Annotated in this window: 53 protein-coding genes and 1 tRNA gene (1 of these 54 running past the window's edge); 29 read left to right on the plus strand and 25 right to left on the minus strand. The window is 47.5% G+C overall.

Annotation, left to right across the window (positions count from 1 at the left end; genetic code table 11):
- Positions 1-301: 301 nt before the first annotated feature.
- Together QUA56_RS13380 and QUA56_RS13385 are read left to right on the plus strand one after the other, a co-directional pair.
- Positions 302-910 carry a Uma2 family endonuclease gene (locus QUA56_RS13380; RefSeq protein WP_333358267.1) on the plus strand — a complete coding sequence of 203 codons (609 nt, stop codon included), beginning with the start codon at positions 302-304 and terminating at the stop codon, positions 908-910.
- 18 nt (positions 911-928) lie between these two features.
- Entirely contained in the window at positions 929-1,537 is a 609-nt protein-coding gene (locus QUA56_RS13385) for a Uma2 family endonuclease (protein WP_333358270.1), read from the plus strand.
- Positions 1,538-1,578: 41 nt separating this feature from the next.
- Here QUA56_RS13385 and QUA56_RS13390 read toward each other — a convergent pair whose 3' ends face one another.
- The 11 genes from QUA56_RS13390 to QUA56_RS13440 form a co-directional block, all read right to left on the minus strand.
- Positions 1,579-2,166, minus strand: a complete 588-nt coding sequence (locus QUA56_RS13390; RefSeq protein ID WP_333358273.1) for a Uma2 family endonuclease — start codon at positions 2,164-2,166, stop codon at positions 1,579-1,581.
- Between the two features lie 199 nt (positions 2,167-2,365).
- Positions 2,366-3,562: an LPS export ABC transporter periplasmic protein LptC gene (gene lptC, locus QUA56_RS13395; RefSeq protein WP_333358276.1), complete on the minus strand. Its 1,197-nt coding sequence runs from the start codon at positions 3,560-3,562 to the stop codon at positions 2,366-2,368.
- 183 nt (positions 3,563-3,745) lie between these two features.
- On the minus strand, positions 3,746-4,351 hold the full coding sequence (locus QUA56_RS13400; protein ID WP_006631885.1) for a LabA-like NYN domain-containing protein: 606 nt from the start codon (positions 4,349-4,351) through the stop codon (positions 3,746-3,748).
- A 90-nt stretch (positions 4,352-4,441) separates the two neighbouring features.
- Positions 4,442-6,049: a methionine--tRNA ligase gene (metG, locus tag QUA56_RS13405; protein WP_333358279.1), complete on the minus strand. Its 1,608-nt coding sequence runs from the start codon at positions 6,047-6,049 to the stop codon at positions 4,442-4,444.
- A gap of 645 nt (positions 6,050-6,694) precedes the next feature.
- Complete coding sequence (gene hrcA / locus QUA56_RS13410; RefSeq protein ID WP_445242906.1) at positions 6,695-7,837, minus strand: heat-inducible transcriptional repressor HrcA; 1,143 nt, start codon at positions 7,835-7,837, stop codon at positions 6,695-6,697.
- 303 nt (positions 7,838-8,140) lie between these two features.
- Positions 8,141-9,010 carry an alpha/beta hydrolase gene (locus QUA56_RS13415; RefSeq protein ID WP_333358284.1) on the minus strand — a complete coding sequence of 290 codons (870 nt, stop codon included), beginning with the start codon at positions 9,008-9,010 and terminating at the stop codon, positions 8,141-8,143.
- Between the two features lie 125 nt (positions 9,011-9,135).
- The gene (locus QUA56_RS13420; protein WP_333358287.1) at positions 9,136-9,861 is read right to left on the minus strand and encodes a hypothetical protein; all 726 of its coding nucleotides are present in this window, start codon (positions 9,859-9,861) and stop codon (positions 9,136-9,138) included.
- Between the two features lie 139 nt (positions 9,862-10,000).
- Positions 10,001-10,168, minus strand: a complete 168-nt coding sequence (locus tag QUA56_RS13425) for a zinc ribbon domain-containing protein (RefSeq protein ID WP_333358290.1) — start codon at positions 10,166-10,168, stop codon at positions 10,001-10,003.
- A gap of 12 nt (positions 10,169-10,180) precedes the next feature.
- Positions 10,181-10,669, minus strand: coding sequence for an RNA-guided endonuclease TnpB family protein (locus QUA56_RS13430; RefSeq protein WP_333358293.1), 489 nt, complete (start codon positions 10,667-10,669; stop codon positions 10,181-10,183).
- A complete protein-coding gene (locus QUA56_RS13435) occupies positions 10,656-10,874 on the minus strand; it encodes a hypothetical protein (RefSeq protein WP_333358296.1) in 219 nt (72 codons plus the stop codon). Before QUA56_RS13435 ends, QUA56_RS13430 begins: the two co-directional genes overlap by 14 nt.
- A gap of 12 nt (positions 10,875-10,886) precedes the next feature.
- Positions 10,887-11,057: a hypothetical protein gene (locus tag QUA56_RS13440; protein ID WP_333358299.1), complete on the minus strand. Its 171-nt coding sequence runs from the start codon at positions 11,055-11,057 to the stop codon at positions 10,887-10,889.
- 621 nt (positions 11,058-11,678) lie between these two features.
- Between QUA56_RS13440 and QUA56_RS13445 the strand changes: the two genes are divergently transcribed.
- The 3 genes from QUA56_RS13445 to QUA56_RS13455 all read left to right on the plus strand — a co-directional run bounded on the left by QUA56_RS13445 (position 11,679) and on the right by QUA56_RS13455 (position 12,757).
- Entirely contained in the window at positions 11,679-12,230 is a 552-nt protein-coding gene (locus QUA56_RS13445; protein ID WP_333358301.1) for a GNAT family N-acetyltransferase, read from the plus strand.
- A gap of 49 nt (positions 12,231-12,279) precedes the next feature.
- On the plus strand, positions 12,280-12,495 hold the full coding sequence (locus tag QUA56_RS13450; protein ID WP_333358302.1) for a hypothetical protein: 216 nt from the start codon (positions 12,280-12,282) through the stop codon (positions 12,493-12,495).
- Positions 12,496-12,683: 188 nt separating this feature from the next.
- A tRNA-Pro gene (locus tag QUA56_RS13455) sits at positions 12,684-12,757 on the plus strand.
- Between the two features lie 23 nt (positions 12,758-12,780).
- Here the strand turns inward: QUA56_RS13455 and QUA56_RS13460 are convergent.
- The gene (locus QUA56_RS13460) at positions 12,781-13,134 is read right to left on the minus strand and encodes a transposase (protein ID WP_333358466.1); all 354 of its coding nucleotides are present in this window, start codon (positions 13,132-13,134) and stop codon (positions 12,781-12,783) included.
- On the opposite strand from QUA56_RS13460, the gene QUA56_RS13465 reads away from it, so the two are divergent.
- Both QUA56_RS13465 and QUA56_RS13470 read left to right on the plus strand, forming a co-directional pair.
- Positions 13,119-13,262, plus strand: a complete 144-nt coding sequence (locus QUA56_RS13465) for a hypothetical protein (RefSeq protein ID WP_333358304.1) — start codon at positions 13,119-13,121, stop codon at positions 13,260-13,262. The two genes, QUA56_RS13460 and QUA56_RS13465, sit on opposite strands and share 16 nt — an antisense overlap.
- A gap of 481 nt (positions 13,263-13,743) precedes the next feature.
- Positions 13,744-14,124: a hypothetical protein gene (locus QUA56_RS13470; protein WP_333358306.1), complete on the plus strand. Its 381-nt coding sequence runs from the start codon at positions 13,744-13,746 to the stop codon at positions 14,122-14,124.
- A 250-nt stretch (positions 14,125-14,374) separates the two neighbouring features.
- On the opposite strand, the gene QUA56_RS13475 is transcribed toward QUA56_RS13470, so the two are convergent.
- The gene (locus tag QUA56_RS13475; protein WP_333358468.1) at positions 14,375-14,551 is read right to left on the minus strand and encodes a phytanoyl-CoA dioxygenase family protein; all 177 of its coding nucleotides are present in this window, start codon (positions 14,549-14,551) and stop codon (positions 14,375-14,377) included.
- A gap of 541 nt (positions 14,552-15,092) precedes the next feature.
- On the opposite strand from QUA56_RS13475, the gene QUA56_RS13480 reads away from it, so the two are divergent.
- The gene (locus QUA56_RS13480) at positions 15,093-15,392 is read left to right on the plus strand and encodes a hypothetical protein (protein ID WP_333358308.1); all 300 of its coding nucleotides are present in this window, start codon (positions 15,093-15,095) and stop codon (positions 15,390-15,392) included.
- A gap of 83 nt (positions 15,393-15,475) precedes the next feature.
- Positions 15,476-16,546: a c-type cytochrome biogenesis protein CcsB gene (ccsB, locus tag QUA56_RS13485; RefSeq protein WP_333358310.1), complete on the plus strand. Its 1,071-nt coding sequence runs from the start codon at positions 15,476-15,478 to the stop codon at positions 16,544-16,546.
- Here the strand turns inward: ccsB and QUA56_RS13490 are convergent.
- Complete coding sequence (locus QUA56_RS13490) at positions 16,500-16,820, minus strand: hypothetical protein (RefSeq protein WP_333358313.1); 321 nt, start codon at positions 16,818-16,820, stop codon at positions 16,500-16,502. The genes ccsB and QUA56_RS13490 overlap by 47 nt on opposite strands.
- Here QUA56_RS13490 and QUA56_RS13495 point away from each other — a divergent pair.
- Together QUA56_RS13495 and tilS are read left to right on the plus strand one after the other, a co-directional pair.
- Complete coding sequence (locus QUA56_RS13495) at positions 16,806-17,231, plus strand: KGK domain-containing protein (RefSeq protein WP_333358314.1); 426 nt, start codon at positions 16,806-16,808, stop codon at positions 17,229-17,231. The genes QUA56_RS13490 and QUA56_RS13495 overlap by 15 nt on opposite strands.
- A 139-nt stretch (positions 17,232-17,370) precedes the next feature.
- Entirely contained in the window at positions 17,371-18,744 is a 1,374-nt protein-coding gene (gene tilS / locus QUA56_RS13500; protein WP_333358470.1) for a tRNA lysidine(34) synthetase TilS, read from the plus strand.
- Here tilS and hmpF read toward each other — a convergent pair.
- A complete protein-coding gene (gene hmpF, locus QUA56_RS13505) occupies positions 18,741-20,531 on the minus strand; it encodes a pilus motility taxis protein HmpF (protein ID WP_333358316.1) in 1,791 nt (596 codons plus the stop codon). The genes tilS and hmpF overlap by 4 nt on opposite strands.
- 412 nt (positions 20,532-20,943) lie before the next feature.
- Between hmpF and QUA56_RS13510 the strand changes: the two genes are divergently transcribed.
- From QUA56_RS13510 to QUA56_RS13540, 7 genes are all read left to right on the plus strand, one after another.
- The gene (locus QUA56_RS13510; protein WP_333358317.1) at positions 20,944-22,026 is read left to right on the plus strand and encodes a transposase; all 1,083 of its coding nucleotides are present in this window, start codon (positions 20,944-20,946) and stop codon (positions 22,024-22,026) included.
- Positions 22,027-22,989: 963 nt separating this feature from the next.
- Complete coding sequence (locus QUA56_RS13515; RefSeq protein ID WP_333358319.1) at positions 22,990-24,228, plus strand: response regulator; 1,239 nt, start codon at positions 22,990-22,992, stop codon at positions 24,226-24,228.
- 680 nt (positions 24,229-24,908) lie between these two features.
- On the plus strand, positions 24,909-25,442 hold the full coding sequence (locus tag QUA56_RS13520) for a chemotaxis protein CheW (RefSeq protein ID WP_333358472.1): 534 nt from the start codon (positions 24,909-24,911) through the stop codon (positions 25,440-25,442).
- 142 nt (positions 25,443-25,584) lie between these two features.
- Positions 25,585-28,677 (plus strand): HAMP domain-containing methyl-accepting chemotaxis protein, encoded by a 3,093-nt coding sequence (locus QUA56_RS13525; RefSeq protein WP_333358321.1) that lies wholly within the window; start codon positions 25,585-25,587, stop codon positions 28,675-28,677.
- A gap of 157 nt (positions 28,678-28,834) precedes the next feature.
- The gene (locus QUA56_RS13530) at positions 28,835-29,086 is read left to right on the plus strand and encodes a hypothetical protein (protein ID WP_333358323.1); all 252 of its coding nucleotides are present in this window, start codon (positions 28,835-28,837) and stop codon (positions 29,084-29,086) included.
- 62 nt (positions 29,087-29,148) lie between these two features.
- The gene (locus QUA56_RS13535) at positions 29,149-34,431 is read left to right on the plus strand and encodes a response regulator (RefSeq protein WP_333358325.1); all 5,283 of its coding nucleotides are present in this window, start codon (positions 29,149-29,151) and stop codon (positions 34,429-34,431) included.
- Positions 34,432-34,442: 11 nt separating this feature from the next.
- On the plus strand, positions 34,443-34,610 hold the full coding sequence (locus tag QUA56_RS13540) for a hypothetical protein (RefSeq protein ID WP_333358327.1): 168 nt from the start codon (positions 34,443-34,445) through the stop codon (positions 34,608-34,610).
- A gap of 202 nt (positions 34,611-34,812) precedes the next feature.
- Here the strand turns inward: QUA56_RS13540 and QUA56_RS13545 are convergent, their stop codons facing one another.
- Positions 34,813-35,592, minus strand: coding sequence for an anti-sigma factor (locus QUA56_RS13545; RefSeq protein WP_333358329.1), 780 nt, complete (start codon positions 35,590-35,592; stop codon positions 34,813-34,815).
- Between the two features lie 8 nt (positions 35,593-35,600).
- Positions 35,601-36,191 (minus strand): sigma-70 family RNA polymerase sigma factor, encoded by a 591-nt coding sequence (locus QUA56_RS13550; RefSeq protein ID WP_333358331.1) that lies wholly within the window; start codon positions 36,189-36,191, stop codon positions 35,601-35,603.
- 274 nt (positions 36,192-36,465) lie between these two features.
- On the opposite strand from QUA56_RS13550, the gene QUA56_RS13555 reads away from it, so the two are divergent.
- Positions 36,466-36,696, plus strand: a complete 231-nt coding sequence (locus tag QUA56_RS13555; protein ID WP_333358333.1) for a hypothetical protein — start codon at positions 36,466-36,468, stop codon at positions 36,694-36,696.
- 218 nt (positions 36,697-36,914) lie between these two features.
- On the opposite strand, the gene QUA56_RS13560 is transcribed toward QUA56_RS13555, so the two are convergent.
- Complete coding sequence (locus QUA56_RS13560) at positions 36,915-37,607, minus strand: cytochrome c biogenesis CcdA family protein (RefSeq protein ID WP_333358335.1); 693 nt, start codon at positions 37,605-37,607, stop codon at positions 36,915-36,917.
- A 4-nt stretch (positions 37,608-37,611) separates the two neighbouring features.
- Positions 37,612-38,232 carry a thioredoxin family protein gene (locus QUA56_RS13565; RefSeq protein WP_333358337.1) on the minus strand — a complete coding sequence of 207 codons (621 nt, stop codon included), beginning with the start codon at positions 38,230-38,232 and terminating at the stop codon, positions 37,612-37,614.
- A gap of 150 nt (positions 38,233-38,382) precedes the next feature.
- Between QUA56_RS13565 and QUA56_RS13570 the strand changes: the two genes are divergently transcribed.
- From QUA56_RS13570 to QUA56_RS13590, 5 genes are all read left to right on the plus strand, one after another.
- Positions 38,383-40,014, plus strand: coding sequence for a transposase (locus tag QUA56_RS13570; RefSeq protein WP_333358339.1), 1,632 nt, complete (start codon positions 38,383-38,385; stop codon positions 40,012-40,014).
- 263 nt (positions 40,015-40,277) lie between these two features.
- Positions 40,278-40,958: a cytochrome b/b6 domain-containing protein gene (locus QUA56_RS13575; RefSeq protein WP_333358341.1), complete on the plus strand. Its 681-nt coding sequence runs from the start codon at positions 40,278-40,280 to the stop codon at positions 40,956-40,958.
- Between the two features lie 10 nt (positions 40,959-40,968).
- Positions 40,969-41,682, plus strand: coding sequence for a molybdopterin-dependent oxidoreductase (locus QUA56_RS13580; protein ID WP_333358343.1), 714 nt, complete (start codon positions 40,969-40,971; stop codon positions 41,680-41,682).
- A gap of 279 nt (positions 41,683-41,961) precedes the next feature.
- A complete protein-coding gene (msrB, locus tag QUA56_RS13585) occupies positions 41,962-42,369 on the plus strand; it encodes a peptide-methionine (R)-S-oxide reductase MsrB (RefSeq protein ID WP_333358345.1) in 408 nt (135 codons plus the stop codon).
- Between the two features lie 143 nt (positions 42,370-42,512).
- Entirely contained in the window at positions 42,513-43,763 is a 1,251-nt protein-coding gene (locus tag QUA56_RS13590) for a Rid family detoxifying hydrolase (protein ID WP_333358347.1), read from the plus strand.
- Positions 43,764-44,118: 355 nt separating this feature from the next.
- On the opposite strand, the gene QUA56_RS13595 is transcribed toward QUA56_RS13590, so the two are convergent.
- Both QUA56_RS13595 and QUA56_RS13600 read right to left on the minus strand, forming a co-directional pair.
- A complete protein-coding gene (locus QUA56_RS13595) occupies positions 44,119-46,272 on the minus strand; it encodes a polyribonucleotide nucleotidyltransferase (RefSeq protein ID WP_333358349.1) in 2,154 nt (717 codons plus the stop codon).
- A gap of 14 nt (positions 46,273-46,286) precedes the next feature.
- On the minus strand, positions 46,287-46,478 hold the full coding sequence (locus tag QUA56_RS13600) for a hypothetical protein (RefSeq protein ID WP_333358350.1): 192 nt from the start codon (positions 46,476-46,478) through the stop codon (positions 46,287-46,289).
- 183 nt (positions 46,479-46,661) lie between these two features.
- Between QUA56_RS13600 and QUA56_RS13605 the strand changes: the two genes are divergently transcribed.
- From QUA56_RS13605 to QUA56_RS13615, 3 genes are all read left to right on the plus strand, one after another.
- Complete coding sequence (locus tag QUA56_RS13605) at positions 46,662-50,045, plus strand: DEAD/DEAH box helicase (protein ID WP_333358352.1); 3,384 nt, start codon at positions 46,662-46,664, stop codon at positions 50,043-50,045.
- Between the two features lie 255 nt (positions 50,046-50,300).
- Positions 50,301-51,128, plus strand: coding sequence for an SWIM zinc finger family protein (locus tag QUA56_RS13610; RefSeq protein ID WP_333358353.1), 828 nt, complete (start codon positions 50,301-50,303; stop codon positions 51,126-51,128).
- Between the two features lie 41 nt (positions 51,129-51,169).
- Complete coding sequence (locus tag QUA56_RS13615) at positions 51,170-51,382, plus strand: hypothetical protein (RefSeq protein WP_333358355.1); 213 nt, start codon at positions 51,170-51,172, stop codon at positions 51,380-51,382.
- 33 nt (positions 51,383-51,415) lie between these two features.
- On the opposite strand, the gene QUA56_RS13620 is transcribed toward QUA56_RS13615, so the two are convergent.
- Both QUA56_RS13620 and queG read right to left on the minus strand, forming a co-directional pair.
- Positions 51,416-52,048 (minus strand): HAD-IA family hydrolase, encoded by a 633-nt coding sequence (locus QUA56_RS13620; protein ID WP_333358357.1) that lies wholly within the window; start codon positions 52,046-52,048, stop codon positions 51,416-51,418.
- 356 nt (positions 52,049-52,404) lie between these two features.
- A complete protein-coding gene (gene queG / locus QUA56_RS13625; protein ID WP_333358359.1) occupies positions 52,405-53,340 on the minus strand; it encodes a tRNA epoxyqueuosine(34) reductase QueG in 936 nt (311 codons plus the stop codon).
- A 373-nt stretch (positions 53,341-53,713) separates the two neighbouring features.
- Between queG and QUA56_RS13630 the strand changes: the two genes are divergently transcribed.
- Together QUA56_RS13630 and QUA56_RS13635 are read left to right on the plus strand one after the other, a co-directional pair.
- Complete coding sequence (locus QUA56_RS13630) at positions 53,714-54,676, plus strand: orange carotenoid protein N-terminal domain-containing protein (RefSeq protein ID WP_333358361.1); 963 nt, start codon at positions 53,714-53,716, stop codon at positions 54,674-54,676.
- A gap of 326 nt (positions 54,677-55,002) precedes the next feature.
- Complete coding sequence (locus tag QUA56_RS13635; protein WP_333358363.1) at positions 55,003-55,437, plus strand: nuclear transport factor 2 family protein; 435 nt, start codon at positions 55,003-55,005, stop codon at positions 55,435-55,437.
- 331 nt (positions 55,438-55,768) lie between these two features.
- Here the strand turns inward: QUA56_RS13635 and QUA56_RS13640 are convergent, their stop codons facing one another.
- Positions 55,769-56,191, minus strand: a complete 423-nt coding sequence (locus QUA56_RS13640; protein WP_293122549.1) for an ATP-binding protein — start codon at positions 56,189-56,191, stop codon at positions 55,769-55,771.
- 496 nt (positions 56,192-56,687) lie between these two features.
- Positions 56,688-57,671: the 3' portion of a SpoIIE family protein phosphatase gene (locus QUA56_RS13645; protein ID WP_333358366.1), read on the minus strand. It continues 690 nt past the right edge of the window; only the last 984 of its 1,674 coding nucleotides appear in the window; its start codon lies beyond the right edge, outside the window; it ends in the stop codon at positions 56,688-56,690.

The raw sequence follows: 57,671 nt of genomic DNA on the forward strand, positions 1-57,671 counted from the left end.
TATAAGTGAGGTAAGCACCGCCATCAACTCCGATTACCAATTAATACTCATACCTCATCTACCTGAGAAAGGCTATATATTGCACGATTGTCAAAAATTTCTAGGGGCGGGTTTCACCGACAATAATTGCCTAAAAACCACAATCTCGTAAACCAGCCCTCTAAGAGAGATACCGTAAGGTGCGTCGCTATCGATAATCTGCGAATCAGCTTGAAAATCTCGCAGCGACGCACCATACACAATACCGTATTTAACTCTTTTATTGTTGCCAGTTTCTACATAAAAAAACCTGTAATTAAATATGGTACAAACAATTACTCAACCAGAAACCATATCTATAGAATTGCCAAATGCGATCGCCCTGCTTGTCACCGGCGAGCAATTCGAGGCCCTAGCATTGACAAATCCCGACTTGAGATTAGAGAGAACCGCAGAAGGAGAATTAATAGTGAATCCACCCACAGGAGGAGAATCCAGCGAAAGGAATTTCAACATTACCGGGCAACTTGCTCGCTGGTGCGATGACAACGAGGATTTAGGATCGGGTTTTGACTCTTCGGGAGGATTCATCCTTCCTAACGGTGCTAACCGTTCTCCCGACGCTTCCTGGGTGAGTCGAGAACGCCTCGAAGCCTTGACACCAAAACAGCGAAAAGGCTTCGTTCCCCTGTGTCCCGACTTTGTAGTAGAATTGCGATCGGCATCTGACAGTCTCTCCACCCTCCAAACAAAGATGCGGGAATATATGGACAACGGCGCGAGATTGGGCTGGTTAATTGACCCGCAAAACCAACGGGTAGAAATTTATAGACAACAAGCAGAAGTAGAAATATTAATCAATCCAGCCGAGTTGTCCGGCGAAGATGTATTGCCGGGATTTGTGTTAAATTTAAGGCGAGTTTGGCGTTAAATTTCCAGCGAAATTCCTATGGTACAAACCTTTAGTCAACCAGAAACAATATCTCTAGAATTGCCAAATGCGATCGCGCTTCTTGTCAGTAGCGAGCAATTCGAGGCCCTAGCATTGGCAAATCCCGACTTGAGATTAGAGAGAACCGCAGAAGGAGAATTAATTGTGAATCCACCCACAGGAGGAGAATCAGGCAGCCGCAACCTCAGCATCAGCGCACAACTCGGCAACTGGTGCGAAGTACACGAGGATTTAGGAGAAGGTTTTGACTCTTCTACCGGATTCATCCTTCCCAACGGTGCTCACCGTTCTCCCGACGCTTCCTGGGTGAGTCGCACTCGTTGGGAAGCATTAACTGCAAAAGAAAGAAAAGGCTTTGTTCCCCTTTGTCCCGACTTTCTAGTAGAGTTGCGCTCGGCCTCGGATTCTCTCTCAACCCTCCAAGAGAAGATGCGAGAATATAGGGAAAATGGTGCTAGATTGGGTTGGTTGATTGACCCGCAAAATCGGCGGGTAGAGATTTACAGACAGCAGGCAGAAGTGGAAATATTGCTCGATCCTGTAGAGTTATCGGGCGAAGACGTACTGCCCGGATTTGTGCTGAATTTGAGGCGAGTGTGGCGGTGAATAGCTTTTGATTGTGATTTGTCGTTTTTCAAAACAAGCCTCTAAGAACTTTGAATCGCTTGTCTAAATTCGCGCATTGCCTGAAGGTGATTTTCAATACTAACACACCGCGCCAATAGTACAATATCTAAATCTGGCAGAAGTTGGGAGCGATCGACCTCTGCATATCCATCTTCCCCCAACGAATACAAACGCAGCCTACCATTTTCCCAAAACCAAACTTCAGGAATTTCTAGGCGTTTGTAAGCTTCCAGTTTGTTAATACCGCCGCTAGTCACCACCACTTCCACCGCCAAATCAGGAAATTCTCGGTTAGCTCCCAATTCGTAAGACAAATCCGCTTCTCGCTTCACCCTTCCAGTTTCACTTTCCAGAGTCACCGAGCCCGTTGGAGTAAAATCAATTCCTGCGGATTCCAAATACAAATCCACCAGCGTTGAAATCCGCTGTTTCGCAGTTTCATGCTTTCTTCCCGGCATACGTCTAATCTCTAATACCCCATCTAAAAACGACAGCCTCACCCCCGGACGTGAGAGCAACTGTTCAACAGCCTTAAACTCTCTCCAGCTCATTTCGTCAATTAAGATAGGTTCATCGAGCTTTTCTAACTTTTCTAAAGTTGCTGTCATCCCAACCGCTCCTTACTCAATCTAATCTTCATTATATCTGCGTTCATCTACCCACATCAGCGGTAAAAAATCCAAAAACCGAATTTTTGCAATCCGAAGCTAAGGCCCATCTAAATTGTAAAGTCAAGTTTGCTCAAATTATTGTGGGGTGGGCGTCCCGCCCGCCCGAAAAATACAATTTAGATACGGGAAAACCTATTTACTTTCTCAAAGTAGCCTTATTCTCATCCGGTACAAATTCCGTAACCACTTGACCGCCGCCACCGTCGCCTTTGACAATCACAGTTTGATTTTTCAACTCTCCCGCCGCCCTCGGCCCAGTCAAATTAAACACCGGATTTAGTTGCCGGTATACCACATTTCCTTCCGCGTCGAAAGTCTGATTAGTTAAATACCAAGTTACTCGATCGGTATTTAATTGAGCTTGACGTTTTTCCCCAATTCCTACCACATTTCCCGTCAAATAAAAGATTTTTTTCTCTAAATCTCCCCGCCCCGTATCCCCAGTCATCGTCACCTTTTCCACCCGGTGCAAAACCTTTACAGGCCCGGGCGATATCACATATTGCGCCGGAAAATTCCAACTCATCAAACTGCTTTCTATTTGCAGCGGCGGGTCTGATGGCATCAACTGAGCGTTTTTCGTCAGCGTCGCAATCTTGGTTTTTAAGTCTACATCTACTTGGTCGGCAAAACCCCTGTCTGTTACTGTTTTATCTTTGTATCTGTCAATTTGAGTCGGTTTGTCGCTGTTTACCTTTTGTCGATCCAGCAACCAGACTAAGTGCTCGGTTCGCAATTGCAAAACCGGATCTTTAACATTCGCCACCACAGATCCGAATAACTCCATCCTCTTAGCCCTACTGAAAACCCGCGCTTCCTTCGCTGAAGCCGTCACCTGTTTGTTCTCTCCTGTCAAATTGTTGCGGACAACTAGAACATCTTCTTTCGGCCGCCACTCCAACTCATTTCCGCGCAATACCACTCCATTTTTCAGGTCAGTAGCGACTATGTTACCTTTCAGAAAAACCTGATTTCCTTCCTGAAATACCTGCCCAGTTTCTCCCTGAATGTCGTAAATTTCTTTGCCGTCTTGAAACAATTTGCCCACAGGTTTCTGAACGTTAACTATTTTTTGGTCTTTGCTGTAAACTGCATTTTGCGAGTTTACTTTCCAGAACGTCTCGCCCTTTTCGTTTGCTTGTTCTAGAGTTACTTTGTTCAAAATTAAAGTGCTGTTTGACTGTTGAGCAGTTTTGATATCCTCAGCTAATTTGTTTTTTTGAGTCTCTTGCGTAGCCGCACAAGCACCAATCCCCAAAATCAGTGCTGGTAAAAATAGCAGCACTAATTTTGGGGATTTGATATTAGGAATTTGAGATTTGAGGTTAATCATTGGCAATTGGTAATTGGGAATGGGAAATGCGAAATTGGTAATAGATAATTCGGTATTGAAAAACACTTAATCAAAAATTAAAAATGTGTCATGCTTTGTCTAAATTTTTAACTTCTAATTTTCAATGATTCAACCCATTAACAATCACCCATTAACAATCACCCATTACCGATTACCAAATCCCTATCTGTCGTCGTGTTCCTCCATCAAGCTCAGACCCGACAAAGGGCGGTAAGCATAATTAGGGCGCGATGTTTTTTGGATGTCGTCCTTAATCATTTCCAAATCGATATAGCGATCGGCTACATTAATCAAACTGTCACTTGTCATCGATCGCAAACTCACCACCTCAACCCGCACGCCGCGATAGCTCACAGCATCTACAGCATAAGCCAAATCGCCGTCACCGCTGACCAGAACCGCCGTATCGTAAGAACCGACCAAAGCCATCATATCCACAGCAATTTCTACATCCAAATTCGCCTTTTTAGAACCGTCCGGCAACTGCACCAAATCCTTAGAAATCACGCGGTAGCCGTTGCGGCGCATCCACAGCAAAAATCCCTGCTGTTTCTCGTTAGTGCGATCGACACCAGTGTAGAAAAAAGAGCGCAGCAGTCGCGAACCCGCAGTTAAACGGCACAGCAGCTTAGTGTAATCAATCTCAATTCCTAACTGCAAAGCCGCATAAAAAAGGTTAGACCCGTCAATAAAAATTGCTACTCGACCCCGATTTTCGAGAACCTGTTCCGGCGTAAAAAGGTCATTGCTTTCTATTCTATTCAACATGATTGTTATGCCTCAATTTTTATGAAAGATTGGTAAGGAAATAAGTGCTAATTCGTAGTCTGTCATAGCACCCCGAGCGCTGGCTGCCAACTATGAATTTACTGTTTCCAGCAGTTCGATCCGCTTAAAAACAGGTTGGGGTTCTCCCAGAGTTTGGTTGGCAGGCAAAGCGCCCCAGGCAGCATGATCTGCAAAAATCGCTAAACTGTTAACTGTAACCCGATCGTTAAAGTCAATTGAAAAACCTAGCTGTTGATAGATAGCGTTGCTGATATTGGGAATAATGGGGGATAAAAGGTAAGATGCTAGTCTAACAGATTCCAGAACAGAATATAGCACTTGTTCGACACTTTCGAGTTGTCCCTGCTTGTACAAACTCCAAGGTGCTTGCACGTCAATAAACTTGTTGCCGGCTCGAACTAATGCAAGCACGGCTTCGCAAGCCTTGCTAAAAGCCAACTCTTCGTAAAAACCCGCTACTCGATCGCCCAAATCCAGGCTCATACCCTTGAGAAGGTTGTCGCCGTCCAAGTTTTCTCCCAAAACATTTGGCACGCAGCCACCGCAATATTTCCGAGCCATGTTTAGGGTGCGGTTAAGCAAATTTCCCAAATCATTTGCTAGTTCAGCATTCAATATATTGATAAACCGAGTTTCGTTAAAATCGCCGTCCTCTCCGAACTCAATTTCTTTGAGGAAATAGTAACGCACTGCATCAGCGCCGTATTTCTTGACCAATTCGACTGGGTTTAAAGTATTGCCCTCCGTTTTCCCCATTTTTTTGCCGTCTTTGGTCAAAAACCCATGAGCGAAAACGCGGCCCGGCATCGGCAGATCCGCTGACATCAGCATTGCCGGCCAGTAAACTGCGTGGAAGCGCAGAATATCTTTGCCGATCAAGTGGAGGTCTATCGGCCACCATTTAGATAAAGCATTCTCTAACGTCGGGTCGCTGTCGGGATCTAGCAAGGCTGTGACGTATCCCAGCAAAGCATCAAACCAGACGTAAATGGTGTGACTGGGGTCAACCGGCACCGGCAGACCCCATTCCAGATTCACTCTAGAAATCGAAAAGTCTTGCAGTCCTGAGTTGACAAAGCTGAGCACTTCGTTGCGCCTGCTTTCCGGCGCCATGAAGTCGGGACGTTCCGCGTACAAAGCGAGAAGTTGCTCTTGATACCGCGACAGGCGGAAAAAGTAGTTTTCTTCGTCCCGCCACTCAACTTCTTTGCTGGTGTGGACGGAACACCGATTCCCCGGCAACAAATCCCGTTCATCTTTGAACTCTTCGCAGGAGACGCAGTACCAGCCTTGTTGCTGGTTCAAGTAGATGTCGCCGGAGTTCCAGACGCGCTGGAAAAATTCTTTGACAATATACTCGTGGCGCCGCGAAGTTGTGCGGATGAAGCGATCGTACTGGATATTGAGTTGCTCCCAAAGCGCCTCAAACCCCGGTACCACTAAATCGCAGTGAGCTTGGGGCGATCGTCCCAAACTCTCGGCTGTGCGCTGAATTTTCTGCCCGTGTTCGTCCGTCCCCGTAACCAGCAAAACTGATTTGCCCCGCAGCCGCTCAAATCGGGCTAGGGCATCTGCAGCCATAGTCGTGTAAGCGCTGCCAACGTGAGGTAAATCGTTTACATAATACAGAGGCGTTGTTATCGCAAAGGTATTCTTAGTTTTATCAGTCGATTTCATTGAATGCTAAAATAAAATTCCCTAAATTTTGTTTCGATCTTAACTCAGCGGTTAACTTTTTTATGAAGTAGCAATCAAGCCAAATTTACTGCAAGTTATGTGCAATTGTCTAACCCGGGCTATTCCCAAAAGAAATATCGCTTTCATATCAACACTAATCTTTTTTAGATATTTTTGACGAACTCTCTAAAATGTCTTAATATTTTGACATTCTGCTGCCTTCGGGAGCCCCCCGATCGTCGCTCCCGCGTCCTCAATTCATTTTGTGCAGCCGCGATCCCTAGAGCCGGTGAGGCCCACCTGGTTTGCATCAAAACTCCTCCGTTGGGCCGCTAAACCCGCCGTTCGACTGGCGCTCCGCGACCACTTTCTGTGAATGCGCGATCGATCGCCAGCGCTATCTCTTTCCCCCGATCGCCGTCCATGTCGATCGTCCGCAACTCCTGCCAGTTTCCGAACCGATCCTGGGCGCAGAAACCGGGTTTTTGACGAAAATCTCTCGTGAAGCGCGATCGCTTTAGTTTCTTGCCCCAAAAAGAGCATGAAAGCGTAGGTTTTTTGTTACAAAACCCGGTTTAAAAAGGTTGGCAGTGCGTTCGGGACAGACAATAAAACCCCAAGCCAGTTAAGCTTGGGGCTATCAAATTAGGGTGCATCTAACAAGGGATTATCCGATCGCCCTCGCTCGCCATCAGGAAAACTAACTCGATTTCCGCCAATAGCTTCTGACAAATAATCCGCCGCAGCTTCCACCACCGCGATCGCATTTTCGTAAACCATCCGCGTCGGCCCCAAAACCCCTACACTACCCACCGGCACCGATCCCCGGCGGTAAGTCGAAGAAATCAGAGTACAGCCGCGAATTGGTTCCAAGGAATTTTCCGAGCCAATACGTACCGTTACCCGCTTCCCTGGCGTCTCCAACTCAGGCGATTCAAAAATCAAAGGCCAAAGCAGTTCCTGCTCTTGTTCGAGCAATTGCACCAGGGTTTGAACTTGCTGCAACTGCGAAAACTCAGGCAAGCGCAGCGCTTCTGCCAAACCGCCGATCAGAATCCGCGTGTAGGTTGGATTTCTTTGGCGGCTGCTCAAAGCAGTCAGCATGGTTCCCATCCACTCAGCGTACAGTTCAAAGTCCCGGTCTAACTCGCTCCAGTCTACCGTCGAGAGTTCCGAGAGCGATCGTCCCCGCAACTTGGCGTTCAAAAAATTTGACAAAATCTGCAATTCGCGATCGACGATTTCGACATCAGGCGTGTTACCTTCTGCGTCCCTCGGCAACTGCACCAAAACCGACTGAGTTTCGTAGGCATCCGTCACCACGATCAGCATCACCTTTCCCGGCTCTAGCTGCACCAGTTGCAAGTGGCGCAAGCAAGCCATATTGGTTTGCGGTATGGTGATCATGGCAATGTAACCGCTGATAGTTGCCAGGATTTGAGCAGCGCCGCGGAGTGCCGCGTCCATGCGACCGTCCGACCAATTGAGCTGGTCTAGTACCTGTTCCACCTTGCGGGCCAGCGTATCAGACGGCTGAATCAACTGGTCTACATAAATCCGGTAGCCGGAGTCAGAGGGGATTCGTCCGGCCGAAGTGTGGGGCTGATAAAGCAGTCCAGCTTTTTCAAGAGTCCCCATCGCATTGCGAATTGTAGCTGGGCTGACGCTGAGGTTGAATTCATCAGCCAAAGCTTTTGAGCCAACGGGTTCCGCTGTAGCTATGTAGTGGCGAACCGTTGCCCAAAGGATGTGTTGTTGCCGATCGGTGAGGTTAACGCGCACAGATATTTAAGCAGAATTAGTATTTAGACAATTTGCCACTATCGAGTCAGAAGCTCTGTCCTTAATGGCGATCGGGCAGAGTTATCTATAAATTAACATAACAGATTTAGGCTTCGGTGAGTTCAGCAAAGGATTCTGTACGGGATTTTACGGATTGTGCAACTGATTTAACGGATCGATGTTGAGCGAATGAACGGGGAAAAATGTTTTAACTTTTAACTTGTAACTTTCAATTTGGGTAGCTTCGCTTCCCCGAACCGGATCTCTGCCAAATACCCCATTGCTCGGCTTCGCTTTGCCCAATGCCCTTTAAGTGTGTTCTTGCAGAATATTTTGCAGGTAACTAGCCACTGCATCCGCCTGTTCCACCATTGCCAAATGCCCGCAATCGGGAAGCTGAAGGACATTCTCGCCGCAACCTTGGAACATCCAGTGAAAGCTAGCCAAATGCAGCACGTATTTTGGTTCCATAATTTTGTCTTTAGTGCCGGCAATAAAATAAACAGGCTGCTTGAGTCGAGACACAATTTGCGGCAAGAGGTGAATCTCCGCTTCTGTGGTGGAGTCCAACAAAGCCCCCAAAGCTGCCTCTGGATGAGCCGCCACGAAATCTTTTAAGCGCTGCCGTCCCCAGGAGCGGCCGATCGAGCTGGCCACAGCATCGCGGGCAAACACGAAATCTGCTAACGGCAAGTGAGACAGCCAGCGCGGACGCATTTTCACTAGCTGCTTGCCGACCGATCGAAACCGCTCGAATTCTTCCTTAAGATAGATGCCACCGCCTGCATTGATGCAAACGACACCTTTAATGCGATCGGACAATTGACTGGCTCCCCAAAGAGCGATCGTACCGCCCAGAGAGTGTCCCACCAGCCAAGCACAAGATATATCGAGTTTTTTGAGTAAAATTTCCAAATCGCGAGCGTAAGCTGCGGGAGTGTAGCAGGAATTTAGCGGTTCGCAACGCCGGCGATCGCCGCCGCTGTCAGATTGAGAATCGCCAAACCCGCGCAAATCGTAGGTCAGGCACTGATAGTTTGGTGCCAAGCGATCGGTCAAAGGTTGCCAGTAGCAGCGGCTTAACAGCCAGCCGTGGACAAATACCAGAACCGGGGAAGTAGCAGTCGGAGCCGTCAAATCGTAAGCGTGCCGAACCCCTAGGATGTCGATGGTTGCCATAATTTTATCTTATCCCGAAATCAACACAGAGGTATCAGCAGTTCGATCTGGCGATCGGCTTGGTTTAACTTTGTCAGGAGTGAGGTCTTGACCAAAAACCGAGTTTCTGAGGGTAAGCGCTATCCTTAAAATCGCTCCCCCAGCAATCTTTGTCGCACTCCCTCAGCGATTTTCTGCCCCAGATACTCGGGGATTAAACTTTCATTGGGCCCCAACAAGTAGAGAATCAGGCGAGTTCGCCCCCGCCAAACCAGCAAATTAGCATTTACCACCAACAAATCCTCTTGCCAGATGGCATACATAACTTTGTAAAAAAGTCCCGGCTGGTTATCTGCTTCAATCAGCAGAGCTGGCAAGTGGAAAACCGGATCGACGTAGAATTCAGTTGCCACATCCTCCAAACCCGCGTCTAAATTAAATTCCACCGCCAACATCTCTTCAACCTCAAAATGCCCCGCCAAGGCCTCTCGAACCGCCCTACAGACGTTTTCTGCTGTTTTATCTGCCAGTACCTTGCCACCGCGAGATACTACCAATTTGATAAATACCAGCATCGGCGGGTAAATTTGACCGTACAGACTCAGACTGTGAATTGTCAGTCCGTAAGCCGCCAGCACTCCAAAAATATCGCTCAGTAGAAAAGACTGGTTCCGGTAAGCAAAATGCAGGGCACTTTTGTTACCTTCGGCTCGGATTTCGATGACTGCTTGCCGAGTTCTATAAAGTTGGTAAGCTAATTTGAGGTTTTGCAGTTGGATTTCGCTGCTGACAAATTGCTCGTAAAACTGCGGAAACGCTCTGTTAAAGCGCTTGAGAAGTTCTAGTGTAGATGGTTTTAAACCCGAAGCCATAATTGAGGAGAAGGTGCGGGAGATAAACTAGATATTGACTGCTTCGTAAAGCTTACTCAAACAAGCGTCAAAGCTAGTTGACGTTCACTTCCTACGCTGTTGGGTAGTCGGCTATCCCAAGATAAGTAGGCTATCCCCCTCAAGCCAAGGGTTCCCAATTCAAAATATTGATACTGGCATTGAGTTCGCGCTCCATCGACATACTGCAGGATGAACAATCATAAGTCCTGGCATTAAGTGGCATATCTTGCTTGTTACCGCAGTTTGAGGAAGTCAAGGAGCTAGGAAACCATTGATTTATTAGCACTTTTGTCGCCCCCTACATCTGGCACTTATACTCAATTTGACGTTTGAATTCATAAAATCCCGGGTCTGCTATTGCGCCTGCGAGTTTATGATTAGCCATCATACCCTTCACGTTCAAGTGTTTAATTTTAAGCAGCTTGAACGTTTTAGCTAAATAAGCTGTCAACTGTTGCCAAAAATCTTTACAAACGCAAGAGATTCGTGCGTGAAGGCGACTAATCTGAGCGTAAGTTTTGGATTTGTTATTGGAACCCCTCACCTGTTTAGATGCCTTCCGCTGTAACCTAGCCAGCTTTGTTTCGGCTTGTTTTAATGGTTTGGGGGCATCAAAAACTTGATTGTCAGACAATGTGGCAAAGGTTTTGATTCCCACATCAATACCTACCGATTCTTTGGATTGCCGGACTGGTAAATGTTCCGCATCAATGCCGAGCGAAACAAACCAAAGACTACCTGCTTTTGAGACAGTAAAAGTCTGAGAAACAAAACTACAGTCCTTCATGTTCGTGAAGTAGAAACGTCCCCTGTTTAGGAATTTTAATTGTGTTGACCTCATCAAGCACAACCTTTCCGTGTGATGAATCTAGCGTAAACGATTGACCGTCTCGGCGACTGGGAAAAGTCGGATGACCTGATTTTCCGGAACGATACTTATTAAACGCATCTTTTAGGTCAATCAAGGCGTTTTGATACATCCTGCTAGACAATTGATTCATCCTTTACAAATCGGGTTGTTTCTTGACGCGATCGGTCAAAACTTTCTTGATTTCATTAATCACTTTCGAGTCCGAAAGCTTGCCCTCACCGTACATCAGAGTCCGAAGGCAAGCGTGCCATGTTGAATGCAAACCGTCTAAATCCTGCGTGTTTAGCGATCGAGTTAGCTTCACTGTTATTCAATTTGAGCGATCGCTTACAGGGCAAACATAGTAGGATACTCCAATTAATTCAGATTGCCGAGTGAGACTTTCCACACATAACTTGTGGCAACGAATGGGTTGAGACAAGTTTAGCGAAGTATTTGGCTATGCGAGTCTTGCTCTCCCATGCCTGATGGCAATCAGATTTTCAATTTGAGGATTCGACTTAAATTGTGCCCGCTTCCGAACTCAAACCAGCGGTCAAATCTGTCTGGGAAGCTATCACGAGAATTTCACGGTTGTGCTATTCCAGTGTATTTCCCACCCAGCGTATAAGTTCCGGCGCGATCGGCGGCACTCAACAGAAGCAATTCCAAAAATGCCTCTGTCCTGGTTCGGCAACCAATTTTACCTTAAGAGCGGGTTGTCCTGGCACTGGCTAGCAGAACAGTTCTACGAAACTTGACGAGAATCAAAAAAGCGCAGACTCAATGTTGGACGACAAATCCCTGTTTTCGGCGTAAGATGAGTGTACCGTAAACTGTTCCTCAAGAGGCTACCGGCAATTCATCCCACGCCGATCGGAGTGGGGGTTTATCTGTCGGGTTCTCTTTCTCGTCGTCCAACTTCTACTACCTTAACCGCGCCTGCATGGGTTTTTGGAAAAACTTATTTAGTAGTTCTGAGTCTGCCTCTGTACCCCAAACAGTGGAATTTGAGGAAGATGTGGCTGTTGGGTTAGCCGATCCGCTTTCCCCAACGTTTCGCAAACCCGCCAGCGGCAACGCTCGCATCTTTTTCAGTTGCGATCGGGACATTGACCTCTACGAACTCGAAGAACTTTGTAATGCAGTGGGTTGGTCCCGCCGTCCCCTGCGTAAAGTCAAAAAAGCTATTCAGCACAGCTTCCTAGTCGTCTCTATGTGGGAGATGCGGGGCAGCCAGCGACGGCTGGTGGGTTTCGCCAGAGCGACTTCAGACCATGCTTTTAATGCCACGCTTTGGGATGTGGTAGTTCATCCTGATTACCAGGGCAAAGGCATGGGCAAGGCGCTGATGAAATACATCATTAAAAAACTCCGCAGTGAAGATATCAGCAACATTACCTTATTTGCTGACCCTCAAGTGGTGGATTTTTACCGCAATTTGGGCTTTATGTCCGATCCGGAGGGGATTAAAGGTATGTTTTGGTATCCAGATTAGACCAGAGGTGCAGGTCGGCGTTGATTTGTTGAGGAAATACAATAAAATATTGACGCTTTCAACACCGACTGCACCTGTGCGCTGCTGTCAGTTGCGCTTGGACGTATCCCGAGAGCAGGGCAGTTATGAAGCTGTGCAAGTATTGTCAGTCGATTTAAGATTTGAGACTTCGGCGTTAGACTTTGGGGAGACGTTGGGCGATCGATCGAGTCGCGCTCAGTCGAACAATTTGAGATTTACTCCACAGATGAATCTGGGAGCTTGAACTAGGGTGCAAAATTTTGATCTCTCCACGACAGGAGTACGTGGCACGGTATCCGTTTTTGGGCAGGGTCAAACCGCACAACCTGAAAAAAACTTCGCCTTAGCTGCATTGAGAGCTAAATATTTAAAAAAGCTTGACAAGCGGGCGGTTTTGTGAGTTAATTGTTAAAGGGTAGCTAACTATCACACCGGGATGTAGCGCAGCTTGGTAGCGCGCCTGCTTTGGGAGCAGGATGTCGCAGGTTCAAATCCTGTCATCCCGATCGCACATTATTAAATAATAGATTCAAGCACAACCTGCCTCTGATGTTGACATTCGGCCAAAATGAAAACTAATTGAGGCATTTTTTGCAGATCGTCTGAATGCGCCATTTTTTGCGTTAAGGTGTTTTTTGACTTGTTCGCGCACCTGACTGTGCAATTTCGACCTTATTTCCTCTATTACCCCTTCTTTTCGCCACTGGTTTATAATGCCAATAAACTCTAAAATAAGGAGGAAAGTTTTTGGTAAATCACCCCAATTACAACCATTTTTGAGTTGATAAAATATTCCAGCCAATATCTGTCTTTTGCTCCAAATTGGCGGTAAGCGTTTTCTTTTGAACGGGTAGTAGAGGTTCGATAATGAACCGCTCTTTATCTGTTAAACTACTTGAGTATGGCATTTTACCTCATTTAAATCTTCTGCGAGCAACTAAAGTATTAACAATTAATTCGATCGTCAGGTGGCGATCGCATCTAGTATCCCGCGATCGTCCAGTCTCTTAGAGATCCCAAATGGGTTATATAATGAAGAGCCGAGATTTCAAACAGCAAAATAGCTAGACAGAGTAGAGCAAACTGATTTGCTCTATTTTTTTTGGTGTTTAGGGTAATTTTTTACGTTTTTGAACTGAGGCCTTGTGAGTAAACGCAAATATCGCTCTACTAACCAGAATCTACCTTAAACTCTCCTGGGAGATAGCTTACCTCTCTGTATTAGCGCTAATTATTAGAGCTAATGATTAGCGCTAATAAGATTGTGAACCAACCTGTTAAGCTAGAAACTGTCTAGAAAGTTAGAGGCTCAAGCTAAGCAATCTCAACGGCTAAAACAACTTAAACTCGTTAAAAATCTAGAAATACTCTAGAAAATGCAGGCTAAAGGGCTGTAAGTGTTAATAATAGATAGGTTAAAATTTGACACTATAGTTAGTTAGGAGATTTTGGATGCCGTCTGAAATCTCAAATTCATAACACACATCAAGCAATGCTTACTGAAATTTTTCCCTTTAGTTTTGCCCTTAATGCAACTGCGATCGCCGGTGCGTCTTTGTGGTCTTTGGCCCTGTACTGGGGTCTGTCGCCCCTCAGCGAATGGGTGATGCTGCAACTCAACCGCTGGATGAATTTTGCCGAGAGATCCCTCTACACCTCGGAAGCTGAGTTTGAAAGAACCCGCCAAGCGAGAGAATCTCAAAATGCCTTTTACGCTTCGCTGTTGAGCATTCTGCCCTTTTTGATTGTGGGCGGATTGTGCAATTGGGGCGTCGAATTGTCTCTGGGCACTGGTTGGGCGGTATCTATGGGTACGATCGCCTGTATTGGCGGCGGCGTGTACGAGCTCGGCCGCCGAGACGGTCAATCTTAGGCGATTTTAGATTTGGGATTTTGGATTCGGATTGCTCGATATATTCGGAGATTCGCAGGGAGCTAGAATGGAGAATAATCTCAAATCCCAAACTCCAAATCTAAAAAAAATATGACAGTTCCCGTTTATTTGTCGATCGCGCCTCAAACAAAATTCATAATATATTTCAACCGTAATTTGACTGAGGATGTTTGCCTAAAAACCGGAATTGCCGTTCAGTAACGGTAACGAGAATTTCGGGATTGAACTGTCACGATCGAGGCGAAAATTTCTGTGCGATGTCGCGGTGGGAATAATGCACTTGCAGCATATAGCGACTTCGATCGACTGTTGTATTTTTGCCGCCGGAGTGCCAAAGTTCACTGCGGAAAAACAGCACATCTCCTGCTTTGCACAAAATTGGTTCTGGGGAGTTTCCGTTCCAAATTTCTTCATCGAAGAACTTAGCTCAAAATTATGGAGCAAAAAGCTCTCTTAAGCTGCTCAGATGGGACGAGCGATTAATCGTACAAGACAACGCTCCAATACACCGAGGTCGGGAAGTCTAAAAGTTACGATCGAAGTGGATAAACCAAGGTTTATACATTTTTTATTGTCTAAACATTGTTTGTCCGTGAATTCAACTAATTGGAGTGGCAACAGATTAAAAAAGATGAATTAGCGGAACCAGGTTTGACTCGCAATTAAATCGCGGGCGCCATAATTCAGGGAGTAAAAATTAGAGGAGAAAGAGGAAACTACCGTATGCCCCTCAAATGTGCGAAGCAGTTGCACGCTAATCAAACGCCACAGCCTGATTATCTTCCAACTTCCTTCAGCGATAGTCTGGCTATCGGAACTAATGGCAACGGAAGAAACTGTATTTTATACTAAATTATCTAGGGATTGCTCAGCATAAAACTGGGTCAGATCGTCCAAGAAACCGCCGACTGATGCTTGACTTCTAATCACGGTATTGTTGTCTCCGCATGGATTTTCCTCGTTTCCCATTACTAATCTACAACCTGCAATCATCTGTAAGTTTAAGCAAAGCCCGATCGCCTAAAACATCTCCCACCATCTTCAATCAGCTTCTGCGCCGCCAGAAGAATACCCGCCCCGATAAAACGCTTAACCTCCTCTCAGCAACAGCGGATGCACCAAATACCGCCCCAGAACTCATGAAGTCCAGGGGGAGAGCGTTTCACGTATTTATTGGCCTCTTCGGGTCGATCGCCCGCGGGCACCTCAACAACCGCCAACAACTCAGAATTGCCACAAAAATTTAAAATCCCAAACCCAAAACTGCCCAACCCCAGTACGATCGATCTAGTTAGCAAAAAAAAGTAAAAACTTTACCGGAGTAATTTTTATGGATCTGGTTGTACTCCAGAACTGGCTGGACAACATCTCCTTTGCCGTTTTGTTCGCGACAATGCTCGTTTACTGGGTTGGCGCAGCATTTCCCGGCATTCCCTACCTGTCAGCCTTGGGAACCGCCGGAATGGCCGTAGCTAACCTCTCCATCGTCGCTTTACTCGGTTCTCGATGGATAGAAGCCGGCTACTTCCCTCTTAGCAATCTCTACGAATCCCTATTTTTCCTAGTTTGGGGAATCACCGCCATCCACCTAGTTGCGGAAAACATGAGCCGTTCCCGCTTGGTAGGAGTAGCAACATCCCCCGTAGCAATGGCAATTTCCGCCTTTGCAGCCCTGACTCTGCCCGCAACCATGCAATCAGCAGAGCCCCTAGTACCCGCCCTCAAATCAAACTGGCTGATGATGCACGTTAGCGTCATGATGCTCAGTTACTCAACTTTAATGGTAGGAGCACTACTGGCGATCGCCTTTTTAATCGTCACCCGCGGCCAAAAAATCGAACTCACCGGTAGTTCCTTCGGCACCAACAGCAACCGCAACGGCAACTACCGCATCCAACGCCCTCAAAACCTCGAGCCTCAAACCATCGAAACCAGCGCCGACAGCGCGTTAGCTTTCAGCGAACCATCTTTCAACTCCAACAATAACGGTTTAGGCACCACCGCAGTGCTCGAATTAGCAACAGTTCAAACTCCATCAACCGCCCAAACTCAAACCGCAGAACTTCTCTCGCCCCAGCGCTTGAATCTAGCAGAAACTCTTGATAACATTAGCTATCGCATCATCGGTTTAGGATTCCCCTTACTGACTGTTGGCATTATTGCCGGTGCAGTTTGGGCTAACGAAGCTTGGGGATCTTACTGGAGTTGGGACCCGAAAGAAACTTGGGCGCTAATTACTTGGTTGGTGTTTGCTGCCTACCTCCACGCCCGCATTACGCGCGGCTGGCAGGGAAGAAGCCCAGCAATTTTAGCCGCCACAGGTTTTGTGGTAGTTTGGATTTGCTATCTAGGCGTCAATTTGTTAGGCAAAGGTTTACATTCCTACGGTTGGTTTTTCTAATTCCCGATCGACCAACCAGCCACAGAAGAAGAGTATAAATCAAACAATAGGGATTAATATCATCTCCGGTCTTAGGGTGGGCAATCCCCACCTTACTCAACCAGCGAGATTGTAAAACTTGACTCCCTCTCCCCTCTTCCTTCTTCCTTCTTACTTCTTCCTTCTTACTTCTTCCTTCTTCCTTCTTCCTTCTTCCTTCTTCCTTCTTACTTCTTCCTTCTTCCTTCTTCCTTCTTCCTTCATTAAAATGACAATTGATATGGACGAATCGCAAATATTTCTCCAAGAAGACGATGTTTTGTCTGCTCCTGCCAGCGCTTTGATGTATCAATGTACATTCAAAGTCAGCGAATTTATGACCATTATGCAGTCAAAATTGGTAGAAGAAAAATTATTCTCAGATGGCATGGATTGCGAGGTGTTAAGTGCCGGAAAAGCCTGGACAAAAGGCAAACTTAGGATGCGTCTGGAGTTTTGCCCGCTCGAATCTGAGGTAACAGAACAAAAAGCCCTTCCTGCCGCCCCCGAAGCATCTGACACCGCCCAAAACTACAGTGAAAATAGCTCAGAGCAAACAGATACAAATGATGAACTAACAGTCAGCGAATCAACACAAATAAGTAATAAATATCCTAATTCTAGGTATCCAGACAACCACCCCTACAGTCTAGGAATGTGGAGCTAAGCTGCTACTTAGGGGAGAGGGAAAGGGGAAGGGAAATTGTTTTGAGTCTTAAGTTGAGAGTTTTGAGTTGAGGAGAATAAAACTGCATCCTTCATACTAATGACTAATGATTTCCCGTTCTCAATCAAAAACTGCCCTCATGGCTGAATCTTCCAATTGGACGCACCTTCACGCTCAACTGCACCGGACGCTGCTGCAGCGACAAATATTGCCCTCAAATCAGCGATTGTTAGTAGCAGTATCCGGGGGACAAGATTCTCTGTGCTCGATTAAATTACTGCTAGATTTGCAGCCAAAATGGGGCTGGAACCTAGCAATTGCTCACTGCGATCACCGTTGGCGTTCGGACTCGGAAGCTAACGCAAATCATGTAGAAAATTTAGCTAAAAGCTGGGGAATATCTTACTATTTGCAAACTGCTTTGCACATTCCCAAAACAGAAGCAGCCGCCAGACAGTGGCGATATCAAGCTTTAACCGAAATTGCGATCGCCCACAACTACCCCTACATTGTTACAGGTCACACAGCCAGCGATCGCGCTGAAACTCTCCTCTACAACCTGATTCGCGGCAGCGGTGCCGACGGACTTTCAGCCCTCACCTGGACGCGGCCCCTCGCCGATTTTCGATTGCCGATTTTAGATTTTAGATTGGGCAATTCCGGCGAAAATCCCAACTCCCAAATATCTGCCGATTTTAGATTGGGCAATTCCGGCGAAAATCCCAACTCCCAAATATCTGCCGATTTTAGATTGGAAAATCAGGATGAACATCCTCAATCGAAAATCCAAAATCTCAAATCTAAAATCGGTAGATTGAGGAATTCCGGGGAAAATCCCAACTCCCAAATATCTGCCGATTTTAGATTGGAAAATCAGGATGAACATCCTCAATCGAAAATCCAAAATCCAAAATCTAAAATCGGTAGATTGGGCAATTCCGGCGAAAATCCCCAATCGAAAATCCAAAATCTAAAATCTAAAATCTATTTAGTTCGTCCTTTGCTGGAAATAACCCGATCGCAAACAGGTCAATTTTGTCAAGAGCAAAAACTACCAATTTGGGAAGATTCCACAAATCAAGACTTGCAATATACCCGCAACCGCATTCGATCGGAATTATTGCCTTATTTAGAAACTCATTTCAACCCAAAAGCCCAACAAGCGCTAGCTCAAACAGCCGAACTCCTCCGCGCCGACGTAGAATATCTCGAACTTGCAGCCAGCGACTTGCTACAGCGAGCAATATCTCCAATTCCAGACAGCCCGCAGGTGAATTTTCAACTTCCCGTCAAGTTAAGCCGCCCGATTTTGCGCGAAGCACCCCTTGCATTGCAGCGACGGGCAATGCGGCAGCTACTGCAACAAATATTGCCCTCAGCACCCAGCTTTGAAAGCGTAGAAAAACTAACCAGCTTAATCCCAGCCCCCAACCGATCGCAAACCGATCCATTTCCTGGAGGAGCGATCGCCCGAGTCGAAAACCCTTGGATAATTTTAGATATTAAATTTTAAGCTGTCATCAAACCCGAAAGCACTTGCCGCAGCTCAGAAACCACCCGCTCTTGCTGCTCTCCAGTCTCCTGCACGCGATCGAGCTCCGCCGCCACCGCTTCCAGCTTTTGGCGCAGCCCCTTCAAATTATCCTGCACCGGCTGCAACATTTCTTGATAAACATTCACCCGGCCCCAGAGTTCCGCCACAGCACCTTTCTGGTTGAACAAATTCTGCTCTAACTGCTTGAGTTCGTAGCGTTTTGCCTCACTTTCCCCATTTTGGCGGTTGACATTTGCCTCAGTTTGAGATGCTGCATCCCGCACCTGCTGAATTTCGTTTTCCAGCCTTTGCAATTCTTGGGCCTGCTGCTGCCGCTGAGCATTGAGCTGTCCGACGATCGGCCCCAAATCAATATCTGCTCGCTCTTGTTTAGGAGCATTGGCAGTGCCCAAGCGGCGCCACAGCACCGCCTGATGCTGCTTCAAAACATCTTCCCGTTCCTGCAACCGGAGGCGCTGTCCCACCAGAGTTTCGTTCAACATCTGATAACTTTCGAGTTCATCTGCCATTTCATTTTCCAAAGCCATGCGATCGTACTCGGAAGCCGCTTGAATTTTCTCTTGTAGCTCCTCAATTGTCTCCCGCTGCAGAGTCAACTCCTCCTCTTGATCGTTAACAAACCGGAACACCTTTTCCAAATCCTGTTGCAGGTGTTGCACCAGCCCCTGCAACTCCTCAACAGGCATCTTCTCCAGAGCTGACACATCTACTTGCTCTGTACTCGCAGCACCCGAAGCAGATGCGAGCCTGGAAAGTTGCTGGTAAAGATCCTCAACAGCCCGCACCTGCAAAGACACCGACTGAGCCTGCTCTTGCTTAGCGCTGAGGGTACTTTGCTGCCCTTTAAGAGCCGCCCGAGCTTGCGCCAAAGCATCTTGGGATTGATACCACTCCTGCCAGCGGTTTTGGAGGCTTTGATTTTGTCGATCGACTTCTTCTTGCTGCTGTTGAGCGTTTGCCCGTTTTTGCTCCAACTGCTGCCAGTGCTGATCCAGAATTGCCTGCTGAGCCCCCACCGCACCAAAAGACTGATTCAGTTGTTCCCGCACCCCTTGAGCCGAAGAAATTGCCCCTCCCAGCTTGATCGTCAACTCCTGAATCCTCTGAATCTGCTGCTCGTCAACCACCGCCCCCTGCGGTGCCTGAGACTGCTGCTGGGCCACCCGCTGCTGCTCGCCCCGCAACTGTTCCCAAGCCGTCTCAATTTCCATGCGGCTGCGATCGACCTCTGCTCGCAGTCGGTGAGCTTCATCTCGAGTATTTTCAATTTCCGAGCGCTGAGCCTCCAGCCGCTCCAATTCGTCTTCCATTTGAGCCAACTGCTCTTCGCGGGCTTGCATTTCCATTTCCCGGCGATTGAGTTCCTGACTCGAAAACGTCAGAGAAGCCTTCCACTGTTCAATTTCCTCTTCCTTATCCTTAAACTTGTCCTGCAAGCGCGAGAAATTTTGCAGAATGCTCACCAACTGGCGGGCGGCCTCCTGAATCCGCTGCACTTGCTTGCTAGCGCTCAACTCCACCAGCACCAGCGTGCCGTCGTTAAACTTATTTGCTTCCTCAACTGGGATCACGTCATCGCCTGGTACGGCGCTCCAATTGTGTTCGCCCCGCTGACAAGCTAGCAGTTTCAGTTCAGCCTTACCGCCACCGAGACCAAAGCCGCTTCTCTGTTTTTGTACTTCCGCTAGATACAGCACACTAATAGTCCTCTCTTTGGTGTCGTTTGCCCGATCGGGGGATAGCATCCTTTCCCAACTTTAGCAGCACTCATGCACAGCACTGCCTCACGGGGGAGCGTGCAGAAAGCACTGCCGCTGCCCAGTTTCTGGACGAATGGGAGAGCAGTATCAATGCCGCTTAATTAAAGACTAGCAAAACTGCGAGGACTACCATAGCCTAAAGCCGAAAAAGGTTAGTCAGTCAAAAACTTTTTCTATTGATTTTACCAGCCTTTAGTTGCTCGCCGATCGCGATCTAGCCCCAAGCGCGCGCCATCGGCAGGCGTACTAGGGATTTGAACCGCGCTACCTTAGAATAGGGGAATCAGCCAAGAACCACACGCAAGCCCCTGACTTCAGGTATGAGGATGCAGTCGGCAGCGGTTTAAAACCGCCCTGAATAGATACATACTTGTTTGTTCAGCGCTATGATCCACCTATGCAAACACTAACCTACGAGTACAAATTAGACCCAACGCCTGACCGGTCAAAAGCTTTTGAACAATGGCTAATGATTTGCCACAAGGCGTACAACTTTGCTTTGCGGGAACGCAAAGATTGGGTCAATTCTCGTAGGTGCAGTGTGAATGCTTGCAGTTTAAAGCAGGAATATATTTTGCCTGCTAATGCACCTAAACCCACTTTCTACAGCCAATGCAAGTCGCTTGCAGCAGCAAAAGAGACTAATCCAAACCTCAAAATTCCGCATACTCATATAATGCAACAGGTTCTTAGAACCCTAGAAGCATCATTTGTAGCAATGTGGGAGCGAGGTCGCGGCTTCCCCCGGTTCAAAAAACGGATGCGCTCATTATTGTATGCACAACTCAACAAAATGCCAGTCAAAGCAGATAGGGTAAACCTACCTAAAATTGGCTGGGTCAAGATGCGTTTATCTCGCCCATTCCCATTCGGCTGCGAACTAAAGCAAGTTAGGGTTGTGAAATGGGCTTCTGGCTTCTATGATGCCACGCTCGCATTTCAAACATTTGTAGAAGTTCCTCAACCTACTCCCTCTGCTGGTGGGGTTGGGATTGATTTAGGACTGCTACACTTTCTGGCAAAGTCTGAGAGTGAGTTGGTGGCTAGACCTCGATTCTTGGTGGATGGACAGCGCAAGCTGAAATCGCTGCAACGTCAATTAAAACCTAAAACTAGAGGTTATAGAGAATCGCAACGGCTCCAACCTAGAATTGCCAGACATCACGAATCCATCTCAAACGCTCGAAAAGATTTTCATTTCAAAACTGCTCATCACTTGTGCGACAGCGCTCTAATGATATTTGCCGAAGATTTGAATCTAAAAGCAATGTCAGCCGGAATGCTATGCAAACATACTCTTGATGCCGGGTTTCGACAGTTTCTTAGTATTTTGGCTCATGTATGGTTTATGCCAGAGGTCTATTTTGCCAAAGTAGAAGCCAACATAACAAGCCAAAGTTGTCCAAATTGTCAGACACATACGGGAAAAATAGAGTTGTCAGAACCTGTCCGCAAGTGTCAAACGTGCGGGTATCAGTAACCCCGGTCTAAAGACACGGGGCTTGGTCGCGAGAAATCTGGCAAGCCATACTGACCAGACTAAGGCTTAATTGCCTACGTTTTGAGAGTCACGACACCCTGTGGATGCGTAGCTAGTCCCCTGCTCTGTCATCTGCAATTAAACAGTTCTAAGGTCACGCTCAACAGTGTTGCAGGTCTAACAAGCTCTCGAAACATTGTCGAAGCTAACATTACCCCAGAAATGGGAGGCACAACCCGTGCAAAATACTATGCGTACAGGGCTCTTAAGTTTGAGGCGGTAATTGTCCCGTTGAAAGTGCAACACAAAAGCACACCGAGCCAACCAGTCCCAAGGCGGTAGTCAATCAAAAATGTAAAGCCGTCCTAAAAGGACGGGGTTTCTACCCATTTTTCTGATGAAACTAATCGATATCTAGCAGCGGCGCAAGTTGTGATGCAGCGTGAATATTCAGCCGTCGGGCAGACCGCAGTGAAGCTTGATGAGGGTAAAGTCAGTGGACTCCCATAGATTCAAAAATCCCCCGCATTCATGTATGGGGAGTGTCAATGCACGTGATTTTAGGATTTAAGACAGAAAACTCAACCGAAAAAACCAACAGCGCACGGTAAACGTTAAAATTCTTGCCCTCCAAGACGAGAAGCAGTCGGGAATCCCAGCGTGGCACACTCGAAGAACCCGGACAATTGTGGGATGTGGATTCTAGGAGTGTAGACGACGGTAGGAATACAAGGTGACACTCTACACTTGGAGAATGCCGCGAGTTTCGCGGTTTCAGCTTGTGAACTGGTAGCGCGACAGACTCGCCCGCCACTTGCCGCGAGCCCTTTCGTCAATTCCCAATTGTGGAATCACCGGCATCAGCGCGTGAATTATTGACGGAAACTCAAGTCAATACTTGCACCAGTACACAGTCTTTCAGAGCTCAGACGCCAACGGTTTTAAAGAGGACACTTTAGCTGCATGCAGGGAAATTTGAGTGAAATTGACATCCGCAGCATCCTGCAATTGATTGAGTTAGGTCAGCGTACCGGAGAACTGTTCGTAGAGGCCTACAACTCCACCGGCAGTAGCACGGGTACTCAACCTACCCAGCGCTCCCTTGCAGGACAATCCTGGTATGTCTTCTGCTTCAACGGTCAGATTATTTACGCTACCCAGAGTGCGGGTAGTTTGTTTCGCTTGCGCGACTACCTGCGGCGCTACAAAGCAGACACCGCCCTCGACAAAATCCAAGTTCCCTATATGGCATCTACCAATGCCCCAGAATACGGCTACCTGTGGGCGCTGCTAGAAAACCACATCCTCACCCCAGCTCAAGGGCGCAACATCATCCACAGCATGATCCACGAAACCCTATTTGACTTGCTCAGTCTGCACCAGGGTTCCTTTACTTTTGAAATGGGCCCAGCTTTGGCTCCTCAACTGACCAGCTTAGAAATTAGCTCGCTGCTGGCGAAGATTGTCAAACAGGTGCAGCAGTGGAAGCAGTTTCACCCTCACATTCAGTCGCCCAACCAATGCCCGGTGATTTCAGACGCCTCCGAGCTGCGAGTCGCGCTGCCTGTCAATACCTTTAATACTCTCAGACGCTGGGCCGACGGTCACACTTCGATCCGCCAAATGGCGCGCTACCTAAACCGAGATGTGCTCACTGTTGCTAAGGCGATTTACCCCTTCGTGCAGCAGGGATTGGTGCAAGTATTTTACGAGCCATCTGTTGCCCCGGCAAACAACAAAAAAGAATGGTCGTCTCCAGAAACTAAGGTTCCTAGAGTTGTCTGTATTGACGACGACAAAATTATTCGCAAAACAGTCGAGTCAATTTTAAACGAACACGGTTACGAAGCTACTGCGATCGGCAATCCCCTCGAAGCCTTGAGTTTGGTTTTTCAACTCAAACCCGATTTAATTTTGTGCGACATCGCCATGCCGGAACTCGACGGCTACGAAATTTGCGCTATGCTGCGAAATTCTAGCGCTTTCCGGCAGACGCCGATCGTCATGCTGACGGGCATCGACGGATTTATCGACCGCGTTAAAGCCCGCATGGCAGGAGCTACAGACTTCTACACCAAACCTTTTGGCGAAAGCGAGTTATTGATGCTGGTAGAAAAATATGTGGGCCCGGGCTACCCTCTGGCTAATCTATCGAAAAGATTATTAAGCCGCTCGTTAGAAGACGAATTAGAAGAAAAATAAATTCCGTATCGGTGGCAGATTGGAGGTTTTTTGTACCTGCCAACACAAGCGGCGCGGGGACAGCCAGAGATAGAAAGCTTAGGGCTTCGGGCGATCGCACCATAAACTAGAATGTATAAATCCGCGCCCTGGCACGAGGGCGTCGGTAAAACTCTGTTCAATTTCTCGACCCCTGTCGGGTCTAACACGCTCAAAGTGCAAATATAATATACTTGTTCTCCACTTGCAGCCGCTCCGAAAAACCGATGCCCAGAGCCAGTCATTGCTAGGCATTTCCGTACAATATCGGAGAGTGCAATCAATCGTCTTAACTGACTCCGTTCACGATTGTCGCGATATCAGCCATGTCAACAACCCGTCGCTAATCCGAGTACCGGTTTAGCATTCATCGCAGAAATTGCCCAGAGTTTTACCAATTTAGCGACGGTGGGAGTACAAAGTGAAAATTTAGGGTTCCACATTAATTGTTCGCAGTCGATTTGAGCCAATTTGTCAGCAAAGGTCGCGCGAATTATTGATTGCAGTGAATTATTGACGGAGCGCATTTATTGCCAAGTACCTCCGGCATTCGCGCCATTCACCCCTTGGCTGTGTCAAGTTTTGACGGGAGAAGTTTCGATCGGGATCTGCTTGGCGGGAAACGTCAACAATTTGCTAGAAATGCAGGTGTCAGAATTATGATTAGCGGCAGCCCAGACTTTATATTACCAGGACTAGGGGTAGATCAGGCTCCGGAATTCCAAGAACTAGAAACTCCCGAAGGCGAGCTGCACCTGCGGTTCTACGTTCCTTCGGGGAACGAGTTCGCACTGCCGGCGACAGGGATTAGAGAGGTACTCTCCCCGTCCCCAGACCGCCTGACACCGATCCCCAACGTTTCCTCTTTGCTTTTAGGTACGCTAAACATGAGAGGACGAGTGATTTGGGTGGCAGACCTGGGCCAATTTCTGGGAGACCAAACACCTCTGAACACAGACAGACCCGAAATCTCGATCGTGGCTGTGGAAGACCAAGACACGATTTTGGGACTGGCAGTCGATCGAATTGTGGGGATGGACTGGCTCGACGTAGAGCAACTGCATTCTCAGAACAATGCACCAGACGGCATGATTCCATTTCTGAGGGGAGAATGGATGTTAGGTGCACAAGCGACTAAAGTGCTCCGACTGCTAGATCAAGTGAAAATTCTGCGCTCTGCGCGGTGGGCAGCGTGAAATCGATTTTAGATTTGCGATTTGCGATTTGCGATTGGGGTCTAACCATCAACAGTCACACGACTTGAGGCGCGCATCTAAACATTCAAGATAAAAATCAAAAATCTAAAATCTAAAATCTAAAATCAAAAGAGGGCGGCAAATGGCAACAAGTACCAACTTTCAGCAGGACTACCAACGGGCAGAAGCGGCATACATGGCTGGCAACTATTCAGAAGCCGCAGCCCTAGTTTATCAATTAGTAGAAGATTTTCCCGAAGACCCCAGCGCTCGCCTGCTGTGCGGACACATCTATTGCTACGGACTGCAACAGTACGAGGTGGCACGAGAACAGTACACGGTTGTGCTAGGCCTGAGTGACGACCCAACTCTGGTCGAACACGCTCAGAACGGAATTAACTACACAGACAAATTTTTATCAGGAGAACTGCAAACCGAAAGTTTCGAGGCTTTGTCTGCTGAAACTGAATTGGAATTCTACCCAGACTTATCTCTTGATGAAGAGTTAGAAGACCCGGATTTGGGACTTTTTCAAGGAAATTCCCCATCCCTGTCCTATGCGAGTCAATCGCCAGACGACCAGGAAAACTTGGACTTGGCAGACTTGGGCCTTGGTGGCTTGGAGTGGGAACCAGAAGACGAGAATCGCGCCGGCGCGAACGAAGATTTAGCCTCGCATTCTAACCCCTTTGGTAGCGACAGCGGCGGAATGGCAGCTTATGCTGATACGTCTGAGCCGTTAGACATGGAGGAGTTTGGAGGCTCGGACTTGGGAGACCCTTTTGCCTTAGATGAGGGAGGGTTTGATGCTGCTGAGTGGTCTGAGAGCAAAGTGTCTGGGAAACCAGCACTTGACTCAGAAGATTTGTTTTCAGAAGCTCCCACTCAGATGCTCAACGGTCAAAGTTTTGCCGCAGCAGAAGTTGGGAATGCCTTCGACTCGAACCAACTCGACTCCCCCACCGGGCCGTCCCACAAATTTGCTGAACCTTTTGCGCCACTCGATTTGGCAGACGCACTCGAGGCGAACTCCGACTACGACTACCAAGCCCCGCCACAGACAAGCCAAAATTACGGGCAGAACGTACCTCCGGCCCAAGAGGCAGACCCCTTTGCCGAGGCAATGCCCTCGTCGGGTTTCGGGTCTTCTTTACCTCAAAACAAGCAGCCGAATACTGGGTCGGACTACTCGTCAAACTATTTGGCGGAAGACGAAACGCTGTTGATGGGAGGTGCTGTCCCCAACTCTCAAAGTCAAAGGTCGAGCCGGGGACAATTTAATTCGGTCGATCGATCCTCCACCAACAACAACGGTTACGGCGACTCGGAACCCCCGGCATTTGGATCTATAGACAGCTTCGAGTTAGACGCTTTTGATGACGACGCTTTTAGCGATGCTTTCTCTTTCGAGGAAAACGAACAAGCGACAGCTTTCGGGGCGTCCGACAAGAACAGCAGCGGCTGGTCGTCAAAAACTGGGAAAGCTCAACAAGAACACAGCGACTTTTTAGACGAATTTGACGAGTTTGACGATTTGGGCAATTTGCCGGACTTTGACATCTCAGAAGATTCCAGCAGTTCGATCTTGACTAGAGGTAACACCAGTTTCGGCAACTCGACCAGCGGCATGATGGGAACGACAGGCAGCAGCCTGGACTTTGACAACAGCGATGGCTCAGCAATTCGGGATGACGAAATATTTAGCATCAACGGCCCGGCTGATGCGTCGGTGCCGAATTTTTCTCCCACAGAAACAGAAGCGATCGATACCTCGGTAACAGTAGAACAGGGGGGACTGGCTTTCTTGGAAAATGCCCCTTTGTTTACAAAACAGTTGTACACGGCAATCGGGGCCGGACTGGTTTCTCTGATAGCTGTGGCTTTCGTCACCAACATCGCCTCCTATCAGGCATTGCGGGATGACAAGCCCGATGCGATCGTTTACCTGCGCCAAACAGGCTGGGTAATGACTGCAGCCGCAGGCTTTACGAGTTTTTTAACTTCTTGGGGCATCGGCCAGTTGATCGCCAAGCAGGTACGCAAGTCCTCGGACAATTTGCAAGCTCAGTTCGATGCCGTATCTCAAGGAACTTTGGACGCTCGCGCTACGATTTACTCGGAAGATGAATTTGGCAAAATGGCTGCTAAATTCAACCACATGGCGAAGGTGATCCAAACCACGATTAGCGATACCAGGCGCAAGTCTGACGAACAGGAACAGGCAAAAGAAGACTTGCAGCGCCAAGTGATTCGCTTGCTAGACGACGTGGAAGGAGCGGCCAGGGGTGACTTGACGGTGACTGCGGAAGTGACCGCAGATGTCTTGGGCGCTGTTGCTGACTCGTTTAACTTGACAATTCAAAACCTGCGCGAAATTGTCCATCAGGTGAAGCAGGCGGCTCGGGAGGTTAGCAAAGGCGCTACGGATAGTGCCAAGTTTGCGGGCGATTTGTCTTCTGACGCGCTGCGGCAAGCTGAGGAACTGGCGGCAACGCTGAATTCGGTGCAAGTCCTCACCGACGCGATTCAGCGGGTCGCAGAGAGCGCTAGAGAGGCAGAAGAAGTGGCCAGGGGCGCGGCGGCAACGGCTTTGAAAGGTGGTGAGGCTGTGGAGCGGACGGTGGCCGGGATTTTGGAAATTCGCGAAACAGTAGCAGAAACTACGAGAAAAGTCAAGAGATTGGCTGAAGCTTCTCAAGAAATTTCTAAGATTGTGGCTTTAATTGCGACGATCGCCTCCAGGACGAATTTGTTGGCCCTCAACGCCAGTATCGAGGCGGCGAGAGCGGGGGAAGCTGGCAGGGGTTTTGCGATCGTGGCAGACGAGGTGCGACAATTGGCAGACCGATCGGCTAAGTCTTTGAAAGAAATCGAACAGATAGTGATGCAAATTCAAAGCGAAACCGGCTCGCTAATGACGGCGATGGAAGAAGGGACGCAGCAGGTTATTGAGGGGACAAGATTGGCAGAACAGGCGAAGCGATCGCTTGAAGATATCATTCAAGTAACTAATCGAATTGACGTGTTAGTGCGATCGATTACTGCCGACACTGTAGAGCAAAACGAAACAGCTCGCGCGGTCGCCAGTGTGATGCAGGCTGTCGAATTAACTGCTCAGGAAACGTCCCAAGAAGCGCAGCGAGTTTCGGGTGCTTTGCAAAATTTGGTGGGCGTTGCTCGCGACCTTTTGACCTCGGTGGAAAGATTCCGAGTAGAAACAGCAGAAAGACAATAGTTCTGCGGTTATTACCTGTGTTTGCTTGGCAATTTTAGCAACAGTCAGTCCGGGAAATCATCCGAAGCAAGAAACCTCGCAGTGCCGAAAACACTGCGAGAACGCTCACAAAATCACTAAAAAAAGTTGAATTCACAGATAGAAAAGTGAAAAAAAAGTGGGAGATTATGTCCGGTTATATAACCGCTTTGAGGTTCTCCGTCAGGACGCAGAATCATTATTCATCCCCTTAGAAAGGACAGACATCCTGACTGAAAACAAATTTTATTACCTAAAAACTAACGACATGAGAGGAGAGCAAAAACAGTTTAACAAGCCTGAGTACAATATCCATGCAGGCAGTATTGCAAGAGCGAAGGTATTGAACAGTCAACAAAACTACCGCGCCGAGCAAATACTTAAACAGTGAAATAATCGGTTGAGTTTCAATAACAGACAAATACAATAACGCTTAAAATCAGGAATAAAACTATGCTGCCGGAGCAACAACAGAGGATAATGGGCTACTTTATTGAGGAGGCAAAAGACCACCTCAATACGATCGAACAAGGCTTGCTGAACCTGCAAACCACGATCGAAGACCCCGAACTGGTCAACGAAGTATTTAGGGCCGCTCACTCTGTCAAAGGAGGAGCAGCTATGCTGGGGCTGACCAGCATTCAGCAAACAGCTCACCGACTAGAAGATAGTTTTAAAGTTTTAAAAGAGTGCAGCGTTAAAGTAGACCAACAGCTAGAGTCCCTGTTCCTGCGAATTTTTGACACATTGCAAGGGCTGCTAGAGCAACTGTCAGGGCCTTTTGGGCTGACAGAGGAGTTGGGAGAACAGATGGTTCGAGAATTAGAACCGGTATTTCAAGAACTCAACGGGCACTTGGGGGGACTCGTCGGATACGGAGAACACGATTCAGACGATAGCAGCCCGCTGCCAGTACCCGAAGAAGTTATGGCAGGGATAGGAATCGGGGCCTTTGGCTCATCCAGGAGTTTTGTGGATTCGGCGTCAGTTTACGTACCTGATGCAAGACCAACAGAACACGGCGCGCTGCACCTAGTATTTGACTCGGACGTGCCGGCAAGGATGCGGGAAATGCTGCAAGAGTTCAAACAGCCCGAGGGGTCTGAAAGCAGGCGGCAGCTCAGGAACATTTGTCGGAACTTGAAAATGGCGGGGGAGGAATTTGAACTGCCTGGCTGGATAGAATTGATCGAAGTTGTAGAAAAGACGATCGCCAACCCAGAAAATACCTACCGCACCTTAGCCCCAACGGTGATCAAGGACATCAAACAAGCCCAAGAATTGGTACTTTCGGGTCTAGAAGGGTCGATCGCACCCAGCGCAAAACTTCTGGGGCTGCTGCCGGCTGTTCTGGTTCCAGAAACGGATTTTGAAGATTTGCTGGCATTCGCTCAACCGCTTGCGTCGGGGAAAAAATCGGTTTCTGTTGAGGATGCGGCCTGGGATCTGGCGGGATCTGGCGATTCCCGGGCGGGGGAACAAATTCTGCCGACTATTTCTGGGCAGAGCATAGACGAGCTGTTCGACCAACTCGACAGCGGCGACACCAATGATTACAGCAGCGGTCGATCGTCGCAGTTCGACGATGATGATTCTACGGTGTTCGCAGAATCGGATCTGGAGATGAGTGCTTTTAGAAGCTCGACCCGCAGCGGCCCGGAAGTGGGCGCGGCAGAACTCAACACTTTAGCTGACTTGTTTGACGGCGAGTCCCCGGAACTCGACGGCGCTTGGGAAGAAGAAGAAGACTTCGACTATACGCAGTCTTCTGGGATGCTGGCGCAGGGAATGTTGGAGTCAGACGATGACAATTCTGGCGATTTTACTGATTTGTTGTTTGACCAATATGATGCGGAAAATCCTGAAACCAATGCGGGGCCTCCGATTGACGACCTCACGAGTTTGTTTGGGGATGATTTGCTGTTTGGAGGTGAGCCAGAGGGTTCGGCGGTGGTCGCCGGTCAGGAAAATTCGCGTTTGAGGCAGCCGCTAACTCACAAACAGCTTAAAACGGGTAACGGCAAGGGCGGTTTGGAGCGGCGAGACGGCACAGGCGGAGCCAGGGGGCAAGCCGAGGAAGATGCCCTCGGTACGCTTTTGGACGAAGTGGCGGCCCAAACTTCTGTTGTTGTTGAGGACAGTGGTAATTTGGATGACTTGTTCGGCGATTTAGACTTATCTGAGACAGCGGATGTGCAGGAAGTATCTTCTGAGTATTCTGTCAACCCTGACCCTTTCGACACAGAATTTTCCGAGCCGACGGCAGGCGGCAGTGATTCAGGGGATGCCGACAGGCTCGCTGAAGCCGAAATAGATGATTTCGAGTTTCTCTCTGAGCTAGGCGAGGACTCGGATTTGAGCGATCGCTCAGGCATTGCTTCTGGTTTCCTTTCTTCAGAAGGCGAAGGTGGGGAGAGCGGGGACGATCGATATTTAGCGGCTCGCAGCACACAAAACGAGGAAATTGGCAGCGTTTTTAACATGACACCAAATTCTGATTTAGATATCTCTGCAGATGAAAATTGGCTAGAAGATGCTTTCGATATGGAAGACGAGTCAGTGCCATCGACCAACGCGGAGCTGGATGATACGGATTTAGATGCGCTGTTTGGGAATATCACCTCGGGCCCGATTTCAGGGGATGAGGAGACTGCGCGCGATCGGCAATTGGCTGCTACTTCCCGAGAGGCGGCGGATTTGGCTGAGCTGTTCGGTTCTGTACCTACGGGTACTGAGTATGACGGGGAAGCTTCGGGGCAAGTCCATGCGGATTGGCTAAATTTAGACGGGGATTCAGAATTGCCGAGGGAGGGTGTGGAACCCGATGAGGGCGAGTTGGCGAGTTGGTTCTCGAACAATGCTGCGCCTGTTTCCGACGAAGGTTTGGCAGATTTGGCACCAGTTGAACTTGGGGCCTTGTCCGGCCGTCCTGATTCGGAAAGTTCAAGTGTTGAGTCTGATGGGGGCGGATCTTTCGATTTGTTGGAGGATATGTTTGGCGAAGGGCAGGTGCTGCCGGCGGATGCGGGATCTGGGGGGGATGAGGACGCGGCCGTTGATTTGCAGGAGTTGTCGGCCCCAGTTCCCGAGGGTTTGTTCGATCGACCCGAAACAGAGATCCTTGGGGAGTCTAGCGGCGAGGATGATTTGTTTGAGGCGCTGGAAACGGATTTTTCGAGTGGGGATTTAGAGGTGCTGTCGGCAGAATCTCTCGGCGCTATGTTTGAGAGCGATGGTGATTTGCTGGAAGGTTTTGAAACCGGGGCGACTCTCAAGAGCGAAGAGTTGGAGGGTTTTGATGATTTGTTGGATTCGATCGATGCTGAGGTGCTGGTGACTTCGGAACTGACGGCGGGCTTTTGGGACGCTGACGAAGTGCCGGCCGCTGAAGATTCCTCGGAGTTGGAATATGGGTCGCTGGCGGACTTTTTTAGCGGTGCCGAACCAGATGGTGAGGAGGAAAAAGACAATTTTGACGATTTAGAAGCCCTGTTAATTGCAGGGGGCGCTGGGGCTGCACTAGCAGCCTCTGGGGGTACAAATCAGAGTCCGGTAAATACGGAAGTTTTCTCGGATCTCGAAGAGCTGCTGAGCGAGAGCGCAACTGTGCCGGAAATCCCTGCACCGACGACAACTGCCCGTCAAGCTCCGCCCGCTGCTGCCGATCGCAGCGACGATGAATTTGGCGATTTGGAAAAACTGCTGGAAGATCCAAAGGACGGCGGCCGTCAAGGGGAAGGCAATATCGGGCCGTCGGGGATCAACAGATCGAGGCGAAATGCCCGCGCGGGCGGGTTCGGCGACCAGACGATGCGGGTGCCGGTCAAGCAACTGGACAACCTCAGCAATTTGATGGGGGAACTGGTGGTGAACCGCAACAGTTTGGAGCAAGACCAAGAACGGATGCGGCAGTTTTTGGACAATTTGCTGCACCAGGTGACGCTGCTGAGCGATGTGAGCCAGCGGACTCAGGATTTCTACGAGCGGAGTCTTTTGGAGATTGCTTTGCTGGCAAACCGCCAGGGACACCGATCGGCCTGGCGCTCTGAGGATTCGGCCCACACGCGGGAAAGTGCTTGGAGACCGGAGGAAATGGACAGGTTTACTCCTTTCCACAGTTTGGCTCAGGAGATTATCGAGTTGATCGTGCGGGTGCGGGAGTCGGCCGCGGACATTGAGTTTTTGGTGGATGAGGCGGATCAGGTGACTCGCCAACTGCGGCAAGTCACGACTCAACTGCAAGAAGGTTTGACTCGCGCCCGGATGAAGCCGTTTGCGGAGACGACGGACAGGCTGTTCCGGGCGGTGCGGGAAATTGCGATTAAGTGCGGGAAGCAGGCTCAGTTGCAGGTTGAGGGTAAGGATATTTTGATCGACAAGATGATTGTGGATCAGCTTTATGACCCGATGACTCATTTGGTGAACAATGCGATCACTCACGGGATCGAACCGCCAGAGGTGCGTCAGGCGGCTGGGAAACCTGCGGTGGGCAGGATTACGATTCGGGCTTTCCACCAAGGGAATCAAACGGTGATTTCGGTTTCTGACGACGGGGCGGGAATTGACCCGCAAAAAGTGAAGGCGAAGGCGATCAAGCAGGGTTTGCTGACGGCGGCTCAGGCTCAGAGGATGTCTCGATCGGAAGTTTACGATTTGCTGTTTATGCCGGGTTTCAGCACTCAGGAACAGGCGACGGAGTACGCCGGCCGCGGGGTCGGTATGGATGTGGTGCGGACTTGCTTGCACGAGATTCGGGGGACTGTGGGAATTGATTCGACGATCGGCAAGGGGACTGTGTTTACCATCCGTTTGCCTCTGGTGTTGAGCATTTCTAAGGCTCTGACTTGCATTAGCGATCGCGCTCGGATTGCTTTCCCGATGGACGGGGTGGAGGACATGATCGATGTGCCTCGCGATCAGGTGACGACGGGGGCGGACGGTTTGCCCTGCATAGAGTGGCGGGGTTCGATTTTGCCGTTCCGGCCGCTGCGGGATTTGCTCGCTTACAACCGCTATTTGGGCCGGGGCAGTGTTTACGGGTTTAATACTGACGATGACATGATTTCGGTGATCGTGCTGCGGTCTGGTGGCAATTTCTTGGCGGTGCAGGTGGATCAGGTTTCGACGGAACAGGAAATCGTGATCAAGCAGTTGGAGGGGCCGGTGCCGAAGCCGATCGGGATTGCTGGGGCTACAGTGCTCGGGGACGGCCGGATCGTGGCGATTGCGGATGTTCTGGAACTGATCGATTTGGCTACGGGAAGGCTGCGGAAGGAAGCTGGCGGTACGCTTTGGGATGAGACCGATCGGGCTGCTGCGGAGGCCGAAGTCGAGCAAACTGAGCCGACTGTGCTGATTGTGGACGATTCGATTACGGTGCGATCGCTGCTTTCGATTACTTTTGAGAAAGCAGGCTACCGGGTTGAAGAAGCTCGCGACGGTAAGGAGGCTTGGGAAAAGATGAAATCTGGTTTGCCTTGCGATATCGTGTTCTGCGATATTGAGATGCCGAGAATGGACGGTTTGGAGCTGCTTTCTCGGATGCAGAAGGATGCGATTTTGTGCGAATTGCCGATCGCGATGCTAACTTCTCGCGGTGCTGACAGACACCGCCAAATGGCTTACAGTTTGGGCGCGAAAGGCTATTTCACTAAGCCTTATTTGGAGGAGCAATTGCTCGATGCTGCTTCTCGGATGCTCAAGGGTGAGATTGTTGGTGCTCCGGTTGTTGTTTAAGTGGGTGAGGTTTGAAAATATCTGAGTCCTGTGAGGGCGATCGGGGCGATCGCGATCGCAGGACTTGTATTACATCCGGTCAATTACCAGCAATCAAACCACTTTTATTGTCGAGCGCCCCCGATCGCGATCGCACTGCACAATGCTACTTTGCGAAAGAATTTCTGATGAAGTGCTAATGACTGAGGGGCGCGTGTATGGGGATGGGTTGCATAAGCTGGAGTCGGAGGAATTTAGTAATCCTCTAGCCTAGATTTCCATAAGCTGTTGCGGCATTTAAATTGTCTGTCAAAAAACAATCCAACTCTTGTGGGGTGGGCGTCCCGCCCGCCCTGAATATGCAATTTAACTGCGCGACAGCTTAATATTAAGCCTATTAGTTTATAAAGTCCCCGTCATTACCATAGGCCCTGCAGGATTTTTAAGTAAGGGCGATGCTTCAACCGTGACAACTAATGGTGTTACTTCCGCATTAGCCGGCAGAGAAAGTTTGACAAAAACTGTTCCTGCTTCATTAGTATTAAACGGCTCCCAAGCGATTTTTTCATTATTAATAACCGACCATAACTGATAAAACTGACCCTGTGGTAAAACCGGAAGGTTCCTTAAGATTAAAACAGCTTTGGGTTCACCGGGTGTGATCACAATACTACCAGAGGCAGCAGATGCGTCAGCCATCCCTTTGAGGGAAACTAGACGAGTATTAGGCTGTTGCAACATTGCAATCACATCTTTTTGTCGCACTACTTGAGCTTCAAGCGTTGTGATTTCTTGCCTGAGTCGGTAGTTATCCACACCAACGGCCAACGCCAATAATGCCGCTATGCTACCAAGAACGCGACTCCATTGTAGAGGTGAGTGCTTCAGTTTTTTCTGGGGTAATGAGTTAGGAACTCCAGAAACATGAGGATTTGCTACTGCAACGCTAGCCGCCGAGGCAGCTTCCAAAATGGCGGAATAAAGGTGTGGTGGCGGTGCGAGATCAGGTAGGGCGTAGGGCATAACTTCCAGGACTTCCTGCAGGCGACGCACCTCTGTAGCTAGTTCAGGATTTTCTTTCATCACTTGCCTTAATTCCTCAGCTTCTGAGGAGCTGAGGTTGCCAAGTACATAACCTGCCATCAATTCTTCTGAGCGTTCAGGGAATAAAGGCTCTGTCATAAGTGCAACTAGCCAATTAAATTTTGTAAGTTTTTTCTTAAGTTCAATAAACCTTGCCGAGACCAAGTTTTAATTGTTCCCAGCGGTATACTAAGTTTAGTCGCGATTTCTGATTGACTCAAACCGTCATAGTAAGCCATCTCTAAAACCTGTCGGTGTTTTTCGGGAAGTTGAGTTAAGGCATCGCGAACACAGTGCGATCGGTCACTTAAAGAAGCTGACTCGAAAGGCGTGAGAGGGGGAATTTCAGTAGCCATCATCTGACTCCACCGCTGGATAAATTTTAAGTTAGTGCTGCGGGAACGAAGTTTATCAATTGCGCGCGATCGAGTCATAGTTGTCAAAAAGCTGCTCATAGAGCCGCGATTCGGATTGTATGCGCCCCTATTCCAGAGATTGAGAAATATCTCTTGGGTTAAGTCTTCTGCCTCTTGAGGATTGCTGAGAATTCTCAGCGCCAATCTGTAAACTAAGCTGCCATAGCGGTTATAGAGAATCCCCAAGGCAGAGGGTTGACCAACACTCATCAACCGAAATAAATCAGCGTCAGTCTGTTTGTCAGGGTTGTCCGCGCTTGTTTCGGCAGAGTTCAAATCCATAGGTGTTTCGTAGAACAAACCTAAACCGATAATTTTAAGTTGATTCTGGTTATTGCAGCAAGCGCGTCTCCACAAATAATCTGGCCCCATCTTCTTAAATACGACCCGCAGAGGTGATTGGATGTATACAAGCTGGGTATCTTGACCTCGCTCACAACAAATTTAGGATATTCACAATCCAATCAAAGGAGTAATCCGTACTATTAGAGGAACCACGGCTAGCTATTACCTGCTGACTGCTTAAATCAAAATTCCTCAGATTTGGAATAAAAATATGAACCGAAAAGTGCTTTATTTGATTGTTGGTCTGACTCTAACGGCTAGTCTGTATACCTGTTCTTCTACTCCTAGCGCTTCCCCCGATGCGATGAAGAGTCCTGATGCGATGAAGAGTCCCGATGCTATGAAAAGTCCTGATGCGATGAAGAGTCCTGATGCGATGAAGAGTCCTGATGCGATGAAAAGTCCTGATGCGATGAAGAGTCCTGATGCTATGAAAAAATAGCCTCCACCAAAGCAATCACCGACTTTTACCTTCAACCGTCATTCATCTCCCGCCATAACTGTACCCAATTTGGCTGCGAGATGAATGGCGGACTGTATCTCAACAATAGACATCGCAAGAATTGCGAGTCTTGAACAGGCAAGATGCCTGTTCCACAATTTTTATTGGAAAAGTCTAATAATTAAGGAGTGTCAATCCGATCGCACTTCGCAGTGGCGTCACAGTGGCAGAGTTGGAAAAAACGGAGCTAACCAAAGCTGTATCTTGACATCCCAACCCAAAAGAATCGCGATCGCACTTCCCACAACAATTACGCCGCCGATTCTTTGTAAGGCTGCACTGTGGGGGCGCAAACGTAATAAATGCTGGCTGAAATAGCGTCCTCCATAGGCGATCGCCAGTAGCGGCAACCCAGCGCCCAAACCGTACAAAATTAGTAAAACAAACGCAGTTACAGGTTGAGGATTGACAACAGCTAAAACCAGAATACTGCCAAGAACAGGCCCCGCACAAGGTGTCCAAAGCAAGCCGAGTTGGGTTCCCAGCCAAAATTCGCCAACCAACCCTACTCGCGCGGGTGCTTTGGGCCAACTTTCAAAGTGTAAGTATTTAAACAGCAGTTGGTAAATCTGCGGAAAAATGGCACTTATCCCAGCAATCAAAAGAAAGGCAAGTGCTCCTGTTCGGAGGATGCTAGCAAAGCTGACAAACCAGCCTGATGTCACTCCCAACAAGCTACCAATTGCCGCAAAACCCGCGATTAATCCTGATACCAAAGCAATTGGCCCATAGCGATGAGATTGCAGGCTGCGTCCTAATAATATGGGTAGGATTGGTAAGACGCAGGGCGAGAGAATTGTTAAAAATCCTGCTAGTAAAGCCACACCAGCCGAAGTGAGTGAAATTGCCATCTGACTAACCTAATAATTTACGAATCATTTGTTCGGTTTCGTCATAGGCTCCTTCGCCAATATGATCGTAGCGCTGAATGCCTTGGCGATCGGCTAAAAATAAATGAGGCCAGTATTCATTCTGGTAAGCAGCCCAAGTTTTAAATTCGTTATCCAGCGGCACTGGATAGGTAATTTGGTGTTCCTTCAAAGCTTTTTTGACATTGTTTGCATCCCGCTCAAAGGGAAATTCAGGGGTGTGTATGCCCACAATCTTCAATCCGCGATCGGCATATTGCTGGTTCCAGCGGACGATGTAGGGCAGAGTGCGCTGACAGTTAATGCAGGCAAATGTCCAAAATTGCACCAACACCACTTTGCCTTTAAGATCAGCTATTTTCAGCGGCGCAGAATTTAGCCACTGACTGATGCCTTGAAACTCTGGTAAAGACTTTCCAGTTGGTGAGGCAGCAACGTTCTCGGCTGTGGGTAAATTAGGAATTTTAGCAGGATCGGGTATGGGGATACTGTTAGAGCTAGAAGTTGGGATAATATCTTTCTGTCTGCCACAACTGAGAGCAGTCCCACCAACTCCCAGCCCTAAATACCAAAGTAATTGGCGTCGCCCCAGCCAGCGCTTGTTCATAAAGTAATTTCCTTCCTTATTTACTTTATATACGGAGATGACCGGAAATTGGATGTTTTATGCAAACAGGAAAAATTTTAACTGCCAGCCGGGAAGTCCCTCGGTATATTCAGAGGGGGATGAATCTGAGCGCTGCGCGAAGTACCCCGAATGAATTACCGTAGGGATGTCCAGAAGCGTCGGATGGAGGGACGGAAGCCGACAATTAGACTTGCTTACTACGAATCAATCTTCGGGAGCATCTTGATTTTCAATGTACTTTCCAGTGCTAAAATAGTAATTTTCGGTGTTGCATTTTGGACGTACATAAACTATACTATGCAAAGGTCGAAAAAAGGAAGTTTAGAAATGCAACTCACTTACAAATACCGCCTCAAACCAACAAAAGCTCAATTAACAACGATTGTGGCTCATCTAGAACTTTGTCGCCGGCAGTACAACTACCGACTCAGCGAAAGATTTAGATGGTGGGAAGCCACGAGAACGCCTATCAACGCCTGCCCATTAGTTGTTTCTATAGTCCCTGTTGAGGAGATTTATAAAAATATTCCTTTGACGAGAGTCCAAACTAGAGACGGCAGGAAAAAGGATGAATTAGGTAATCCTTTGACTAAAAAAGGTGACGTTTTCTCGAACATTGAAGGCGGATATGTGCAGTGGCAGACGATACAACTTGCCGACCTGAAAAATACTAAAAAGCTGTTTCCTGATTATAAAGTGTTAGATTCTCAGGTTCTGCAAGATGTTGTCAACAGAGTAGAAACTTCCTTTTCAAACTTTACCACGTCCGATAAGAATGGCAATCGTAGAGGTAAGCCTAAGTTCAAGGGGTTTCACTACTATAAATCCTTCACTTATCCTCAATTAGACAATTTAGATGTCGTCAAGGATGAGCAGAATAGGATTTGTATTAGCCTCGCAAAAATAGGTCAAGTACCGATGGTTTTTCACCGCACAATACCAACAGGATTCAAAGTTAAGACGGGTAGTGTCATCAGAGAAGCGGATGGGTGGTATATCTCCCTGACGCTAGAAGATAAGACGGTTCCCGTAACGGTTGTAGAAATTCAACCGACGGTCGAAAATACTGTGGGTATCGACCTGGGAATTACTAATTACGTTTACCTTTCCAATGGCGAAAGAATTGAAAATCCTAGATTCTTGAGAAAGTCGGCTGAAAAATTAGCAAGGCTTCAAGCAAAATTAGCTAAAAAAGCCAAAGGTTCTAAGCCTTGGAAAATTATCAAGGATAAGGTTTCCAAACTACATCAGTTCGTAGCTAGAGCTAGATTAGATTTTCAATTCAAGACTGCACATGAGTTATTGAACAAATGTGATGTTTTAGTTGTTGAAGACTTGAGGATCAAAAATCTGACTAGACGTGCCAAACCCAAGACTGATGTTGAGAATGGTAATTTGGTTTATTTGCCGAACGGTCAGTCAGCTAAAAGCGGTTTGAACAAATCAATGCTTGATGCTGCTCACGGGCAGTTCGCTAACGTCCTAAAATATGTCGCTTGGAAGTTAGGTAAAAGCGTTTTACTCGTTGACCCAAAAGGAACTTCCCAGCATTGCTGGAACTGCCTCAATAAAGTCCCGAAAGAATTGTCGGAGCGGTGGCATTCTTGTCAGTGCGGAGAATCTTTGGATCGAGATGAAAATTCAGCTAAACTTATTAGAAAAATTGGTCTTAGTTACGAAAGTGGCGGGGGAACTCCGTCACTCAAAAAAGCCTTTGCAAAAAAGGAAAAAGAAGCCTGCGGTCTAACTGTACCCAGTTGACCGTCAGGTTAGTTCACATCCAAAATAGAGTTAGCCTCGTATTAAGTTAGAGACTACTAAAAACCCAGTCTATTTGTATCCCACTTTACAAGTAATTTTTATGCACGGTAGCAGAAAAAGTTAACTGACTTGGGTTAGTTGCTACCTACAAGGGCAGAGTAATTACAGCACTTTTCACGTCAGTAGGTACTGGCAGGGGTAGGGACACGGCACTGCCGTGTCCCTACGGCACTCGAAGAGATCGCGGGGTGTACTTCATAAACATGGAATCTGCTGTATTTTCTCTGAGTTCTTTAGGTATTTATTTAAAGCAGTTGCTGTCACCCTTACGCACTATGGATTCATCTGCTCCTTCTAAAAAATCTCGGTCTAAATTTTTACCGACTCAGGCAACTGGGGCGAAGTTATTTCACTGGTTAAATATCATTAGTCTACTTCTGATGATTGGCAGTGGATTGCAAATTTACAACTCGAATCCGGTTTTTGGTGGGCGGGGAGGATGGCAATTCCCACCCATATTTTTGCTAGGCGGTTGGCTGGCTGGTGGCAGGCATTGGCATTTCGCGGCGATGTGGTTATTCGCACTCAATCTATTTTGGTACGGTCTCTATATTTTCATCACCCGCCGCTGGCAGCATCGTTTTGTCGGCTATAATGACTTGAAAGCTTTGCAGAATTCTCAAAATGAAAAGCGCAAAAATTATTCGTGGCATCGCCTAGCTTACACAGCAATTATTCCGGTTTTGCTGCTAGCTTTAGTTAGCGGAATGGGAATGTATAAACCTGCTCAATTCCACTGGATTGTTGATTTATTCGGCAGTTGGCAGGCGCTGAGAGTCGTTCACTTTATATCGGTTCCTACAGTCATCATCTTTTCACTAATTCACTCTTTGCTGGGCCTCAAGGTAGGGGGTTCGCGCCTGATTAAGTCAATTTTTTGGTAGAGGTTTCCTAATGTTTCCAGACTCTCCTCGTTTATGGCAGCGCCGCCAATTTCTCCAATTATCTGGACTTTCTGGCATTGGTTTATTTTTAGGCGGTTGTGGATTAGTTGGATCTGATATAATCGGAAAGAGTTTTGAACCTCTCAACCAAAGTGTTGAAGCTTTGTTGTTGAATCCTCAAAAACTCGTACCGGAATTCCCTGCAAGTGCGATCGAGCCGAATGCGTTAATTATCAATACCTTTGATGCCACTCCAAACATCGATCCAAAAGCTTTTCGTCTGATAATTGATGGTGAGGTGAATCGTCCTCTCAACCTCAGTCTGGAACAACTTCAGATTATGCCTTTGAGTGTCATGACAATTCGCCATGTTTGTGTGGAGGGTTGGGCTGCTATTGTGCAGTGGGGTGGGGTGCGGCTGCGGGATTTGGTAGCCCTTGCACAACCAAAAGCAAATGCTCGCTACATTTACTTTAAGTCTGCTGATGGCTACTACGAGAGTTGGGATATGCCTTCGGCGTTGCACCCTCAGACTTTGATGGTTTATCAGAAAAATGGTAATCCTCTGAGTGTTGAGAATGGTGCGCCTTTACGCCTAGCATCTCCAATTAAGCTGGGTTACAAACAGAGTAAGTGGGTGACTCGAATTACTTTGGTTGGTGACTTGTTGCCTAAAAAGGGTTACTGGGAGGATCAAGGTTATGAGTGGTTTGGAGGGCTGTAATAATGTGTTTGGGAAGCAATAAAAGTCGGCGGTTGAAACCGCCCCTACACAAACGAAGTCCGCCTCCGCGGACTAAAGAATAAATGGGGGGTATTAAAGCTGTATTGGGGGAAAAAGCAATTTAAACATCTTGAATGTGACTGATCGGGGTTTAGATTAGTTAGTTAATTAGCAATAAGTGGATGATGGATAATGAAAAAAAGATTCTTTTTACAAGCTGGTCTAGCAACAGTAAGCATGGCATGGTTATCGTCCTGTTTGCCTGGGGATTCAGATGTTATGGCTGCTTCTAAGGGTGTTTTTGAAATTACTAAAACCGAGGAAGAGTGGCGCAAACTTTTGACTCCGGCACAGTTTGATGTGTTGCGAAAACACGGCACTGAACGCTCTCACACTAGCATTCTCGATAAGCAATATGGGAAGGGGATTTATGCGTGTGCTGCGTGTGATTTGCCCGTTTTTTCGTCGCAAACCAAATTTGATAGCGGTACTGGTTGGCCAAGTTTTTATGAACCGATCAAAGGGGCGATCGCCACATCTGTAGATAATTCGCTGTTTGCGAGTAGAATTGAAGTGCATTGCCATCGCTGCGGGGGGCATTTGGGTCACGTATTTGATGACGGCCCTGCACCTACTGGCAAACGCTACTGCATGAACGGTGTTGCTATGAAATTTATTGCTGGCTGACATTCTTTCACGGGTACTCCTGTGGTAAAGAATCCCATAATTATCGACGCCCAGACGGCTCTCTACTGCTAAACCGCAGGTACACGCGGATTCGCGCGGATGGTATAGTGATTTGTGGGACGTGAGGGCGATCGAGGTTATTTATGGACGCTGAAGAACTTTTAGAAAGATATGCCAAAGGTGAACGAAAATTTCATAATGAACGGTTAAGTGGGGTAGACCTTAAAGGTGCTGACCTGAGTGGGATCGACCTACAGGGTGCTAATTTGACTGGGGCTGATTTGAGTGGTATAGACCTAACAAAAGCCAATCTTTACGGTGCTAATCTGAGTCGGGCATCTCTGACAAGTGCAAACTTGAGTGAAATACGTTGTGATTCAGCTAATCTAAGTTTAGCAGAACTCAACGGTGCAAATTTGAGTAAAGCAAATCTGAGTAGCTCAAACTTGACTAATACTAATCTTGACCAAGCAAATTTGAGTGGGGCAAACCTAACCTCTACTAACCTAAGTAGAGCCTCCTTGTTTCAGGCAGACTTAAATAGAGCTAACTTGAGTAGCGCTAATCTGACTAGAGCAAACCTGGCTGAAGCAAATTTAACTGCAACAATTCTAAGTGGTGTAAAATTCTTAGAGGCAAATCTCAACGGTTGTAAACTCAGGGCAGTCAATTTGGAACAAAGTAATTTGTCAGGAATTAAGTTAATAAATGTAGATTTAAGTGTGGCAAACTTGGGAGAAGCTAACCTTAAAGAAGCCTGTTTGCAAAGCTCGAATCTCGAAAGAGCTAATCTGCAAGGAGCAAATTTAACTAGAGCCGATCTAAGTGGAGTAAACTTGAAAAAGGCAGACTTAACTAACGCAAGAATTTATGGTTGGAATATTGAAAATGCAGACTTCACTGGTGCTACAATGCCCGATGGAGAAATCTATCAGCCAGAAACCTCTGACGGAGAAATCTACCAGCCAGAAACTTCGGAAAAATTATCCCAAAAAGTGACATCTATGACGCGCAAAATTATTCGTACTGACAAAGCACCTGCACCCGTGGGTCCTTACAATCAAGCGATCGCCGCTACGGGCACTATGCTGTTTGTAGCTGGTCAAATTGCGATCGACATTAGACTAAATGATATCGTCTACACCGACGATGTGGCAAAACAAACCGAACAAGTTATGGCAAATCTCGAAGCGATTCTCACAGAAGCCGGCGCGACTTGGTTGGATGTGGTAAAAACTACGGTTTTCCTCAAAGATATGAATGATTTTGCCGCTGTGAATGCGGTTTATGCGAAATATTTTGATGCGGAAACTGCACCGGCGCGCGCTTGTGTGGAGGTTTCGCGTTTGCCGAAAGATGTGTTAGTTGAAATTGACTGTATTGCGGTGATTTGATTTCATCTTCTTTGAGATGCCAGACTTTTTCAAGAAGTCTGGTTTCTGGATATATTTTTTTTAATATTTATGAGTGATTTAACCGCAGAGGGCGCAGAGGGCGCAGAGGAAGAGGGGAGAGAGATGAATAATTTCAAAGTTTATTTATAGCAACCGCCGAGGGTAAAGTGCGCGACTGTATTAACTTCCACAGCCGATCGCACTTTTGTCGATCTGTCGCTGTCGCGCACCTACTCCCAAATCAATCTGAAACAATCAGATTTAATCTCAACTAGCAATTAGCAATTACTAATTACAGTTACCAATTAGCAATTAGCAATTACTCTACAAGTAATTACCAATTACCAACCGTAAACTATTTATTCAGCGCTTCGCGGGCGGCTACCGCTTCGTCGGGATGAATATTCAAGCGGGTCAAATTAATTCGACCTTTATTGTCAATTTCTCGCACTTTGACAATCACTTCATCGTTCACAGCTAACTCGTCTTCCACTTTCCCAACGCGGTAGTCCGCTAACTGGGAAATGTGAATCATTCCTTCTTTTCCTGGCAAAATTTCCACAAAAGCGCCGATCGGAATAATTCGAGTTACGCGGCCGACATACACGTCTCCTGCATTCAACTTGCGCGTCATGCCTTGGACAATGTTGTAAGCCCGCTGAGCTTTTTCGCTGTCGTTGCCAGCAATTGTCACGGTTCCGTCGTCTTCGATGTCAATTTTGACACCGGTTTCTTCGGTGATGGCTTTGATTGTTTTGCCACCCGGCCCAATTACCAAACCGATAAATTCCGGATCGATTTTCAGGGTTAGCAAACGCGGTGCAAATGGCGACATTTCCTTGCGGGGAGTGTCGATGGTTGACAGCATTCTTTCTAAAATGTGCAGTCTGGCCGGTTTGGCTTGGCGGATGGCGGTGGCTATCACATCTAAGGGCAAACCTTTGATTTTCATGTCCATCTGCAAAGCAGTAATCCCGGTGTCGGTACCGGCTACTTTGAAGTCCATGTCGCCTAAAAAGTCTTCAATTGCCTGAATGTCAGTCAAAATTCGGACTTCATCGCCTTCTTTAATTAAGCCCATTGCCGCGCCGCTGACGGGTTGGGAAAGGGGAACGCCTGCATCCATTAATGCTAGCGTTGAGGCGCAAACTGAACCCATTGAGGTGGAACCGTCGGAAGAGAGGATTTCTGAAACTACGCGAATGACGTAGGGGAAATCTTCTTTGGATGGCAAAACGGGCAGCAAAGCGCGTTCTGCGAGGGCTCCGTGACCGATTTCTCGGCGTCCGGGCGATCGCATCGGCTTGGTTTCTCCCACAGAAAACGGCGGGAAATTGTAGTGGTGGAGGTAGCGTTTGTCTTGCTGCGGGTGCAAGTCGTCTCCTAAATCTTGGGCATCGCCTGGGGTTCCCAGGGTTGCTGCGGACAAGACTTGGGTTAACCCGCGATTGAACAGCGCACAGCCGTGTACTCGCGACGGGAGCACCCCTACGCGACAAGAAACGGAGCGCACCTCGTCTAGCTTGCGGCCGTCTACACGGACGCCATCTTCGATGATTTGCTTCCGCATCATTTTTTTGGTAACGTCTTTGAAAACGTTGCCAATTGTTTTGCTGTTGGCGCCTGCAGCTACTTTGATCGGATCGTCTTCGGCGAGTGCGGCGATCGCAGCTTCGACTTCATTGGCTTTCACTTCATCTAAAGCCGCATTCCGTACTGTTTTGTCTTTTTCAAATCTTGACAAAATGATGCGGATGGGTTCTTGGGCGCGATCGCGAATAAAGGTTTCCAGGGCCGAATCTTGCGATGGCCGTTCCTCTACCACCAAATCGATGCCCAATTCCGCCATAATTTCGCGCTGGGCTTGAATCAAGTCACAGGCTGCTTCATAGCCGAAGTCGATCGCCTCGATGATATCCTGTTCCGGCAATTGGTTGGCGCTGGCTTCCACCATGATTACTCCGTCTGGAGAACCGGCTACCACGAGATCCAACTCGCCTTCTTTGATTTCGCTGTAGGTTGGGTTGATGATGAAATCGTCCCCTACCAAACCGACTCGCACCGCAGCCATCGGCCCGTAAAACGGCATTTTCGCCAGCAGGATCGCTACTGAAGCGCCCGTTACCGCCAAAACGTCTGGCGGCACTTGTTCGTCCATCGACAGGGTTGTGGCTACGACTTGGATGTCATCTCGCAGCCAGCTTGGGAATAGCGGGCGCAGCGGTCGATCGATCAAACGCCCAGTCAAAGTCACTTTTTCTGGGGGACGCCCTTCCCGGCGCAAAAATCCACCGGGAATTTTACCGCCTGCGTAGAGTCTCTCTTCGTAATCCACCAACAGGGGCAGGAAATCAATTCCCTCTCTCCCCTGCGATCTAGTCGCCGTCACTAAAACCGCCGTGTCACCCGACTGAATCAAAACTGCACCGCCTGCTTGAGGCGCTAGTAAACCAATCTTCAGTCTAATATCCCGTCCATCGAAGGATATTGACTTGTCTATCTCTACCATGTAGCACTGCTTCCTTATCTACCACATTCTTTCTCTGTCGGGATCGTAACATTACCACAGGAGGTTTGAGAGTCAGCGACTAAAAGACAGGGATAATTCGGTGTCGATCGACTGTCTGCGCCTCGATTGTAAGCATTTATACTCTTTGATTGTTTTTGGTATTGGGCGATCGATCGCCCAATACCTGAAATAGATGGTACGATCAATTTTTATTTGTCAGTTGACTGTTGTCAGTTAACTGTTGACTGTTGTCAGTTAACTGTTGACTGTTGACTGTTGACTGTTGAGTAATAGTAATTTTCAGGTTCGTTAACAAAAAAATTTTTACAAATCAAACAAGATTGCTGTAGTAAATCTTGCAAATAATCAAGTTATCAGGGCTCAATAAAATGGCAATTTTACACGGCACTTGGCTGCTCGACCGCGAAAAAAGTGGCTTATTTATCTGGGGAGAAACTTGGCGCAAACTTGGGGCGATAAACATCGTTGAATCGATAAATATTCCCCATCCCTTGGCAATGAGCGAAGCTGAATTGAAAACTTTTCTAACTTCCTTGCAGAAGCCTGGAAAACTCAACTGGCAATTACCGGAAACCGCAGAAACTCCACCGGAAAAAAGCCAAAAAACTAGGCGATCGCCCAAAACTCAAAACGCAGCAGAAATTCCCGCCCAAAACTCCTCAATTCAAAGGGAAATTCGGGCGATCGCACTTCCCACCAAAATCTCAGAATCGAACGCAAATCTGATGCCGCAGCACTCAGCAGCAGCACTTGACGAAGCCGCCAAAACCGAGGAAATTTACCTTTATCCCTGGCAAGTTGAGGGTTATTTTCTCAACCCTCAAGCAGCTTTTATTTTCTTGCAATCACTACCGCTTAACAGCACGGAACCTGACTCTTTTGTCGGCTCTGATTTGCGTTTTTGGTCTCATATTGCTAGGTGGAGTTTGGATTTGTTGGCAAGATGCAAATTTTTGCCGGGATTGGAGAAACAGTCGAACGGTTCTGCTATTGCTAAATGGCAACCGCTGTTAGATAGTTCTACAGACATACTCCGCCTCGCTACTTTTATCAAGCAAATGCCGACGGCTTGCCGAACATATCAATCGAAGGAAGAAGGCACGACACGGATTTTGACACGGATACACGGATTAATGATCGATGAGCGTGAGTCAGAGGTTGAAGTCAGAGGGAAGAAGGAAGAAGGAAGAGGGGAAAAGGGAGAAGAATCCAGTCAATTGCCTTTAGCGGTGGATTTGCCGGCGGGGGCGGAGGAATTGGTGTTAGGCTTTTTGAGCAGTATTGTAGATAGTCAAGTGCGATCCTCTTCGAGGGCTGCGCTAACGGCTGGTAGCTCTACTTTAGACATCAAAACAGTTTCCCCTGTGCGCGAGTGGCTGCAAGCTTTGCAGCAGGAATCGGGGATTGTGCAAGTAGAATCAGCAGCATTGGAGAACTTGGGAAACAAGCTGAGTGCTTGGACTGCACCGCTGCAAAACCAACTATCTCAACAAAGTCAATTTCACACTTGCTTTCTACTCATACCGCCGTCTCCTGGTAAAGTTAACTGGAGTTTAAATTATTGCTTGCAAGCAGCAGATGAAAGCGAATTTTTGATAGATGCGACAACTGTTTGGAACAACTCAGTCGAGCGTTTGGCTTATGCGGGGCGGACAATAGAATTGCCTCAAGAAACTTTGCTCAGCGGCTTGGGTTTAGCCTCGAAACTTTATCCGTTAATTGAACCGAGTTTGCAAGCACAGCGGCCTCAATCTTGCCAATTAAATCCCCTGCAAGCTTACGAGTTTATTAAGTCTGTAGCTTGGCGGTTTGCTGATAGCGGGTTGGGCGTTGTTTTGCCGCCTAGTTTGACCAAGGCTGATGGTTGGGCGAGTCGTTTGGGTTTGAGCATTCAAGCGGAAACTCCGAAAGTGAATCCGGCGAAAGGTGGGCTGGGATTGCAAAGTCTGCTAAATTTTAAGTGGGAATTGACGATCGGCGGACAGCGCATTTCTAAGGCAGAGTTTGACAGATTGATCGCGTTGAATTCGCCTTTGGTGGAAATTAACGGCGAGTGGGTGGAGTTGCGCGCGCCGGATGTGAAAGCGGCTCAAACTTTTTTTGCCAGCCGCAAAGAGCAAATGACTCTTTCTTTGGAGGATGCTTTGCGTTTGGCGTCGGGCGATTCTCAGACGATCGAGAAATTGCCTGTGGTGAATTTTGAGGCGACGGGTCAACTTCAGGAATTGCTGAATACTTTGAGCGATAATCAAGCGGTAAGTGCGATCGCAACTCCGGCTAGTTTCCGAGGACAATTGCGGCCGTATCAAGCGTTGGGAGTTGGCTGGCTGGCCTTCTTAGAACGCTGGGGTTTGGGGGCTTGTCTCGCGGACGATATGGGTTTAGGAAAGACGATCGAGCTAATTGCTTTCCTCCTGCACTTGCAAGAACAAAATTCTCTAGAAGCGCCAACATTACTGGTTTGTCCGACATCGGTATTGGGCAATTGGGAGCGCGAAGTCAAGAAATTTGGCCCGACGCTGAAAGTGTTAGTTCACCACGGAGACAAACGCGGTAAAGGTAAAGCATTTGCGACGGCAATTAAGGGAAAAGATTTAATAATTAGCAGTTACGCCCTGGTGTTTCGCGATGCGAAGGAAATTCACAGCATTAAGTGGCAAGGATTGATTTTAGATGAAGCGCAAAATATTAAAAATTCCGAGGCGAAGCAGTCGCAAGCGGTGCGGCAAATCGAGGCATCTTTTAGAATTGCGCTGACGGGAACTCCGGTGGAAAATAGGCTGCAAGAATTGTGGTCAATTTTGGAGTTTCTGAATCCGGGCTATTTGGGGCCGCGCAATTTCTTTCAGCGCCGATTTGCAATTCCGATCGAGAAATACGGCGATCGCGAATCATTGCTGACTTTGCGATCGCTCGTTCGGCCTTTCATCCTCCGCCGCCTGAAAACTGACAAAGAAATCATCCAAGATTTGCCCGAAAAACAGGAGATGACTGTATTTTGCGGGCTGGCTGCTGGACAGGCTGCATTATATCAGAAAATAGTCGAAGAGTCAATAACTGAATTAGACTCAGCCGAAGGCATTCAGCGCCGGGGAATGATTCTGGCTTTGCTGGTAAAACTCAAGCAACTCTGCAACCATCCGGCTCTTGTGAAAGCAGAAGCTAAGCCGAAAGAATTGGGGATTAAGAGTCAGGAATCGGGGAAATTGCAGCGGTTGGTGGAAATGTTAGAAGAGGTTTTAGCAGAGGGCGATCGGGCTTTAATTTTTACTCAATTTGCCGAATGGGGAAAACTCCTGAAACCGCATCTAGAACAGCATTTAGGGCGAGAAGTTTTGTTTTTGTACGGAGGAATTCGGCAACAGCAGCGCGAAGAAATGATCGATCGCTTCCAGCACGACCCCCAAGGCCCGCCGATTATGATATTATCCTTAAAAGCGGGCGGCACAGGTTTGAATTTAACCAGAGCAACCCATGTTTTCCACTATGACAGATGGTGGAATCCCGCAGTAGAAAATCAGGCAACTGACCGCGTATTTCGCATCGGCCAAACCCGCAACGTGCAAGTCCACAAATTTGTCTGCACTGGCACGTTAGAGGAAAAGATTCATGATATGATTGAAAGCAAAAAAGCTCTAGCCGAACAAGTAGTCAGCGCCGGTGAAAACTGGCTCACCGAACTCGATACAGACCAACTTCGCAATTTACTAATTCTCGATCGCAATGCTATTATAGAAACAGAAGAAGAATAATATAGCATTTCTCAGAAAGATGAGGTGCTATCGGTCATAGGGCATAGGGCATAGGGCATACCTCACCACGCTTGAGAACCGCTATATGACCCATTCCCAACAGCATGACACGGAAGTCAGGAATACACGGATAGCTGTTTTTTTCTTTCTGAATTCAACATCCCAATTACCAATGCCCGATGCCCAATGCCCGATGCCCGATGCCCGATTCCCGATTCCCAAATCTAAAATCTAAAATCTAAAATCTAAAATCGAATGATTGACAGAGAATGGTGGACACAACAGTGGTTAGATTTAATCAATACCTACCGCTTCAAAAAACGCTTAGAACGCGGCTGGCAATACGCGCGCGAAGGTAAAGTTCTCAGCATTAAATTTCCCGATCGAGAAGTAATCGCCGTAGTTCAAGGAACAGATCCCAAACCCTATCAAGTTTCTTTAGGACTCGACACATTGACTGATGAAGATTGGGATTATGTGATTGAAAATATGTCGCAAAGAGCAGTTTTTTCAGCTAAACTCTTAGCAGGAGAAATGCCGCACAATATTGAAGATGTATTTGCAGCGGCAGGCAAAACGCTATTTCCGTTAAGCTTGTCAGATATTCGATCGCGCTGTAGCTGTCCTGACCCCAAAAACCCTTGCAAACACATCAGTGCAGTATACTACTTATTGGGCGATCGCTTCAGTGAAGACCCCTTCGTACTCTTTCAATTGCGAGGCCGAACAAAAGAGCAAATTTTGACAGCACTCCGTCAAAGACGAGGTACGCAAGGAGAGGAAAATTCCCAACTCAACTCAGGAGAAAATTCCCCCGCTGCGAATTCTAAATTGCCGAAGGTCGATCGCTTTTGGGAATACAACCAGCAGCTAGAATCATCTCTAGTAGTAATTGTACCCCCACCGAGCAGCGAAACAGTATTAGATATCTTAGGCCCGATTCCCCTCGCAACCGACGGAAAAGGAACCGCTAGCAAATCATCGCCCGCATCTGAGGCGCTAAAACAGCATTTTGCCAAAATTTACCAAGCAGTTAGCCAGCAAGCAGTTTTAGCAGCACTGAAACGGGGCGAAGGAGATTAACTTTTTTGTAGGGCTATCGCCCTTGGGGCTACAATTTCTAATTGCGTTTAGCAGTAGAAGGCGGGTTTGTGAAGCGCAGCCAAGTTGCCAAAGTGGCTACGGCGAAGACTGAAGCAAAGCTAAAAGTTAAGAAAGTCTCAAATGCTGACATAAGGCTGTTCCAATTTGGTGAACGAAGGAATCTTGCTATTTATTTTTATATCAGCATCGATCGATCTTTTCAACCGATCGCGCACAAAGTTTTTAATGCTTAACGCTTTGTAACATTCCATCAAACAACATTACAATCATTTCAGATTATTGATAACTCCGATTAATTCCTGGGGGCTTTCGATCAAAAAATCGGGATTGTGTGCCGCCAAAGCCGATCGAGAATTAAAACCCCAACTGACAGCAATTACTTTAATTTTAGTTTTTTTAGCTGCTTCTATATCTCTAATTTCATCTCCCACATAAACGACTTCTTCGGGATTAATATTTTGTTTATTTAACCATCGATTAATTACTTTATGTTTTCCAAAAGTTGTTCCTGAATAAATAAAATCAAAGGTATCTTGCAGCCCATTTTTTTCCAGCAAATCCAAAACATTTTCTCTAGAATTAGAGGTAATAATACCCAGTTGAAAACCGCTGTTTTTTAACTCTAACAAAACTTCTTTAATCCCGGGAAATAAATGAATATTCGGAATTTCACTCCGCAACTCTGCTTTCAGTTGTCTAATTAGCAGCGGGAATTTGAAGATGGAAATTCCCGAATACATCAGAATTTGCCAAGAATTTAAATTGCTAAGTTGAGCCAGTTCCTCTTTGCTGACCGACTTAAAGCCAAATTCAACTGACAAACGGTTGGTTATGCTAAGAAGAATATCGATCGTATCTGCTAAAGTACCGTCAAAATCAAAAATAATTACTTTGGTCATTGGACAATAGCAAATAAGGAACGGCGAATCATACCATTTTAGATTTTAGATTTTAGATTTTAGATTTTAGATAGGAATGACTTACTGCATAATGTATGGGCTTTCGGTGCGCTCACAAGCACCCTACGGCTATTACAGCATATTGCAGGTTTATGAAGTACACTTTTCAGCTATATTGTGCGGTACGTGTTATGTAGGGTGCGGATCTGTTGTATGGTTCAATGGAACTTGCAGATCGCCCGTGGGCGACGCACCTTACTTACTACAAGATTGTGTGTACCGCATATAAATGGAATATGCTGTATGTATAGGGTAAGGTGCTGATGAGCGCACCCGAAGGGCGAACATCTCAAGTTTTAATGATTAATTTGATTTGCCTTCGCATTTCGCCGCAGCATTTCCGGCTTAATTCGCCGCAGCGCAGAAGCTGTAAACCTGCGGTTCCACTCCTCGTCGGAGATGTCGGCCAATTCTGCAAGTGTCGGCGCTATGTTTTCAGGATAAGGCTCAAAGTCTGCAACATCGGTTGGTTTAGCAAAACGCTGATTCCAAGGACAAACATCTTGACAAATGTCGCAACCTGCTACCCAACCTTGTAAATTAGATGCAATTTTGTCGGGCAATTTTTCGGCTCGATTCTCGATCGTATGATACGCTATACATCGATCGGCATTCACCACAAAAGGCTCAGTAATTGCCCCCGTCGGACACGCCTCAATGCAGCGAGTGCAAGTACCGCAATGTTCCGTATGGGGAGCATCCGGCGCTAACTCCAAATTAGTCAAGATTTCGCCCAAAAACACCCAAGAACCGTAATCCCGCGAAATTACATTACCATTTTTGGCAATCCAGCCAATCCCCGCCCGCTGCGCCCACACCTTATCCTGAATGGGGCCGGTATCAGCATAATACCGCGCTTCAATTCCCTCGCCTTGCGATCGCAGCCAATTTACCAAAACCTTCAGTTTTTTGTGCAGGATTTTATGATAATCCCTTCCCCAGCCGTAGCGAGAGATTTTAGCATATTCGGAACCGCCCGGGCGTTGGTGAGGCGTGTAGTAATTGATCGCGACACATATTAAGGACTTCACCTCTGGCATTGAAGCGCGAATATCCTGGCGTTTCGGGTTAGCCATCCATCCCATATCCGCTTGATAGCCTTTCTCCAACCATGCCTGCAACCTTTGTGCCTCCTTGTCAGTGCCCTCATCTGCCAAGGCTATCCCAACCTTGTGAAATCCCAACTCTAAGGCTTTTTGCTTGACCAAAATGCTGCTAATTGGCACTTTCATTTGACACCAGGCAAATATTTACCTTTTGTATTGACTATTTTGATTTTATCAGGATTTACGCATAGACACTATCTGTATGTGCACAATTGCACCTTACCCCCATAGATAGTGTCAAAATTTCTCCCTTGCGTAAGTCCTATTTATATGATATGCAAAGCGATTTTAACAACAGGCTTCCTAAATAAACTAATTGGGTGCACCGTCTAGTGACGGCGATCGCAACTCACCCAACCATTGATTATAGTTTTGTAACTCAGCTATATGTAATTTTTATTTGCAAAAGTTAACATAACGTTACATAATCTTAATCAAGGGAGCTTGAGAGTCCCTAACTCAAGTACCTCACTAAAACCACAAATCTCACAAAAGACACATGGCAGTTAGCATTCAATCAGCTCAATCTATTTTTTCCAACACTGAAGTTGCTAGCGTTGTTCCGGCTACCACCGAAGCATTTTACAAACTCAGCGTTGAAGACCAACTAGCCTTGCTTTGGTATGCCTACACCGAAATGGGTGTTTCCATCACCGTCGCCGCCCCGGGAGTAGCCAGCATGGCGCTTGTCGAAGGCATACTGAGCGAAATTAAGCAGATGTCGCCTGCCGATCAAAGCAAAACCATGTACGACCTGGCTAGCAACGCCGACACAACAATCGGCCGGATCTACACATCCTTGCGCGTCAACACCAAACTCGGTTTCTGGTATGAGTTGGGTCAGTTGATGAAACAGGGCGTTGTCGCTCCGATCCCCGCTGGCTATCAAATGTCTCCCGAAGCCACCAAAGTTCTCGAAACCATCAAGAAACTCGATCCGGGCCAGCAAATTACGGTACTTCGCAACACCGTAGTTCACATGGGCTACGACCCCGATTTCAGCCAAGAGTACGGCAAACGCTCGGCCCCGCGCAGCACTCCCACCGCTGTTGAGGAGCGGGTGAAAACCAAAATTGAAGGTATCAGCGAGCAGACTGTGCTCAACTACATCGACTACATGAACGCCTTCGACTTCACCCCAGCCGTCGGTTTATTTGCCCAAGAAGGTGCCCTGCAACCGCCTTTCCAAAAGCCGATCGTCGGTCGCGAAGCCATCCTCAACTATATGCGGGAAGAGTGCGTCGGACTGAAAATGATGCCCGAGCGAGGCGTATCGGAACCCGCAGAAGATGGCTACCGCCAAGTGAAAGTCACCGGCAAAGTCGAAACTCCCTGGTTCGGATCGAATATGGGCATGAATATTGCGTGGCGGTTCTTGCTAGATCCCCAAGGTCAAATTTTCTTTGTGGCGATCGACTTGTTGGCATCTCCTAAAGAATTGCTCAATTTGATGCGGAAATAGAATATTAGGGTTGGGTCATTCAAACAGACTCTACAGAAACCCAGATGCCCGCAGGTGTCTGGGTTTGATATCATGTCCGGTTAATCAGTTATCATTTCAGTGCTCGCGAGACGCTCGCGAGACGCTCGCACTCGCAATAAAGATAAGCGAGCGCTCGGACATGATATGATGTCGGTCGATCGCTCTGAAAGCTGCGATCGGCACTCTCCATTTCCTCCTTTTTTAGGATAATTTTTTTTACTGGGCCTACTTATATCTTTTGAGGGATTTGCTGCGACAAAGAGAATGATTACAGTAGACTCATTCATCTGAAATCACTTATTTTTATGACCGCAACAACTCGACCTATTTTAACTCGCTCTATAAATATTGCAGGCATCACAATGCCAGGGATAGTGCGATATTTTGAAACTTTAAACGCGGGCGATTTTGAAGCGACTGCTAATTTGTTTGCTGGTGAGGGGGTTCTGCACGCGCCGTTTGAGAAGCCAATTATCGGTAAAAGCTCGATCGCCACTTATCTAAAAACAGAAGCGCGAGGAATGCAGCTCGAACCCCAGCAAGGTGTCAGCAAAATTTTAGAAGACGGCCAAGTTGAAGTTCAGGTCAGCGGCCGGGTGCAAACTTCTGCATTTGGTGTTAATGTCGCATGGCTGTTCTTGCTCAATTCAGACCAAGAAATCCTTTCTGTCACCGTCAAGCTGTTAGCTTCTCCCCAAGAATTGCTCAATCTGCGGCCACATAAGAAATTTGATGTTTAATGGGCTGTTTCACATTTAAATTGGATATTTGGGTTTGACCTGTCGATCGCACGTAATGACTAAAGTCAGGCGATCGACAGGTTGACCCGCTTTTGATCGCAAGAATGAGGCAGAAACCGGGTTTTTTATCCAAATCTCTGGTGAAGTCCCGCTAACGGTATAAAAACCCGGTTTCTGCGGTATTTGTGCGATCGGGACTCTACCCCTACAATCTAACAGTCTCTTAGAGAGGGACGATACTGCACGAAAAAGTGGCTGTCGCCGCACCGTGCGACAGACAGCCAAAGCGAGTCAAAAAGTGCATTGCCAATCACTAAGGACTCATGATTAATTAAGATTTTTCTGGCAAACTCGCTTCCAACTTTAGACAGTTGCGACCGTCTATTTGCAAAGTGTAGTCCACCCGATCCATAAGTCTGCTCATAATCAGCCAGCCGTAGCCGCTTTCCTGTTTAGCTTCCGGCCTCGGGGGACTGTAAGTATCCATTTCGTAACCTTTACCGTAATCCCAAATTTCTAAACCAATATCCCTATTTTTTAAATTCAAGCGAATTAAGACAGGCAAATTGGGTTGATCTTTGTGAGCATGGCGGATCACGTTAGAATAGGCTTCTGCTAACACCAAGCGCAAACGATTCGACTGACGCGGCCAATCGACGTGCTCTCCTAGCTCTACTTCCAAACTGCTCAGCAACCAATTTTCAACAATTGTTAAAAACCGCAAGTCGCTTGGCACATGAAGCTCAGTATTCATAAAAAAATCCCGTAAGTTTGAAAACCCTGTGTCTTCAGACCAGGCATGAAAGACGACGCGCCGAATTGATTCGGTCTCAATACTTGTCGCTACTCGGGGGATACCAGCCTTTTCTGTTTAAAAATTAGGCATTCGTCATTCGGTAGAAGGCAGAAATTAAAAGTATAGCTGAAAACTTTAGTTAGGGGTCTAAAGCCCATTAACTATTGATAATTATACCGAGACTGCAAGCAGCGAGGTATAAAAAATCTTTGTTTCAATCCCAGGCTTTTAAGCGTTGGTTATTTCTGACGAATGCCTTCTACCTTAACCCTTTACAGGTGTTTAATCCCCCAGGAAAGCGATTCAGGAAACTAGCTGCGCGATCGCGGGCTAGGTTTTTTACTGTTGACGATAACGCAGTCCTTTGCGGGACTAATCTGTGGGTCGTCAACAAGCAGGGATTCAGTTTTTTCGGTTCTCACCCCCGACTAGCAGTCGGGAGTCGCTGACAGATTCAGAGAACCTCCAGAGAGAGTATGGTTTGGTCGTCTTCCTGAACGGGATTGTCGGCTCGAATGTAAGCCAACAAATTGTCCAAGTTGAAAGAACCAGGCTCCTGAATCAAGAGTTGCCAAAGCCCTTCTTGTTGTAGCATAGAACGGGTTGGTTCACCCCCTGCGACCCCTTCAGTGGTCACGCTAGCTTCAGTAATCCCGTCACTCGTCAGCAGAAATACATCTCCTGACTTTAATTCGATCGTACCCGCTTTGCCCCTCCAAACTGGTAGTATCCCCAAGGGAATGCCGCGAGCTTTCAGGAAATTCGGCTCGACTGGCGTTTTACCGCTAGCGGCTCGAGCTTTCACCTCCGAGTGAGACCAAACGATCGGGTAAATGTGACCGGCATTAGCAAAAGCCATGTGTCCCGTTGACGGAGTGTAACGAGCTACAACCATTGTAATAAAATGGTTGTTGCCGATCAGGTCGTCAGACATACTGCTATTCATGTTCTGCATAACTCGATCGGGCTCTGGAGAAACTTCTTGGGAAAGTTCCCGCCGCATCACCGAAATCGCGCTGGCCATAAATAGAGCAGCCGGAACTCCCTTACCCGAAACATCTCCCACCGCTATCCAAATATCCCCTTGGGAGTGGACGTAGACTTCAAAAAAGTCGCCTCCAACTTCCCGCGCGGGATAGCAGCAAGCTTGCACCCTGACAGTTTCAAAATCCGGCCAACTTTGGCGCAACAAGTTTGTTTGGATTTGGCGGGCCACTTCCAACTCGTTTTGCATCTGGTTGGCTAAATCCAGAGTCCGCTGGTATAGCTTAGCTTGAGACAGAGCCAGAGCAGCTTGAGCTGCTACACCTTCTATTAACTCTATATCTTCTGCCGACCAAGGGTTAGTGCCGCCAATCTGGCACAAAGCCAGTACAGCCAGCAATTCTTGCTGGTAAGTCAGCGGCACGGCAATCTCAACCGAGTTAGCGTCCCCCCC

This window comes from Microcoleus sp. N3A4 (assembly GCF_036701805.1).
Lineage (GTDB): Bacteria > Cyanobacteriota > Cyanobacteriia > Cyanobacteriales > Microcoleaceae > Microcoleus.

Excerpts from the sequence above, each read along its gene's own strand:
- QUA56_RS13400 (WP_006631885.1), bottom strand. The coding sequence starts at position 4,351 with ATGTTGAATAGAATAGAAAGCAATGACCTTTTTACGCCGGAACAGGTT.
- QUA56_RS13480 (WP_333358308.1), top strand. The coding sequence starts at position 15,093 with ATGGATTTTCCTCGTTTCCCATTACTAATCTACAACCTGCAATCATCT.
- QUA56_RS13565 (WP_333358337.1), bottom strand. The coding sequence starts at position 38,232 with ATGAACAAGCGCTGGCTGGGGCGACGCCAATTACTTTGGTATTTAGGG.
- queG (WP_333358359.1), bottom strand. The coding sequence starts at position 53,340 with ATGAAAGTGCCAATTAGCAGCATTTTGGTCAAGCAAAAAGCCTTAGAG.
- QUA56_RS13610 (WP_333358353.1), top strand. The coding sequence starts at position 50,301 with ATGATTGACAGAGAATGGTGGACACAACAGTGGTTAGATTTAATCAAT.
- QUA56_RS13630 (WP_333358361.1), top strand. The coding sequence starts at position 53,714 with ATGGCAGTTAGCATTCAATCAGCTCAATCTATTTTTTCCAACACTGAA.
- QUA56_RS13445 (WP_333358301.1), top strand. The coding sequence starts at position 11,679 with ATGGGTTTTTGGAAAAACTTATTTAGTAGTTCTGAGTCTGCCTCTGTA.
- QUA56_RS13390 (WP_333358273.1), bottom strand. The coding sequence starts at position 2,166 with ATGACAGCAACTTTAGAAAAGTTAGAAAAGCTCGATGAACCTATCTTA.
- QUA56_RS13575 (WP_333358341.1), top strand. The coding sequence starts at position 40,278 with ATGGAATCTGCTGTATTTTCTCTGAGTTCTTTAGGTATTTATTTAAAG.
- QUA56_RS13535 (WP_333358325.1), top strand. The coding sequence starts at position 29,149 with ATGCTGCCGGAGCAACAACAGAGGATAATGGGCTACTTTATTGAGGAG.
- QUA56_RS13580 (WP_333358343.1), top strand. The coding sequence starts at position 40,969 with ATGTTTCCAGACTCTCCTCGTTTATGGCAGCGCCGCCAATTTCTCCAA.
- QUA56_RS13545 (WP_333358329.1), bottom strand. The coding sequence starts at position 35,592 with ATGACAGAGCCTTTATTCCCTGAACGCTCAGAAGAATTGATGGCAGGT.
- QUA56_RS13590 (WP_333358347.1), top strand. The coding sequence starts at position 42,513 with ATGGACGCTGAAGAACTTTTAGAAAGATATGCCAAAGGTGAACGAAAA.
- QUA56_RS13550 (WP_333358331.1), bottom strand. The coding sequence starts at position 36,191 with ATGGATTTGAACTCTGCCGAAACAAGCGCGGACAACCCTGACAAACAG.
- QUA56_RS13525 (WP_333358321.1), top strand. The coding sequence starts at position 25,585 with ATGGCAACAAGTACCAACTTTCAGCAGGACTACCAACGGGCAGAAGCG.
- QUA56_RS13595 (WP_333358349.1), bottom strand. The coding sequence starts at position 46,272 with ATGGTAGAGATAGACAAGTCAATATCCTTCGATGGACGGGATATTAGA.
- lptC (WP_333358276.1), bottom strand. The coding sequence starts at position 3,562 with ATGATTAACCTCAAATCTCAAATTCCTAATATCAAATCCCCAAAATTA.
- QUA56_RS13420 (WP_333358287.1), bottom strand. The coding sequence starts at position 9,861 with ATGGCTTCGGGTTTAAAACCATCTACACTAGAACTTCTCAAGCGCTTT.
- QUA56_RS13380 (WP_333358267.1), top strand. The coding sequence starts at position 302 with ATGGTACAAACAATTACTCAACCAGAAACCATATCTATAGAATTGCCA.
- QUA56_RS13620 (WP_333358357.1), bottom strand. The coding sequence starts at position 52,048 with ATGACCAAAGTAATTATTTTTGATTTTGACGGTACTTTAGCAGATACG.
- QUA56_RS13385 (WP_333358270.1), top strand. The coding sequence starts at position 929 with ATGGTACAAACCTTTAGTCAACCAGAAACAATATCTCTAGAATTGCCA.
- QUA56_RS13510 (WP_333358317.1), top strand. The coding sequence starts at position 20,944 with ATGCAAACACTAACCTACGAGTACAAATTAGACCCAACGCCTGACCGG.
- QUA56_RS13515 (WP_333358319.1), top strand. The coding sequence starts at position 22,990 with ATGCAGGGAAATTTGAGTGAAATTGACATCCGCAGCATCCTGCAATTG.
- msrB (WP_333358345.1), top strand. The coding sequence starts at position 41,962 with ATGGCTGCTTCTAAGGGTGTTTTTGAAATTACTAAAACCGAGGAAGAG.
- metG (WP_333358279.1), bottom strand. The coding sequence starts at position 6,049 with ATGAAATCGACTGATAAAACTAAGAATACCTTTGCGATAACAACGCCT.
- QUA56_RS13635 (WP_333358363.1), top strand. The coding sequence starts at position 55,003 with ATGACCGCAACAACTCGACCTATTTTAACTCGCTCTATAAATATTGCA.
- QUA56_RS13570 (WP_333358339.1), top strand. The coding sequence starts at position 38,383 with ATGAATTACCGTAGGGATGTCCAGAAGCGTCGGATGGAGGGACGGAAG.
- QUA56_RS13430 (WP_333358293.1), bottom strand. The coding sequence starts at position 10,669 with ATGAAGGACTGTAGTTTTGTTTCTCAGACTTTTACTGTCTCAAAAGCA.
- QUA56_RS13560 (WP_333358335.1), bottom strand. The coding sequence starts at position 37,607 with ATGGCAATTTCACTCACTTCGGCTGGTGTGGCTTTACTAGCAGGATTT.
- tilS (WP_333358470.1), top strand. The coding sequence starts at position 17,371 with ATGGCTGAATCTTCCAATTGGACGCACCTTCACGCTCAACTGCACCGG.
- hmpF (WP_333358316.1), bottom strand. The coding sequence starts at position 20,531 with ATGCTATCCCCCGATCGGGCAAACGACACCAAAGAGAGGACTATTAGT.
- QUA56_RS13605 (WP_333358352.1), top strand. The coding sequence starts at position 46,662 with ATGGCAATTTTACACGGCACTTGGCTGCTCGACCGCGAAAAAAGTGGC.
- QUA56_RS13470 (WP_333358306.1), top strand. The coding sequence starts at position 13,744 with ATGCTTACTGAAATTTTTCCCTTTAGTTTTGCCCTTAATGCAACTGCG.
- QUA56_RS13555 (WP_333358333.1), top strand. The coding sequence starts at position 36,466 with ATGAACCGAAAAGTGCTTTATTTGATTGTTGGTCTGACTCTAACGGCT.
- QUA56_RS13465 (WP_333358304.1), top strand. The coding sequence starts at position 13,119 with ATGAACCGCTCTTTATCTGTTAAACTACTTGAGTATGGCATTTTACCT.
- QUA56_RS13495 (WP_333358314.1), top strand. The coding sequence starts at position 16,806 with ATGGACGAATCGCAAATATTTCTCCAAGAAGACGATGTTTTGTCTGCT.
- QUA56_RS13415 (WP_333358284.1), bottom strand. The coding sequence starts at position 9,010 with ATGGCAACCATCGACATCCTAGGGGTTCGGCACGCTTACGATTTGACG.
- QUA56_RS13640 (WP_293122549.1), bottom strand. The coding sequence starts at position 56,191 with ATGAATACTGAGCTTCATGTGCCAAGCGACTTGCGGTTTTTAACAATT.
- ccsB (WP_333358310.1), top strand. The coding sequence starts at position 15,476 with ATGGATCTGGTTGTACTCCAGAACTGGCTGGACAACATCTCCTTTGCC.